The organism is Aeromonas sp. CU5 (assembly GCF_002586745.1).
GTDB classification, from domain to species: Bacteria; Pseudomonadota; Gammaproteobacteria; order Enterobacterales; family Aeromonadaceae; genus Aeromonas; species Aeromonas sobria.
The window spans coordinates 4,551,527-4,609,197 of sequence record NZ_CP023817.1 but is presented as its reverse complement, the minus strand read 5'-3'; the positions used below and the strand labels follow the sequence as shown (position 1 = coordinate 4,609,197).

Annotated in this window: 51 protein-coding genes, 7 tRNA genes and 2 pseudogenes (2 of these 60 running past the window's edge); 22 read left to right on the top strand and 38 right to left on the bottom strand. The window is 58.0% G+C overall.

Features of this window, described 5'->3' with window-relative positions; all coding sequences use genetic code 11:
• The 3 genes from CK911_RS20985 to CK911_RS20975 all read left to right on the top strand — a co-directional run.
• Positions 1–983: the final stretch of a methyl-accepting chemotaxis protein gene (locus CK911_RS20985; protein ID WP_172954077.1), read on the top strand. 1,120 nt of this gene lie to the left of the window's left edge; 983 of the gene's 2,103 nt are visible here — the last part of the coding sequence; its start codon lies off the left edge, out of view; it ends in the stop codon at positions 981–983.
• 99 nt (positions 984–1,082) lie between these two features.
• Positions 1,083–1,742: a LysM-like peptidoglycan-binding domain-containing protein gene (locus CK911_RS20980; RefSeq protein WP_098972356.1), complete on the top strand. Its 660-nt coding sequence runs from the start codon at positions 1,083–1,085 to the stop codon at positions 1,740–1,742.
• 272 nt (positions 1,743–2,014) lie between these two features.
• Positions 2,015–2,224 carry a cold-shock protein gene (locus tag CK911_RS20975; protein ID WP_005317918.1) on the top strand — a complete coding sequence of 70 codons (210 nt, stop codon included), beginning with the start codon at positions 2,015–2,017 and terminating at the stop codon, positions 2,222–2,224.
• Positions 2,225–2,607: 383 nt separating this feature from the next.
• Here CK911_RS20975 and CK911_RS20970 read toward each other — a convergent pair.
• The 8 genes from CK911_RS20970 to orn form a co-directional block, all read right to left on the bottom strand.
• Positions 2,608–2,683: transfer RNA gene (locus CK911_RS20970), tRNA-Gly, on the bottom strand.
• 24 nt (positions 2,684–2,707) lie between these two features.
• Positions 2,708–2,783 (bottom strand) — tRNA-Gly (locus CK911_RS20965).
• Between the two features lie 218 nt (positions 2,784–3,001).
• A tRNA-Gly gene (locus CK911_RS20960) sits at positions 3,002–3,077 on the bottom strand.
• A gap of 25 nt (positions 3,078–3,102) precedes the next feature.
• Positions 3,103–3,178 (bottom strand) — tRNA-Gly (locus CK911_RS20955).
• A gap of 25 nt (positions 3,179–3,203) precedes the next feature.
• Positions 3,204–3,279 (bottom strand) — tRNA-Gly (locus CK911_RS20950).
• 31 nt (positions 3,280–3,310) lie between these two features.
• Positions 3,311–3,386, bottom strand: a tRNA-Gly gene (locus CK911_RS20945).
• Between the two features lie 36 nt (positions 3,387–3,422).
• Positions 3,423–3,498, bottom strand: a tRNA-Gly gene (locus CK911_RS20940).
• 178 nt (positions 3,499–3,676) lie between these two features.
• Entirely contained in the window at positions 3,677–4,222 is a 546-nt protein-coding gene (gene orn / locus CK911_RS20935) for an oligoribonuclease (RefSeq protein ID WP_098972354.1), read from the bottom strand.
• A gap of 92 nt (positions 4,223–4,314) precedes the next feature.
• Between orn and rsgA the strand changes: the two genes are divergently transcribed.
• From rsgA to CK911_RS20910, 5 genes are read left to right on the top strand one after another with little or no spacing between them, the layout of a single operon-like run.
• Positions 4,315–5,349: a small ribosomal subunit biogenesis GTPase RsgA gene (gene rsgA, locus CK911_RS20930; RefSeq protein ID WP_042018620.1), complete on the top strand. Its 1,035-nt coding sequence runs from the start codon at positions 4,315–4,317 to the stop codon at positions 5,347–5,349.
• A gap of 43 nt (positions 5,350–5,392) precedes the next feature.
• Positions 5,393–6,283 carry an archaetidylserine decarboxylase gene (asd, locus tag CK911_RS20925; protein ID WP_042018621.1) on the top strand — a complete coding sequence of 297 codons (891 nt, stop codon included), beginning with the start codon at positions 5,393–5,395 and terminating at the stop codon, positions 6,281–6,283.
• A complete protein-coding gene (locus tag CK911_RS20920; protein ID WP_042018472.1) occupies positions 6,280–6,564 on the top strand; it encodes a VF530 family DNA-binding protein in 285 nt (94 codons plus the stop codon). The genes asd and CK911_RS20920 overlap by 4 nt, the downstream gene beginning before the upstream one ends.
• Positions 6,554–6,805 (top strand): DUF2960 domain-containing protein, encoded by a 252-nt coding sequence (locus CK911_RS20915; RefSeq protein ID WP_042018474.1) that lies wholly within the window; start codon positions 6,554–6,556, stop codon positions 6,803–6,805. Before CK911_RS20920 ends, CK911_RS20915 begins: the two co-directional genes overlap by 11 nt.
• A 2-nt stretch (positions 6,806–6,807) precedes the next feature.
• Positions 6,808–7,209, top strand: a complete 402-nt coding sequence (locus tag CK911_RS20910) for a hypothetical protein (protein ID WP_098972352.1) — start codon at positions 6,808–6,810, stop codon at positions 7,207–7,209.
• A gap of 96 nt (positions 7,210–7,305) precedes the next feature.
• Here the strand turns inward: CK911_RS20910 and CK911_RS20905 are convergent, their stop codons facing one another.
• The 5 genes from CK911_RS20905 to gpt form a co-directional block, all read right to left on the bottom strand.
• Positions 7,306–8,595: a glutamate-5-semialdehyde dehydrogenase gene (locus CK911_RS20905; protein ID WP_301337407.1), complete on the bottom strand. Its 1,290-nt coding sequence runs from the start codon at positions 8,593–8,595 to the stop codon at positions 7,306–7,308.
• Between the two features lie 82 nt (positions 8,596–8,677).
• On the bottom strand, positions 8,678–9,781 hold the full coding sequence (gene proB / locus CK911_RS20900) for a glutamate 5-kinase (protein ID WP_042018477.1): 1,104 nt from the start codon (positions 9,779–9,781) through the stop codon (positions 8,678–8,680).
• 185 nt (positions 9,782–9,966) lie between these two features.
• Positions 9,967–10,359 carry a sigma factor-binding protein Crl gene (crl, locus tag CK911_RS20895; RefSeq protein ID WP_068977798.1) on the bottom strand — a complete coding sequence of 131 codons (393 nt, stop codon included), beginning with the start codon at positions 10,357–10,359 and terminating at the stop codon, positions 9,967–9,969.
• 62 nt (positions 10,360–10,421) lie between these two features.
• On the bottom strand, positions 10,422–11,690 hold the full coding sequence (gene frsA, locus CK911_RS20890) for an esterase FrsA (protein ID WP_042018479.1): 1,269 nt from the start codon (positions 11,688–11,690) through the stop codon (positions 10,422–10,424).
• Between the two features lie 152 nt (positions 11,691–11,842).
• Positions 11,843–12,310 carry a xanthine phosphoribosyltransferase gene (gpt, locus tag CK911_RS20885; protein WP_042018480.1) on the bottom strand — a complete coding sequence of 156 codons (468 nt, stop codon included), beginning with the start codon at positions 12,308–12,310 and terminating at the stop codon, positions 11,843–11,845.
• Positions 12,311–13,258: 948 nt separating this feature from the next.
• Here gpt and CK911_RS20875 point away from each other — a divergent pair.
• Positions 13,259–14,710: an aminoacyl-histidine dipeptidase gene (locus tag CK911_RS20875; protein ID WP_068977797.1), complete on the top strand. Its 1,452-nt coding sequence runs from the start codon at positions 13,259–13,261 to the stop codon at positions 14,708–14,710.
• An 89-nt stretch (positions 14,711–14,799) separates the two neighbouring features.
• Here CK911_RS20875 and djlA read toward each other — a convergent pair whose 3' ends face one another.
• The 3 genes and pseudogenes from djlA to CK911_RS20860 form a co-directional block, all read right to left on the bottom strand.
• Positions 14,800–15,633 carry a co-chaperone DjlA gene (djlA, locus tag CK911_RS20870; protein ID WP_042018483.1) on the bottom strand — a complete coding sequence of 278 codons (834 nt, stop codon included), beginning with the start codon at positions 15,631–15,633 and terminating at the stop codon, positions 14,800–14,802.
• Between the two features lie 19 nt (positions 15,634–15,652).
• Positions 15,653–16,320: pseudogene (gene murU / locus CK911_RS20865) on the bottom strand (N-acetylmuramate alpha-1-phosphate uridylyltransferase MurU).
• On the bottom strand, positions 16,317–17,327 hold the full coding sequence (locus CK911_RS20860; RefSeq protein WP_098972346.1) for an aminoglycoside phosphotransferase family protein: 1,011 nt from the start codon (positions 17,325–17,327) through the stop codon (positions 16,317–16,319). The pseudogene murU and the gene CK911_RS20860 overlap by 4 nt, the downstream one beginning before the upstream one ends.
• A gap of 174 nt (positions 17,328–17,501) precedes the next feature.
• On the opposite strand from CK911_RS20860, the gene lptD reads away from it, so the two are divergent.
• From lptD to CK911_RS20830, 6 genes are read left to right on the top strand one after another with little or no spacing between them, the layout of a single operon-like run.
• Positions 17,502–19,946, top strand: coding sequence for an LPS assembly protein LptD (gene lptD, locus CK911_RS20855; RefSeq protein ID WP_098972344.1), 2,445 nt, complete (start codon positions 17,502–17,504; stop codon positions 19,944–19,946).
• Positions 19,947–19,972: 26 nt separating this feature from the next.
• Entirely contained in the window at positions 19,973–21,271 is a 1,299-nt protein-coding gene (gene surA / locus CK911_RS20850; RefSeq protein ID WP_042018622.1) for a peptidylprolyl isomerase SurA, read from the top strand.
• On the top strand, positions 21,271–22,266 hold the full coding sequence (gene pdxA / locus CK911_RS20845) for a 4-hydroxythreonine-4-phosphate dehydrogenase PdxA (RefSeq protein WP_098972342.1): 996 nt from the start codon (positions 21,271–21,273) through the stop codon (positions 22,264–22,266). The genes surA and pdxA overlap by 1 nt, the downstream gene beginning before the upstream one ends.
• Positions 22,256–23,083 (top strand): 16S rRNA (adenine(1518)-N(6)/adenine(1519)-N(6))-dimethyltransferase RsmA, encoded by an 828-nt coding sequence (rsmA, locus tag CK911_RS20840; protein WP_042018489.1) that lies wholly within the window; start codon positions 22,256–22,258, stop codon positions 23,081–23,083. The genes pdxA and rsmA overlap by 11 nt, the downstream gene beginning before the upstream one ends.
• A gap of 4 nt (positions 23,084–23,087) precedes the next feature.
• Entirely contained in the window at positions 23,088–23,450 is a 363-nt protein-coding gene (gene apaG, locus CK911_RS20835) for a Co2+/Mg2+ efflux protein ApaG (protein WP_098972339.1), read from the top strand.
• Between the two features lie 6 nt (positions 23,451–23,456).
• Positions 23,457–24,278: a symmetrical bis(5'-nucleosyl)-tetraphosphatase gene (locus CK911_RS20830; protein ID WP_098972337.1), complete on the top strand. Its 822-nt coding sequence runs from the start codon at positions 23,457–23,459 to the stop codon at positions 24,276–24,278.
• A gap of 119 nt (positions 24,279–24,397) precedes the next feature.
• Here the strand turns inward: CK911_RS20830 and CK911_RS20825 are convergent, their stop codons facing one another.
• From CK911_RS20825 to rplU, 6 genes are all read right to left on the bottom strand, one after another.
• Positions 24,398–24,898, bottom strand: coding sequence for a 2TM domain-containing protein (locus tag CK911_RS20825; RefSeq protein ID WP_042018494.1), 501 nt, complete (start codon positions 24,896–24,898; stop codon positions 24,398–24,400).
• 235 nt (positions 24,899–25,133) lie between these two features.
• Positions 25,134–26,123, bottom strand: coding sequence for a luciferase-like monooxygenase (locus tag CK911_RS20820; RefSeq protein ID WP_098972335.1), 990 nt, complete (start codon positions 26,121–26,123; stop codon positions 25,134–25,136).
• Between the two features lie 152 nt (positions 26,124–26,275).
• Positions 26,276–27,646, bottom strand: a complete 1,371-nt coding sequence (locus tag CK911_RS20815; RefSeq protein ID WP_098972333.1) for a YjiH family protein — start codon at positions 27,644–27,646, stop codon at positions 26,276–26,278.
• Between the two features lie 367 nt (positions 27,647–28,013).
• Complete coding sequence (gene cgtA, locus CK911_RS20810; RefSeq protein ID WP_042018500.1) at positions 28,014–29,216, bottom strand: Obg family GTPase CgtA; 1,203 nt, start codon at positions 29,214–29,216, stop codon at positions 28,014–28,016.
• A gap of 190 nt (positions 29,217–29,406) precedes the next feature.
• Positions 29,407–29,664: a 50S ribosomal protein L27 gene (gene rpmA / locus CK911_RS20805; RefSeq protein ID WP_042018503.1), complete on the bottom strand. Its 258-nt coding sequence runs from the start codon at positions 29,662–29,664 to the stop codon at positions 29,407–29,409.
• Between the two features lie 17 nt (positions 29,665–29,681).
• On the bottom strand, positions 29,682–29,993 hold the full coding sequence (gene rplU, locus CK911_RS20800; protein WP_005304210.1) for a 50S ribosomal protein L21: 312 nt from the start codon (positions 29,991–29,993) through the stop codon (positions 29,682–29,684).
• Positions 29,994–30,235: 242 nt separating this feature from the next.
• On the opposite strand from rplU, the gene ispB reads away from it, so the two are divergent.
• The gene (gene ispB, locus CK911_RS20795) at positions 30,236–31,207 is read left to right on the top strand and encodes an octaprenyl diphosphate synthase (RefSeq protein ID WP_098972331.1); all 972 of its coding nucleotides are present in this window, start codon (positions 30,236–30,238) and stop codon (positions 31,205–31,207) included.
• Positions 31,208–31,293: 86 nt separating this feature from the next.
• Here the strand turns inward: ispB and CK911_RS20790 are convergent, their stop codons facing one another.
• From CK911_RS20790 to CK911_RS20745, 10 genes are all read right to left on the bottom strand, one after another.
• Complete coding sequence (locus tag CK911_RS20790) at positions 31,294–31,482, bottom strand: DUF2065 family protein (protein ID WP_068977788.1); 189 nt, start codon at positions 31,480–31,482, stop codon at positions 31,294–31,296.
• Between the two features lie 107 nt (positions 31,483–31,589).
• Entirely contained in the window at positions 31,590–32,471 is an 882-nt protein-coding gene (hflC, locus tag CK911_RS20785) for a protease modulator HflC (protein WP_042018510.1), read from the bottom strand.
• A gap of 3 nt (positions 32,472–32,474) precedes the next feature.
• Positions 32,475–33,623 (bottom strand): FtsH protease activity modulator HflK, encoded by a 1,149-nt coding sequence (gene hflK / locus CK911_RS20780; RefSeq protein WP_068977787.1) that lies wholly within the window; start codon positions 33,621–33,623, stop codon positions 32,475–32,477.
• Between the two features lie 92 nt (positions 33,624–33,715).
• The gene (hflX, locus tag CK911_RS20775) at positions 33,716–35,002 is read right to left on the bottom strand and encodes a ribosome rescue GTPase HflX (protein WP_042018516.1); all 1,287 of its coding nucleotides are present in this window, start codon (positions 35,000–35,002) and stop codon (positions 33,716–33,718) included.
• Between the two features lie 63 nt (positions 35,003–35,065).
• On the bottom strand, positions 35,066–35,329 hold the full coding sequence (gene hfq / locus CK911_RS20770; RefSeq protein WP_042018518.1) for an RNA chaperone Hfq: 264 nt from the start codon (positions 35,327–35,329) through the stop codon (positions 35,066–35,068).
• Between the two features lie 72 nt (positions 35,330–35,401).
• The gene (gene miaA, locus CK911_RS20765) at positions 35,402–36,331 is read right to left on the bottom strand and encodes a tRNA (adenosine(37)-N6)-dimethylallyltransferase MiaA (RefSeq protein ID WP_083221016.1); all 930 of its coding nucleotides are present in this window, start codon (positions 36,329–36,331) and stop codon (positions 35,402–35,404) included.
• Positions 36,321–38,180 carry a DNA mismatch repair endonuclease MutL gene (gene mutL, locus CK911_RS20760; RefSeq protein WP_098972329.1) on the bottom strand — a complete coding sequence of 620 codons (1,860 nt, stop codon included), beginning with the start codon at positions 38,178–38,180 and terminating at the stop codon, positions 36,321–36,323. The genes miaA and mutL overlap by 11 nt, the downstream gene beginning before the upstream one ends.
• A gap of 282 nt (positions 38,181–38,462) precedes the next feature.
• Positions 38,463–40,202, bottom strand: a complete 1,740-nt coding sequence (locus tag CK911_RS20755; protein WP_082186706.1) for an N-acetylmuramoyl-L-alanine amidase — start codon at positions 40,200–40,202, stop codon at positions 38,463–38,465.
• Positions 40,193–40,666 carry a tRNA (adenosine(37)-N6)-threonylcarbamoyltransferase complex ATPase subunit type 1 TsaE gene (gene tsaE, locus CK911_RS20750; protein ID WP_042018522.1) on the bottom strand — a complete coding sequence of 158 codons (474 nt, stop codon included), beginning with the start codon at positions 40,664–40,666 and terminating at the stop codon, positions 40,193–40,195. The genes CK911_RS20755 and tsaE overlap by 10 nt, the downstream gene beginning before the upstream one ends.
• Before the next feature lie 10 nt (positions 40,667–40,676).
• Complete coding sequence (locus tag CK911_RS20745) at positions 40,677–42,188, bottom strand: NAD(P)H-hydrate dehydratase (protein WP_098972327.1); 1,512 nt, start codon at positions 42,186–42,188, stop codon at positions 40,677–40,679.
• A gap of 60 nt (positions 42,189–42,248) precedes the next feature.
• On the opposite strand from CK911_RS20745, the gene queG reads away from it, so the two are divergent.
• Together queG and ppgK are read left to right on the top strand one after the other, a co-directional pair.
• Positions 42,249–43,403, top strand: a complete 1,155-nt coding sequence (queG, locus tag CK911_RS20740) for a tRNA epoxyqueuosine(34) reductase QueG (RefSeq protein WP_098972325.1) — start codon at positions 42,249–42,251, stop codon at positions 43,401–43,403.
• A 111-nt stretch (positions 43,404–43,514) separates the two neighbouring features.
• Positions 43,515–44,255, top strand: coding sequence for a polyphosphate--glucose phosphotransferase (gene ppgK / locus CK911_RS20735; RefSeq protein ID WP_005339062.1), 741 nt, complete (start codon positions 43,515–43,517; stop codon positions 44,253–44,255).
• Between the two features lie 105 nt (positions 44,256–44,360).
• Here the strand turns inward: ppgK and CK911_RS20730 are convergent, their stop codons facing one another.
• Positions 44,361–44,816 (bottom strand): hypothetical protein, encoded by a 456-nt coding sequence (locus tag CK911_RS20730; protein ID WP_098972323.1) that lies wholly within the window; start codon positions 44,814–44,816, stop codon positions 44,361–44,363.
• Between the two features lie 517 nt (positions 44,817–45,333).
• On the opposite strand from CK911_RS20730, the gene metN reads away from it, so the two are divergent.
• From metN to rfaH, 4 genes are all read left to right on the top strand, one after another.
• Complete coding sequence (metN, locus tag CK911_RS20725; protein WP_098972321.1) at positions 45,334–46,377, top strand: methionine ABC transporter ATP-binding protein MetN; 1,044 nt, start codon at positions 45,334–45,336, stop codon at positions 46,375–46,377.
• Positions 46,358–47,011, top strand: a complete 654-nt coding sequence (locus CK911_RS20720; protein ID WP_042018533.1) for a methionine ABC transporter permease — start codon at positions 46,358–46,360, stop codon at positions 47,009–47,011. Before metN ends, CK911_RS20720 begins: the two co-directional genes overlap by 20 nt.
• 25 nt (positions 47,012–47,036) lie before the next feature.
• On the top strand, positions 47,037–47,837 hold the full coding sequence (metQ, locus tag CK911_RS20715; protein ID WP_042018535.1) for a methionine ABC transporter substrate-binding lipoprotein MetQ: 801 nt from the start codon (positions 47,037–47,039) through the stop codon (positions 47,835–47,837).
• A gap of 96 nt (positions 47,838–47,933) precedes the next feature.
• Complete coding sequence (gene rfaH / locus CK911_RS20710) at positions 47,934–48,434, top strand: transcription/translation regulatory transformer protein RfaH (protein WP_042018536.1); 501 nt, start codon at positions 47,934–47,936, stop codon at positions 48,432–48,434.
• Positions 48,435–48,461: 27 nt separating this feature from the next.
• Here the strand turns inward: rfaH and CK911_RS20705 are convergent, their stop codons facing one another.
• The 5 genes and pseudogenes from CK911_RS20705 to dgt form a co-directional block, all read right to left on the bottom strand.
• Positions 48,462–50,438: a methyl-accepting chemotaxis protein gene (locus CK911_RS20705; RefSeq protein ID WP_098972319.1), complete on the bottom strand. Its 1,977-nt coding sequence runs from the start codon at positions 50,436–50,438 to the stop codon at positions 48,462–48,464.
• Positions 50,439–50,477: 39 nt separating this feature from the next.
• A pseudogene (locus CK911_RS20700) lies at positions 50,478–51,688 on the bottom strand (EAL domain-containing protein).
• The gene (locus CK911_RS20695) at positions 51,681–55,940 is read right to left on the bottom strand and encodes a transporter substrate-binding domain-containing protein (RefSeq protein ID WP_098972316.1); all 4,260 of its coding nucleotides are present in this window, start codon (positions 55,938–55,940) and stop codon (positions 51,681–51,683) included. Before CK911_RS20695 ends, CK911_RS20700 begins: the two are co-directional and overlap by 8 nt.
• Before the next feature lie 160 nt (positions 55,941–56,100).
• A complete protein-coding gene (locus tag CK911_RS20690; RefSeq protein WP_098972314.1) occupies positions 56,101–56,304 on the bottom strand; it encodes a hypothetical protein in 204 nt (67 codons plus the stop codon).
• 317 nt (positions 56,305–56,621) lie between these two features.
• A protein-coding gene (dgt, locus tag CK911_RS20685) for a dGTPase (protein ID WP_098972311.1) crosses the window boundary here: on the bottom strand, positions 56,622–57,671 show its 3' portion. It continues 315 nt past the right edge of the window; only the last 1,050 of its 1,365 coding nucleotides appear in the window; the start codon falls outside the window, past its right edge; its stop codon occupies positions 56,622–56,624.

Below are 57,671 nucleotides of genomic sequence, written 5' to 3'. Positions count from 1 at the left end.
TCCGTCAGATGGTCAGTCTGGTGGATGACATCGCCGATGGCGAGGGGGATCTCACCAAACGCCTCACTACCCGCTCGGTGGACGAGCTGGGGGATCTGGCCAAAGGGATCAACCGCTTTATCGACAAGCTGCAGGGGCTGCTCGGGGAGGTGCTGAACACGGCCAGCGAGGTGAACCGCCACGCCAGCGATACCGACCGCATCGCCGGTCAAACCGACAATAACCTGCAGCATCACCAGGCAGAGATGGAGCAGATGCTGACCGCGGTGCAGGAGATGTCCTACGTCAGTCAGGAGGTAGCGACCCATGCCAACAACACCGCTGACTCGGCCAAACAGGCCCAAAGCGCGGCCGAACAGGGCAAAGCGCGCTTCCAGCAGGTGATCCAGTCGATGCACAAGGTCGCGGCAGAAGCCGGTAAAGGGGCCGAGGTGGTCGAAGGACTGGCCCATGACAGCACCCAGATCACCAGCATCCTCACCGTCATTCAGGGGATTGCCGACCAGACCAACCTGCTGGCGCTCAACGCAGCCATCGAGGCGGCGCGGGCTGGTGAACAGGGGCGCGGCTTTGCAGTGGTCGCTGACGAGGTGCGCAAACTGGCGGGTAACACCCAGCAAGCAGTACAAAATACCCAGGAGCTGATCGAAAAAATTCGCTTGAGCTCGGCCAATGCGGTCAACACCATCACCCACAGCCAGCAGCTGACCCATCAGGCGGTGAGCGAAGCGGATCTGGCGGAAGAGGCGCTTGGCACCATCTACAAGGCCATTGCCACCATCAACGACATGACCTATCAGATCGCCTCCGCTGCCGAAGAGCAGAGTTCGGTCTCCGAGACTGTCTCCGGCAACCTGTCAAAAACCAATGCCCTGGCCAACGACATTGCTCAGGATGCAACCGATACGGCCAAAGCCAGTCAGGCATTGCGTCAGGCAGCCGATCAATTGCAGCAATTATTGGGACAATTTCGTCTCAGCTGATAATTTTCCTCTCCGGTACTCTCCCCCTCGGGGGCGAGTACGTTTACCATAGGCAACGAATTTGCCTGATGGCAGGCAATGTAGTGAGAGGTAAATGCCGTGCCCACCCCGGACCGTCGCCCACGAGGCCATAACAGACGAGCCCAGCTGCGTCGCCAAGACGAATCTCAAGGATCCCTGCTCCATCGCATCAATGCCGTGACTCTCTCCCTGCGCCAACGTTTTGGCCAAGGGATGAGCAGCCAGGGCCAGCGTCGCCAGGATGCCAAAGCAGGCAAATTCAAGCTGTCCAGCCCGCTGCCGCGCAAAAACACCATAGGTCTGCTGATCCTGATCCCGCTCTGGCTGCTGGTGCTGGCCTGGGAGCCGGCCCCTACCGCCCCTCAAGCGGCCCCATCCGGTTCGCTTGATGTGCCGCTGGCGGTACCGGCGCAAGCACTGACTGCCGGTAACGCTACCTCCGCGGCTGCCAAACCCGTGGTCGAGGAGAAGGTCAACGGTACCTGGCTGCAACACGAGGTGCAGGCAGGCGAGACCCTCTACTCCATCTGGCGCAAATTCGAGTTGCCGGGTGCAGAGCTGAGCCGCCTGATCGCCATCGAGGGGCCAGATCGGCCATTGACCCGCCTGCAATCGGGCCGCGCCATCTTCATCCTGGTGGATGACTCCCGCCGCATCCAGCGGGTAGAGATCCGCTCCTACGGTCAGGCGGTCTACCGCTATGATCGACAGGGCGAAGGGTTCGCCCTCAAGGAATAGCAAAACGGGAGGCGCTGGCCTCCCGTTTTTTTGGTCAATTGCCTTCAAATAAGCTACTGACTTCACAATATTTTTAGCTTGTTCGAAAAACGAAAGGGGGCAAATTGACAAGGATCTGCGCTAACGTACAATCGTTTGTGCTTTAAACAGGGATTGTTCTACGTGCTACTGGGACAAAGAGACGTGGTCAGTCATGAGCCAACCCCTGCTTGCAAGGCAAATGCAGCCCACCTCGGGCTTAGTTTCATTTCGTAATTGATAGGATTTAGCACATGTCTGACATTCGCACCGGCCAGGTAAAATGGTTCAACGAAACCAAGGGTTTTGGCTTTATCGAGCAATCCCAAGGACCGGACGTTTTCGTTCACTTCTCCTCCATCCAGAGCACTGGTTTCAAAACCCTGGCTGAAGGTCAGAAAGTCCAGTTCACTGTGACTCAGGGCCAAAAAGGTCCTCAGGCTGAGAACGTTACCCTGCTCTAAGCCACGCCAGTGAATACGCAGGAGGAGCCAAGGCCCCTCCTCTTTTTTTGCCCGCAATTTGCCCTCTTCGGTCACAACCGCTTGCCCCGTTCAGCCCACAGTGTGAGCCCCCATATCCTTCCTGTTTGCAGGAGGCGGCAGAGACGCGCTGAGCAAACGCCAGATACGACAACGCATCGCAGCGCGATGTAATGGGCAATTCGAAAGAATGGTGAAACGACGAAGAGATCAGGATTGGCGTACTTCGAAGAGAGAGATTGAAGCGGGAAACGAGACTCGAACTCGCGACCCAAGCCTTGGCAAGGCGCGGATCATGCTCTACCAACTGGATATGGCAGTGAGTGTCTTGAGATATTGGATTGATGTACTTCGAGGAGAGAGATTGGAGCGGGAAACGAGACTCGAACTCGCGACCCCGACCTTGGCAAGGTCGTGCTCTACCAACTGAGCTATTCCCGCAACAGAATGTCATTTGCAAGTGATTGGAGCGGGAAACGAGACTCGAACTCGCGACCCCGACCTTGGCAAGGTCGTGCTCTACCAACTGAGCTATTCCCGCAACGGAATATCACTTACACATATCTAGTAAAAACTGTTTGGAGCTTGTAACGAGATTCAAACTCGCGACCCCAGCCTTGGCAAGCACGGATCATGCTCTACCAACCTGGCTACTCCGGCAAAACGTATTGGAGCGGGAAACGAGACTCGAACTCGCGACCCCAGCCTTGGCAAGCACGGATCATGCTCTACCAACCTGGCTACTCCGGCAAAACGTATTGGAGCGGGAAACGAGACTCGAACTCGCGACCCCGACCTTGGCAAGGTCGTGCTCTACCAACTGAGCTATTCCCGCAACAGATTGTCACTTGCAAATAATTTGGAGCGGGAAACGAGACTCGAACTCGCGACCCCGACCTTGGCAAGGTCGTGCTCTACCAACTGAGCTATTCCCGCAACGGAATGTCATTTGCAAATAGATTGGAGCGGGAAACGAGACTCGAACTCGCGACCCCGACCTTGGCAAGGTCGTGCTCTACCAACTGAGCTATTCCCGCAACAAATTTTGTTCGAAGGTGCAATGATGATTGGAGCGGGAAACGAGACTCGAACTCGCGACCCCGACCTTGGCAAGGTCGTGCTCTACCAACTGAGCTATTCCCGCATCGGGCTGGATTGAACCAGTTTCATCATCACTTTTTGGAGCGGGAAACGAGACTCGAACTCGCGACCCCGACCTTGGCAAGGTCGTGCTCTACCAACTGAGCTATTCCCGCAACTACCTTAAAACAGGTCGTACAGCATTTGGTTGCTTGCGCTACTGTACGGGAGCCGAATTATAAGAGCAGTCGTTCCAATTGCAAGGGCTTTTTTATCTGGTAGCGCGCGTTCGCTCAAAAGCTGGCCGAACTGCCGCTTTTAGCAACCAAAGCGGGGTAACTCCTTACCTGGTACTCAGATTTTGAAGACGTGGCTGCGATAGAACTGCAATTCTGCAATGGATTCACGAATGTCATCCAGTGCTTGATGGGAGCCGCTCTTGGTGAACTGATCCAGCAACTCCGGCTGCCAGCGACGCACCAGCTCCTTGATGGTACTGACATCGACGTTGCGATAGTGGAAGAAGGCTTCCAGCTCGCCCATGTGCTTGACCATGAAGCGGCGATCCTGACCAATGCTGTTGCCACACAGCGGGCTGGTACGCTCCGGCACCCACTGACGAATAAACTCGAGGGTCTCGGCAATCGCCTTGGCTTCATCATGCTGGCTCACCTTGACCCGGGCCACCAGACCGCTCTTGGTGTGGGTATTGACGTTCCAGTCGTCCATCTTGGCCAGCTCTTCATCACTCTGGTGAATGGCGATGACCGGGCCTTGTGCCAACACATTCAGATCCTTGTCGGTGACGATGGTGGCAATCTCCAGAACGACACACTCTTCAGGGTCCAGACCCGTCATTTCCATGTCGATCCATACCAGGTTCTGCGCGCTGACTGTCATGATTACTCTCTCTATATGGGAGGAATGGCGGAATTTTGCCAATTTGCATGTATCATACTGGCTTTGGATCTGTTCATAAACTGGCGAATCGAGTGGCAAAGAAAGCAAAACTCAATCTGGGTCAACAAAGGCGCGTCCAGGCTAACCGCGAGCGGCGACTGCAAAAAGATCACACCACAGTGGTGGATGACACCCTGTTTGGCCCGGCCATTGAAGGGATGGTGATCAGTCGTTTCGGTCAGCATGCAGACGTCGAAGCGACTGACGGCACCATCCATCGCAGCAATCTGCGACGCAGCAGCATCAGTAGCCTGGTATGTGGCGACAAGGTGGTGTGGCGTCCCGGCCTCAATGCCGCGACCGCCGGGGTCATCGAGGCGGTTCATCCCCGTCATTCAGTGCTGACCCGGCCGGACTTCTATGACGGGGTCAAACCCATCGCGGCCAATATCGACCAGATCATCATCGTTTCGGCAGTGTTACCCGAGTTCTCCACCAACATCGTCGACCGCTATCTGGTGGCCGCCGAGGATGTGGAGATCCAGCCACTCATAGTGCTGAACAAAGTCGATTTGCTGGATGATGCAGCGCGTCTGCGTATTGAGCAGCAGCTGACCCCCTATCGCAAGCTGGGCTATCAAGTGATCCTGGTCAGTTGCGAGAGCGGCGAAGGGCTTGACGAGCTCAAGGCCCAGTTCGAAGGCAAGATCAGCATCTTCGTCGGCCAGTCAGGGGTAGGTAAATCGTCCCTGACCAACGCCTTGATGCCGGGACTGGGAGTGCTCACTGGCGAGGTCTCGGAAAACTCCGGGCTCGGCCAGCACACCACTACCACGGCGCGACTCTATCACTTCCCGAGCGGTGGCGATCTGATCGACTCCCCGGGGATCCGCGAATTTGCCCTCTGGCATCTGGAAGCCGATCGCATCACCTGGTGCTTTATCGAGTTTCGCGACTATCTGGGGGGGTGCCGTTTTCGCGACTGTACCCACAAAGATGACCCAGGCTGCGCACTGCGTGGTGCCGTTAACAGCGGCCAAATCAGTGCCGATCGATTCTACAATTATCACCGCATCCTGGAAACCATGCAGGAAGCCCGTCACGGTCGGCAACAGGCCCGACTGTGACCTGCTATTCACCCCCTCTTTTGACTAAGAGCTGATGATCAACATGAGCATTACTGACAACCTTAAAATTGCCGGTCAATACTGTTTGCCCAAGCATGCCCTCTCCCGTCTGGTCGGCAAGTTTGCGGCTGCGCAAGCCGGTAACCTGACCACCCGCGTCATCGAGACCTTTATCAAGCAGTATCAGGTCGATATGAGTGAAGCGCTGCACGAGAGTCCGGCTCATTACAAGAGCTTCAACGAGTTCTTCACCCGTGAGCTCAAGCCCGGTATCCGCCCGGTGGTTGAAGATGCCATGACCCTGGCACTGCCGGTGGATGGCACCGTCAGCCAGCTCGGCCCGATCCATCAGGGTCGCATCATTCAGGCCAAGGGCCACGACTACAGCGCCCGTGAGCTGCTGGGTGGCTATGAGGATCTGGTGGCGCCGTTCAAGGATGGCGACTTTGCCACCATCTATCTGGCACCCAAGGATTACCACCGTATCCACATGCCGCTCGATGGCGTACTCGAAAGTATGGTGTTTGTACCGGGGGATCTGTTCTCCGTCAACCCGCTCACTGCCGAGAACGTGCCTAACCTGTTCGCCCGCAATGAGCGGGTGGTCGCCACCTTCCGCACCCCGCACGGCCCGATGGCGCTGGTGCTGGTCGGTGCCACTATCGTCGCCAGCATCGAAACCATCTGGGCCGGCAACATTGCGCCGGCTAAGCAGAAAGGTGTGTGTGGGCAGAAGGAAGTGGTGCGCTGGGATTACAGCGGCGACGAAGCTATCACTCTGCAAAAAGGCGCCGAGATGGGTCTGTTCAAGCTGGGCAGTACCGTGGTCTGTCTGTTTGGCCCCGGGATGCTGGCTGGCTTTGAGTCCCACTTGACCAACGGTGTGACCACCCGCATGGGTCAACCCTTTGCCAAATTGGCGGAGCAAGCATGAGCGAGCAGCAACCCCCTGCACAGCCAGGCTCTGCGCAGAAAAACAACCCGCTGCACGGGCTGACGCTGGAAGCCATCGTCACCGCACTGGTCGAATACTACGGCTGGGAAGAGCTGGGGCAGCAAGTCAATATCCGCTGTTTCACTGAAGATCCCAGCATCAAGTCCAGCCTGAAGTTTTTGCGCAAGACCCCATGGGCACGGGAAAAGGTGGAGAGCCTCTACCTCTATGTCCAGCGCAAGCAAGCCAAATCGAAGAAGGAAGGGCCAGATGGCGTTTAAGATTACCTATACCTATAAAAAACAGGCTAAAGAGCTCGGCTACGCGAACGACAAGTTCCGCAGCATCTACGATGCCATTGCCGCTGCCGAAGGGCTGGATCTCGCCAGTTTCCACGCCATGGAGGCCCAACTGGCTCAGGTTTGTCGTCGTGACAAGAAAAGCGTGAAGGATTACCAAGAGAACTACTTCAAAGAGTTGGGATTTTCCAACATCGTCATTGAACGAGATAATCAGGAGTAACCATGCGAACCTTGACCCTGCTGACCGCCTCTCTATTATTGGCTGCCTGCAGCGCACCGGAGCAACCTATGACAGGCACTATGCCAGGCAGTGATCGCGACAGCCACGGCTGTATCGGCAGTGCCGGTTACCAGTGGTCACCATTGGCTAACCAGTGCGTGCGCCTGTTTGAACAGGGCGTACGACTCAATCCGACTGATACCAGCCAGACCAGCAGCGCCTTCGTGCTGTTCAATGCCGACCAGACGCTGGCCGAGTTGCATCTGCCCAGCGGCGAGATGCTTGCTCTGACCCGTCAGGGTGCAGAAGGCAACTGGTCCTGGCTGGGCGGCGACTACACCCTCTTCCCCTGGAAAGGTTATGTGCTCAAGTCCGGTGACAAGGTGCTTTATCAGGGGGAATAACCCCAAGGGATAGCGCACTGCGTGGTATCGGCGCGATACCAGCCAAACAAAATGCCGACCCTGTGGTCGGCATTTTTGCAGGTAAAGATGGCGTTATCAGGCGCGAATAAGATAATCAGCCTGCCCCACCCACTTGTAACTGGTAAGCTCGGTCAACCCCATGGGGCCGCGGGCATGGAGCATCTGGGTCGAAACAGCCACCTCGGCCCCCAGACCAAACTGGCCACCATCGGTAAAGCGGGTCGAGGCGTTGACGTAGACCGCCGCCGAACCGGCACCGTTGACGAAACGCTCGGCATTGGCCAAATCGTTGGTGAGGATGGCATCTGAGTGACCGGCGTTATGCTCGCGCATATGGGCCAGCGCCTCGTTCACATCCGCCACCAGCTTGACCCCCAGGGTCAATCCCAGCCACTCGGTATCGAAATCTTCCGCCCCCGCCTCGCACAGGTTGTCGGCCCCCACCAGCAGCCCCATGGCATTGGCCGCGCCGACCAGTGTTACCTTGCGTTCATTCATCAGCGTCACCAGCTGCGGTACAAAAGCAGCAGCGACTTTTTCATGTACCAGCAGGGTATCGAGGGCATTGCAAGCGGAGGGGCGCTGCACCTTGGCGTTGTCGATCACCGCCAGGGATCGCACCAGATCGGCGCTCGCGTCGACGAAGATATGGCTGATGCCAAAGCCGCCGATGATGACCGGAATGGAGCTGTTCTCCTTACACATCTTGTGCAGCCCGGCACCGCCGCGGGGGATGATCATGTCCACATAACGATCGAGGCGCAGTAACTCGCCGACCAGCGCCCGATCCGGGTTGTCGATGTACTGTACCGCCTCGGCAGGCAGGCCGGAGGCGGCCAGCGCACGCTGGATCACCCGCACCAGCTCCAGATTGGAGTGGAAGGTCTCGCGCCCGCCGCGCAGTATGCTGGCGTTGCCGGTCTTGAGGCAGAGGCTGGCGATATCAATGGTAACGTTGGGGCGCGCCTCGTAGATGACGCCGATGACGCCGATGGGTACACGACGACGGGAGAGCCGCAGGCCGTTCTCCAGCACCCGGCTGTCGATCTCTGCGCCAACCGGATCATCCAGGGTGATCACCTTGCGCACATCGGCCACAATTCCGGCCAGCCGGGCCGGATTGAGCAGCAGCCGATCCAGCATCGCCTCGGAGAGGCCCGCCTCACGGCCTGCCGCGATATCCTTATCGTTGGCCGCCAGGATCTGCTCGCTTCGCGCCTCCAGCTCGTCGGCGATGGCGGCCAGCGCCCGATTCTTCTGCGCCGTACTGATGGTGGCCAGCTGATAGGCGGCTTCACGGGCCGCCTGCCCCATTTTCTCCAGACTCATCTCAGTTCCCTTTTGTTCATGCCGTGCCGCCCTGATTAGAGCAGCACCATATCATCCCGGTGGATGGCCCACAGACCCCGTAGCCATCGTTGGCTCTGGGCTAGTAGTACAAACCCACTCAGAGCAGCACCATGTCGTCTCGATGGATCGCCACTGAACCATATCCATAGCCCAATACCTGCTCAATCTGATCCGAGTGAACACCGCGCAGCTTCTCCAGCTCCAGATGGTCGTAACGGCAGATGCCGCGGGCCAGCTCAACCCCCTTGGGATCGAGAATGCGCACCACATCGCCCCGGATGAAGTCACCCTTGACCGCGACTATGCCCTTGGGCAACAAGCTGGAGCCTTTCTCCTGAATCGCAGCAACAGCCCCCTGATCCACATGCACTTCACCGTGAGGCGGTGGACCAGCCAAAATCCAGCTCTTGCGCCCTTCCAGCGGCGAAGCCAACGCCGGGAACAGGGTGCCGATCCGCTCGCCCTTGGCGAGACGACCAATCACCTCCGGCATCTGACCGGTAGCAATCACCACGTTGACACCGGCGCGACGCGCCACATCAGCAGCCTGCAGCTTGGTGGCCATCCCGCCGGTGCCGAGGCCGCTGACGCTGTCGCCCGCCAGCGAGCGTAGGGTATCGTCGATGGTCTGCACCTCTTCGATCAGCTGGGCATCGGGATTGGTTCGGGGATCGGCGGTAAAGAGTCCCTTCTGGTCGGTGAGCAGGATCAGCAGATCCGCATCCGCCAGAATGGCAGCACGGGCAGATAGGTTGTCGTTGTCGCCCACCTTGATCTCGGCGGTCGCCACCGCATCGTTCTCGTTGATTACCGGAATGATCCGGTGATCAAGCAGGGTGCGCAGGGTGTCACGGGCATTAAGGTAGCGCTCCCGATCTTCCAGATCAGCGCGGGTCAGCAGCATCTGGCCGATATGCACGCCATAAAGGTTAAACAGATCCTGCCATACCCGAATCAGCTGGGTCTGGCCGACTGCCGCCAGCATCTGCTTGTTGGGCAGGGTTGGCGCCAGTGGCGGGTGGCCCAGATGTTCACGCCCGGCGGCGATAGCCCCTGACGTGACGACCACGACCCGATGGCCGTGACGGTGCAAGGCCGCACACTGTCTGACCAACTCGACCATATGGGCACGATTGAGCTGGGAAGACCCCCCGGTGAGCACGCTGGTGCCCAACTTGACGACTATGGTTTTGTTTTCCATGGGAGCATAAAGGCTAAAAAAGTAAGGAATATCTTTATACCCACGGCCATGGTGGCCTGCAAGGCAATTAACGCCGGGGCGAGGGGATACGGGAAAATGCGCGGCTCAGGTGGCTCGCAAGGTTGGACGAATGGTTAGCTGATAGCCCAGCGAAAGGGTCTGTTCTCCTCGCCGGGCATCAGGATTCAGGCAGCGGTCACTGTCAATTCATTGGTGACCTGCTCAGCGGGTGCTAACTGGCACTCCAGAGCCGCCAACTTGTCACTGATGAGCTTGTAGAAGCGGTTAAGGGTTCGGTCAACTTCCGCCTGATGCTTCTTGGGGATCGCCTTATTGATCCACTCACCCTCGGCATTGTAGAAACCGAGCTCATAGTGGTAACGGAAATGGTGATCGTCCTGCTCCAGCACCAGCCACCAGCCCCAGAACTCCCGTTTGTCCGGCGCCGGTTTGGCACTAACGCAAACGGAAAGGCTGTCAAAACGGTAGCGCCCCTCTTCGCAGAGATCCTCACGCAAATAGGGGCCGATAGCCGCAAACTGCCTCAGCAGCCGCTTGTAGGTCACTCTTTCAGACATGTTAACCTCCCTGTTAAACAAGCCACGCCATCTTATGAGGGCGTCAGTTTTTTAGCGCAATGTCAGGTACACAAATGTTGCTTCAACCACTCGACGATTTCGTCCAATGCCTTGTCATACACCTCCAGCAAAGGCTGTTTATCGAATACGATGGCCTTGCCATTACGGCTGGCTGCCGCCAATGCCCGTACATCCTGCTCGGGACAAATAAAATCTTTCTTGTGTCCGATACTTAATATCGGCACCGAGGTGCGAGTCCCCAGTAATCCTTGGGTTTTAAGTGAAAATACCTGGCACTTGGTGCGCATGTCATCCCACTTCGCCGCATCGGCCCCCAACCGGTTAGCCAAGCTATCACGCATCATGCGTGGACACTTGGTAAACAACTCCTGATTGGTAAATAACTGATTGACCCCGGCCCCGACACAGACCACGGTGCGCAGTTTGAAGGGTTCGATAAAGGCCAGCCGGGCTGCAACATTGCCTGCCAGCCGAAAACCGACCATGGCAATACGCTGGTGATCGACCCAGGCTACATCGGATAGATGGTGCAGTACTGCCTGGTGGAGACGACTGGTGTCTTGTACCAGCGGCCAATGCTCGGCATAGCCGATCCCCGGCATATCGAGGGAGAGCATGCCGATGCCGTTGGGCTCCAGCCGCTTGAGATAAAAGTTGAGAAAATCGAGCTGCAGGGAGTCGATCCCCCCGCTGATGATCACCAGCGGCACCGGTTTGTCAGTGGTCGGCAGATGGAGATAACCCTGAATATGCTTGCCGCGAAATGGCACCTGGATCTCTTTGAGCGGCACTTTGAACAGTCTGCCTGCCTCACGATAGGCCATGTTGCCAAGCAACTGGGCCTGATCTGCCAGTTCGTCATCTTTCAGGTGGGGGTAGCTGGCGATGGAGTAGTAACGCACTGCCTTCAGCAGCTGTTTGAGCGCCCCCTTGGGGTCGCCTTGCTCACACAGTTCACGGCCTCGCTTGAAGTAAGTCCCGGCCAACTGGCTCCACTCATAGATCCAGTTGCCAGGTACGTATCCCTTGATGGTATCGAGATAGCAGTCGTGCGTACGCTCACCGGTTGCCATGGCAATCTGGGCCAGGGTTTGCTCTACTTCGACAGGATTGGCGCCCTGCCAAGCCCAGGAAGGACGGCGTAACAGACGATACCAGCTCTTTGACATGGAGCCGTCGATAAACATCTGGTCTAACTGGGCCTCAGCCACGTCAGCCACACTGGAGTTGGAAATCTCGGATGTTTCCAATACCTTCTTGACGCGGGTAAATAACTTGTCAGTCAGGTTTAGGTCGTCGTTCAAGTCCAAGATGATGTCCCATTAATAATCAGGCAATGGGACATCTTAACCACTTTTAACGCCGATCAGCCACCCCGTAACAGATTGATACACAAAAAACTGGGCCCCAAATTGGAGCCCAGTGTAACCATAACTGTGAAATCCGACACACTAACGTGGCGTTACTCTTCTTCACAAATCGGCGTGGTGAACTCCAGCGCCATATCCCACGGCTGTTCGATCCAGGTGTCCTGCGGGATGGCCACTTCGAAATCGTCCAACAGCGCCTCACCCATCGGCTTGGCGAAGATCGCGATGAACTTGGCTTTCGGGTAAAGATCGCGAATTGCCTTGGCGGTAGTACCGGTATCCACCAGATCTTCCACTATCAGCCAACCTTCACCATCACCGGCAGTCGTCGCACCTTTGACCACTACCAGCTCGCGCTGGCTGTTATGGTCATAGCTGGAGATGCAGAGGGTTTCTACGTTACGGATGCCAAGTTCACGAGCCATCAGGGCTGCGGGTACCAGACCACCACGGCTGACCGCGATGATACCTTTCCACTGGCTGACAGGCAGCTGACGACGGGCCAGACGGCGAGCTTCACGTTGCAGGTTATCCCACGACACATAGAACTTTTTCGGCATGTTATCTATCTCGAATAGTTATATAAAAACAATGACTTAAAGCAAAATCTCCGCTGGAAATCTTTCGGAGATCAGAAAATGTGGCTGGCGCTCAACTGAATTCAGATTGCACTTCGGCTGCCTCAGGGCTAAGCCTCGGCAGCGGATCTGGATACAATGGAAGCAAAACTGACATATCCGGCGATCGACTAGAGAGAGAGTGCCGAAACCGCGGACAAGCTGTTGGGCCGAGATGATAGCACCGTTTGCAGAGAAAATGCCTGGCAAACGTATGCCAAAAACAGGAAAAATCGGCATCACCCTCTCCATTCGGCACATCCAGAGAGCCAAACGGCCAACCTGTCGCCCCTGCTGATGACACCAAAAAGGGCACAGCGGTAAATCGCAGATAAAAAAATAGCAGGGGGAGGTTTGACCTCACGCACCTGCTGCTTTCTCGTCCCCGCCTAATCAGGCTGCTCGTCTTAGCGACGAGTGACGAAGGGGTTAGGGTAGCTGAAACCCTGGGTATACAAAGAAGGGGCAAACCAATAGGTTGAGTTGCTGCCTGGCATATTAAAACTCCTGATTGCTTAACAAGTTACGTACCTTTATGCGGGCTCAAATCCTTGAACGAACACTCGGTTCCATGGAGGCGCACTTGCTTTGCTTCGGTTCCCTGGAGGCTTTCATCGTCATCCTGACGGGTGGCGAACCACGGGAGCTAATGTACCAGTCGACACCGTAAATTCAACTTTTTTGTGAGATCGGTCACAAAATTTCTTTTGCACCACTCAGCATCGCTCTAACCTGACGATCGTACTGTCCTGTTGTCATACACCAGCACAATCAGCCTGCGATTTGCGCTGACGGCTCACATTTTTGTGCGATTGACTGTATTATCGTTAGCCTCTTCCTCGGCCCGCTGATGGGGCCCTGTTTTTTTCCGTGCTGGTAAGGAGTCCCGACGTGGCACAACTAAGTTCCTTGACCCCCCAACTGATTTGGCATTTCTTCGAACAGATCTGCTCCATTCCCCACCCTTCCAAGCATGAAGCCAAACTCAGTGCCTGGATCATCCAATGGGCCCAGGGGGAAGGGCTGACCGTCAAGCAAGATAACGTCGGCAACATCATCATCAAGAAGCCGGCCACCCCGGGCATGGAAAACCGCAAAGCCGTGGTGCTGCAAGCCCATATCGACATGGTGCCGCAGGCCAATGCCGACACCAAACACGACTTCGCGACCGACCCTATCGATGCCTATATAGATGGTGAGTGGGTCACTGCCCGTGGCACGACTCTGGGTGCCGACAACGGCGTAGGCATGGCAGGCTGTCTGGCGGTGCTGGCCGACAAGACCATCAAACACGGCCCGCTGGAAGTGCTGCTGACCACCGACGAAGAGACCGGCATGACCGGCGCCTTCGGCCTCGAAGCAGGCTGGCTGGAAGGCGAAATTCTACTCAACACCGACTCCGAAGAAGATGGCGAGGTCTATATGGGCTGCGCTGGCGGTGTGGATGCCAATATCCGCTTCCCGCTTGAACTGGTTGACGCCAGCGAAGGCGAGGCTGTCGAGCTGGCGGTCAAAGGGCTGCGTGGCGGCCACTCTGGTTGCGACATCCATCGCGGCCGTGGTAACGCCAACAAGCTGCTGGTGCGCCTGCTCAAAGCAGCCGAGCCGCTGGGCATCCGTCTGGCCGAGATCCACGGCGGCACCCTGCGCAACGCCATCCCGCGCGAAGCCCGCGCCACCCTGCTGGTGCCCGCTGCCAGCGTGAGCGAGTTCAATGCCTTGGTTGACCGCTACACCGGTATCTACCAGACCGAGCTGGCCGCAACCGAGCCAAACCTGACCCTGCTGGTCAACAGCGCAGCCAAACCGGCCAAGCTGATGAGCGTCTCTCTGCAACAACGCCTGCTGGATGCCCTGCTGGCCTGCCCGAACGGCGTGATGCGCATGAGCGATGCCATGCCCGGCGTGACCGAAACCTCTACCAACCTGGGGGTCATCAAGACTCAGAATGGCGAAGTGTACGTCCAGTGCCTGATCCGCTCCCTGATCGACTCCGGCCGCGAGAGCATCGAGCAGATGACCCGCGCCCTGTTCACCCTGGCGGGTGCCAGCTGCGAATTCACCGGTGCCTATCCGGGTTGGGCGCCGAACGTGGACTCCCCCGTCATGGCGCTGGTACGGAGCAGCTACCAATCGCTGTTTGGCACCATGCCCAACGTGATGGTGATCCACGCCGGTCTCGAGTGTGGTCTGTTCAAGAGCGCCTATCCAAAGTGGGACATGGTCTCCTTCGGCCCGACCATCCGTGGTGCTCACTCCCCTGACGAAAAGGTGCACATCCCGGCAGTCGAGCGTTTCTGGCAACTGCTGGTGCACGTGCTGGAAGCCATTCCGGCCAAATAACCCGGCCGACGCCACACGGCAAAACAAAAGCCCCGCACTGCTGCGGGGCTTTTTATTGTCTGCTGGGCTGATATGACAGGCTGCAGCGCTTAACGAATGCCGCGCGCCTCGCGGATCCACTCCCAGGCTTGCTGGATCTCCTGGGTCTTCTCCTTGGCCATCTCCATCATCTCCGGTGGCAACCCTTTGGCGGCCAGCTTGTCCGGGTGGTGCTTGCTCATCTCCTTGCGGTAGGCGCGCTTGATATCCTGATCGCTGTCGCTTTCGCTCACCCCCAGCAGCTGGTAGGCATCCTTGAGCCGATCCGCAGAGGGCGCCTCCTGACGATACTGCTGACCACCCGCCCCACCGCCCTGATATTGACCATGAGAACGATTGAAGAAGTTCATCTGCGCTTCGGCCATCGCCAGAATGCGGGCCAGCTCGATGCGGCTGAAACCCAGCTCGTCGGCGATGGTGTGGAGAATGGCGCGCTCGCCCTCCTCTACCCGCCCGTCAGCAAAGGCAGCCTGTAGCTGTACCTCGAGGAAGAAGCGCAGTATATCGCGCTGCCCCAAGCTGGCGCGACGGAACTCGGCCAGCGTTTCCCGCAGCGGAAAATCGGCCTCTTTACCGAGGCGAAACGACTCCTGCGCCCGGGCACGCTGATCACCGGCCAGCCGCATCCGATCCATCAGGTTGGAGGCAACCCGGATCTCATGCTCGGTTACCTGACCGCTCGATTTGGCGATGTGGCCCATGACTGAAAAGGTGGCATGAAAAAAGACTGCTTGTTGTTGCGGGTTCGGGCCGCGACGAAACGCCCCTTGCAGCCCCATACCCCGATCAAAACGGTGGCCGATCCACAGACCAATCAGGGCGCCAATGATATTGCCGAGCAGAAAACCGAAGAAGGCGCCCAGCACCTTACCCCAAATACGCATGGTTCAAGACCTCTTGATGTTAATGAGTGCGAGCCTGGAGCTGGTCGTCCAGCTCGCGCAGTCTCTCGACCGTGCCAATATCGCGCCACTCGCCAGCGAGCAAGCTGCCGCTCACTCGCCCTTGTGCCATCCACTCCCGCAGCAGCGGCGCCAGCTTGCGCGCGCCGCCAGCGAGACCGGCAAAGGCCGCCGGATCATATAGCCCGACCCCGCTGAAGGTAAATGCTGGCGTATCCATGACTCGCCCTTCTTGCAGGGCAAAGTCGCCGGTCGGGTGTTGGGGAGGATTGGGCACCAGCCAGAGATGGGCCAGATCATCGCCAAGGGGCTGGCTAACCAGAGTCCGATAATCGACATCGAGCCAGGTATCGCCGTTGATCACCAGAAAAGGTTCTGCGCCCAGCAGCGGCAGCGCCTGCACGATGCCGCCAGCGGTCTCCAGCGCACTCTCCTCGGCCGACCAGTGGATGGTCACCCCAAGCGCACTGCCATCACCAAGGGTCTCAACCAGCTTGTGGCCGAGCCAAGCGTGGTTGATGACCATTTCGGTCACGCCAGCGGCTTTGAGCTTGTCGATGTGATGGACGATGAGCGGCTTTCCCCCACCGCCAAGAGCGGTTTGGGCAGCAGGTCGGTCAGCGGGCGCATCCGCTCGCCCCGGCCAGCGGCCAGGATCATCGCCTTCATGGTTTAACTCCAGCGTTGGCCATCCCGGGCAACACCACCTGCTCCAGCCACTGACCAAAGCGGGCCAGCACCGGATAGGCGCTACCGTGAGTGCGACAGACATCCACCACGTAGCCGAGGGTGCGGGGAATATCCTTGAGATAGCCGGACTTGCCATCGCGGTGATAGAGCCGGGTAAAGATTCCGGCCGCTTTGAGGTGGCGCTGCATGCCCGTCAGGTCGGCATCACGACGGAAACTGGCATAATCGAGCTCGCCAAGCAGACCCGCCTGTTGCAGGGTGGCAAAGCCGTGGCGCATCCCTTCATCGATCACCTCGTCCGGCCAGCGTACGTAGCAATCTTTGAGCAGGGAGACCAAGTCATAGCTAAGGGGCCCGATCACCATGTCCTGAAAATCGATGATGGCAAGGGTGCTGCTCTCGGGGGTATCACCGCCACACACCATCAGGTTGCGACTGTGGAAATCCCGGTGCATCACCCCCTGCGGCTGGGCCAGATTGCAGGCTGTGAGGCAGGCAAAGGTCTCATCCAGCAACAACTGTTCTTCATTGCTCAGGGTCAGTTGCAGATGATGCCCCAGCAGCCACTCGGGGAAGATGCTGTTTTCTCGCGCCATAAAGGCCGTGTCGAACGGCTCAAGCACCAGGTCGACCGCCCCCAGTCGGGGCAACAGATCAATGGCTTTGCCATACCAGGCCTGCACCGTTTGCGCGTTCAGACAGCTGATCAGCTGGGTATCGCCAAGGTCGCTGACCGCCAGCAAGCCCTGTTCGTAATCCACCGCTTTTACTGCTGGCGCCAGTAGCTGACGCGCAAGCAAAGCGGCTGAATTACGCACAAACTCATGATTTTTTTCGGTTTTAGGATTGGCATCCACCCATACAAGACCACCACCACGGGAGTAGCGGCGGAAGCTGGCATCACCGGAAATAAGGGTCAACTGAAGGTTGGCATCACCAGAAACATGGCGTGCCCACTGCAATAGCAGGGAATCGCGATCGTGCATAAGTCGAGGACCAAGGTGGAAAGCAGCACTTGGCTGTTAGCCCTGGCTGCAATAATGCTTTATCATTGCCGGCTAACATAAAGCAATGACATGCAATGTCAACTCGATGAAACCTGTCGTAAAATGCATGCCTTGGATCAACCGTATCTATCACGGATTGCACGAGTCTTTCACATGAAAAAATGGACACTGGGGTACGGCTATCCCATCGCCCTGACTATCAGCCTGGCACCCGCCCTGACATCCATGATGGTACAGGCGGCACCGTTCGATCCGCCGCCAGCCACCGGGATCCTCGATAGTCTCTGCTATGACTATGTTCCCAAAATCGTGAAGCCTGCATCTGATCAGGAGGCCAACGCGCAGCCCGTAGAGGTAGATGCCGACCGTCTCGAGGCCAAACAGGGCGGCACCGCCGTCTACGAAGGTGACGTCAAGGTGCGTCAAGGCGTTCGCAAGTTTGACTCCGACTATGCCCAGCTCGATCAGAAGAGCCGGGATGTCATCGCCATCGGCAACATCTATTACAACGACGGTCAGGTGACCGTCACCAGCGACAAGACCCTTAAATCCAACCTCAATACTAAAAATTCCGAGCTGGAAGAGGGCAATTATCAGGTGCATGGCTCACCGGTGCGCGGCTTTGCCAAGCGCGTAGTGATGACCAACAACAATCAGAACATCACCATGGAGGGGGCCCAGTACACCACCTGCCCCCCCGGTCAGGAAGTGTGGACCCTCAAAGCGGGCAGCATCGATATCGACCAGAAAGAGGTGTTCGGTGAAGCCTGGAATGCCAGCCTCTGGCTCTATGACTATCCGGTGTTCTACTTCCCGTACATCAACTTCCCCATCAAAGATGAGCGCAAGACCGGTCTGCTCTACCCGGGTTACAAGCAAAGCTCCAGCAACGGCATGGAGATCACCCAGCCATTTTATTGGAACATTGCCCCCAACTACGATGCCACCATCACCTCCCGCTTTATGGACAAGCGCGGCCTGATGGAGCAGGTGGAGTTCCGCTACATGCCGGACCCCGCCCATACCGGCACCCTCTATTTTGAAAATCTGGCGGATGACAAGCAGTACACCCCGAGCAACCAGAGTCTGGCTGGCCTGTCCGATGGCCATCGCTACCTGATGAACCTACGTCATGGCTCTGCCCTGATGGATGGCTCCCTGCGCTTTGGCATCGACTACACCCAGGTGCGGGACAAGGACTACAACTACTTCAACGACTTCAGCCCACAAGTGGGCACCCAGGTCGACAGCCAGTTGCAACAATCTTTTACCGCTGGCTACTACCAGCACAACTGGAACCTCACCTCCGAGGTGCGCCGCTACCAGATCCTGAGTCCCTACGCGCTGCTGCCCCACGAGATGCTGCCCCGTATCGACTACAACTACTACCAACAAGGGAAATGGTTCGATCTGGCCTGGAACAGCGAGCTGACCAAGTTTGGTTACGACAGCGGCAGCGCCAGTGCCCAGCAAGCCGGTGAGCGCTACACCGCCACCCGTTTGCATCTGGCACCGACCCTGACCGTTCCATTGGTGGACGCGCCGGGTTACTACCTCACCAGCCAGTACAAGCTGATGTTTACCTCCTACAACCAGGAGGTGCCCAAGGATCTGGTCGCCACGGATCGCAGCCGCTTCACCGACGCGGATACCAAGCAGTTAACCCTCAAAGACGGCACAGTTACCCGTACCTTGCCCTCCTTCCGTCTCAAAGGGGGGGTCAACTTCGACCGCCCGCTCAACTGGTATGATGGCAAGGGGACCCAGACGCTGGAGCCCGAGTTCCAGTATCTCTATGTTCCCTATCGGGATCAGGATGATATCGGGATCTATGACTCCACCACCACCCGTCAGGACTACTACAGCCTGTTCAGCGATCGCCGCTACGCCGGTCTCGACCGTATCAGCGATGCCAACCGGATCACCGTTGGCCTGACCAGCCGGGTCTATGACAATGTGGGTGATGAACGGTTACGTCTGGCGGTGGCTCAAGCCTTCGAGATGACGCCGCCCAAGGTGCGCCTCTACCCGTCCGACCCAGAGAGCACCAACTCTCGCTCCCTGCTCTCCTTCGAGGGGGATGCCCGCATCACCGATGAGTGGTTTGCCCATGCGGGTACCCAGTACGACACCTCGGAAGGGGAATTCACCGCCGGTAACAGCGCAGTGGAATACCGGACTGGCAAGCTGACAACCCAGCTCAACTACCGCTATATCAAGGATGGTAACCGGGACTACAGAGACCCCAACAACCCGGCCCTTACCGAAGATCTGAGCCAGGCGGGTTTGGTGATGATGGCACCGATCGCCGATCAGTGGCAGATGTATGGCGGTTACTATCGTGATATCAAGCAGGATGTGAACATTGACCGGATGATTGGTGTCAAATATGACTCCTGCTGCTGGAGCATCAATATGAGTCTGGAGTGGCATAACCAGCCAGATAACATCACCCTGCAACCCACCTCGGAAAAAGTCATTGGTCTGCAGTTCGAGATGAAGGGACTTGGCAGCGTAGGTACCGGTGGCCGCAGCGTCACCATGGATACCGAGCTGTTGCCCTATGTTCGCCCGTTTAATCTGAAAGACCAGCAATGATGCTGGTCCAGCCTTGAGAGATGGATATGAAAAAGACCCTGATTGCCCTGCTGACCGCGGGAATGTTTGGTGCCATGAGTCAGGCTGCCCTGGCGGCGCCCGAGCTGATGGACAAGGTACTGGCCGTGGTCAACAAGGACGTGGTGCTGTCCAGTCAACAGGACGCACTGGTCAACAAGGTAAAACTCTCCGCTCAGGAGAGCGGCCAATCCCTGCCTGACGATGCCACCCTGCGCAAACAGGCGCTGGATCGGCTGATCCAGGAGAGCTTGCAGTTGCAACTGGCGGATCGTCAGGGACTGAAAATCAGTGATACCCAACTGGAGCAAGCCATTCAGGGGATCGCGGCCGATAACAAAATGACCCTGGAGCAGCTGCGTGCTCAACTCGCCCGTGAAGGGATGACCTATGCCCAGTATCGGGAAGAGGTGCGCCGCGAGATCCTGATGAACGAGGTACGCCGCAATCAGGTTCGTCGTCGCATCAACATCTCCGAACAGGAAGTGAAGCAGGTGGTCGAGGTTCTGAAAAAACAGGGCCAACAGCAGAACGAATATCACGTCGGTCATATCCAGATTGCCCTGCCGGACAACCCCACCGCTGCCCAGCTGGATGCCGCCAAGAGCAAGATTGACCGAATTCTGGCCGCCCTTAAACAAGGTGCTGACTTCCGCAAGCTGGCCATTGCCGAGAGTAATGGCCCCAAGGCGCTGGAAGGGGGGGACTGGGGCTGGATGAGCCCACAAGAGATGCCGACCCTGATGGCCGAAGCGGTACAGGGCGCCAACAAGGGTGACATCGTCGGCCCGCTGCGCTCCGGTGCCGGCCTGCACATCGTCAAGGTGTTCGACACCAAGGGTCAGCAGCAAGTGATGCAGACCGAGGTGAAGGCCCGTCACATCCTGATCAAGCCCTCCATCATCCTGAGCGAAGAGAAAGCCAAGGGAATGCTGGACGGCATTCTGCACGATATCAAAAGCGGCAAGGCCAGCTTCGCCAGCATGGCAGAGAAGCACTCCGAAGATCCGGGCTCTGCGGTGCAGGGCGGCGAGCTGGGCTGGTCTGATCCCAATGTCTACGTGCCGGAATTCCGCGACATGGTCAACCGCCTGCAGCCAGGCCAGATCAGCGCCCCGTTCCGTACCAGCCATGGCTGGCACATCGTTCAGGTGGAAGATCGCCGCAGTCAGGATGCCACCGACAAGGCGCAGGAGCAGCGCGCTTACCAGCTGATCTACAACCGCCGCTTCGTGGAAGAGTCCCAGGCATGGCTGGATGAGCTGCGTGACGAGGCCTACATCCAGATCGAAGGCGCCAGCAGCTGATGAGCTGCCGTCGTCTTGCCGTTACCCCGGGCGAACCGGCCGGGATCGGCCCGGATCTGGTGCTGCAGATTGCCCAGCAGGATTGGCCCCACCAGTTGGTGGTGATCGCCGATCCGGCGCTGCTGCGCGAGCGGGCGGCCCTGCTGGGGCTCAGCGTCGAGCTGGAGCCCTATGACGCAACCGCCCCTGCCCGCCCCCAGCGGGCGGGCACCCTGACAGTCTGTCCGGTCACACTCGGCGCCCCCGTGGTGCCGGGTGAACTGAACGAAGGCAATGGTGCCTATGTGCTGACGACCCTGCAACGAGCCTGTGACGGTAACCTCAGCGGTGAATTTGCCGCCGTGGTGACCGGACCGGTACACAAGGGGATCATCAATCAGGCCGGGGTCTCGTTCAGCGGTCACACCGAATTCTTTGCCCAGCAGTCCAATACCGCAGATGTGGTGATGCTGCTGGCAACCGAGGGGCTGCGGGTCGCACTGGCAACCACTCACATCCCCCTCGCCTACGTGGCGATGGCCATTACCGAGGATCGCCTCGGCAAGGTGATCAGGATCCTCAACGGGGATCTCACCACCAAGTTTGGCATCGCCAAACCCCGAATTTACGTCTGCGGTCTCAATCCCCATGCCGGGGAAGGTGGCCACCTCGGACGTGAAGAGATTGACGTGATCGAACCCGCTCTGGCCAATCTGCGCCTAGAGGGTATCGATCTGGTCGGCCCATTGCCGGCCGACACCCTGTTCCAGGAAAAATACCTCAAGGATGCGGATGCGGTACTCGCCATGTACCACGACCAGGGACTGCCGGTGCTCAAATACAAGGGCTTTGGCAGTTCGGTCAATATCACTCTGGGGCTTCCCTTCATCCGCACTTCGGTGGATCACGGCACCGCACTGGATCTGGCAGGCAAAGGCCTGGCGGACTCAGGCAGTCTGATCACCGCGATTAACCACGCCATCAAGATGGTAGAGAAAAAAAGATATGAGCAGTAAGGTGCAGAGCAATAAAGTGCATATGGGTCACACCGCCCGTAAGCGATTCGGTCAAAACTTCTTGCACGATCGCTATGTGATCGACCAGATCGTCGCCGCCATCAACCCGCAACCGGGTCAGAATCTGGTGGAGATCGGTCCGGGTCTGGCTGCGCTGACCGAGCCGGTCGCCTCCCAGATGGACAAGATGACAGTGGTCGAGCTTGACCGGGATCTGGCGGCACGCCTGCGCGAGCACCCGACTCTCAAAGACAAGCTGACCGTCATCGAAGCCGATGCCATGCGTTTTGACTTCGGCACCCTGATGGGTGAAGGCAAAGGGCCGCTGCGGATCTTCGGTAACCTGCCCTACAACATCTCCACTCCGCTGATCTTCCACCTGTGCGAGTTCGCCGACCGGGTTGAAGACATGCACTTCATGCTGCAAAAGGAAGTGGTATTGCGGATGTGTGCCGGTCCTGGCAGCAAAGCCTATGGCCGCCTGAGCGTAATGGTTCAGTACTACTGTCAGGTAGTGCCGGTGCTGGAAGTGGGCCCGGGTGCCTTCAAACCCGCCCCCAAGGTCGACTCTGCCGTAGTGCGTCTGATGCCGCACAAAAACCCGACCATAGTCGCCAAAGACATTCGTTGCCTGAGCCGCGTCTGTACCGAGGGCTTTGGCCAGCGTCGCAAGACCATCCGCAACAGCTTCTCCAACTTCATTACCGACGCCCAGCTGACCGAGCTTGGTATCGATGGCAACCTGCGTCCGGAGAACCTCTCCCTCGAGCAGTTTGTCATGATCGCCAACTGGCTGGCGGATCAGCAACAGGCCTGATCCTGTGGCTCACCCGCACATCGAGATCCGCCCATACCCCGTGTATGTGGCGGAATCCAAAGACCCTTACCAGTTTCACTATCTGATCGAGATTGAGAATCTGGGGCCCGGCCCGGTGCAACTGCTGCACCGGCGCTGGCTCATCACCGATGCCAATGGCAAGATGCAGGAAGTGGCAGGCCCGGGCGTGGTCGGGGAACAACCCGTTATCGCCGAAGGTGAGACCTACCGCTACCAGAGCGGCGTGCCGCTGGCGACCCCGCTTGGGATGATGGAAGGGAGCTATACCCTGCAAGATGGCTCTGGCCAGCAGTTCGAGGCGCCCATCGCCCCCTTCACGCTGGCCATCCCCAATATTATCAACTGAGGTTTCATGGCGAACTGTTTTGTCGGTGACATCCAGGGCTGTTACGACGACTTGCGCCGTCTGCTGGATCTTGCCGCGTTCGATCCCGATAAAGACGTGCTCTGGCTCTGCGGCGACCTGGTCGCCCGCGGCCCGGACTCCCTCAATACCCTGCGTTTCGTCAAAGGGTTGGGCAACCGCGCCGTCGCCGTGCTCGGCAATCACGACCTGCACCTGCTGGCGGTCGCCAATGGCGTCGCGCCGCTCAAGAAGAAAGACAAGCTGCAGAGCCTGATGGATGCCCCGGATCGGGATGAACTGCTGGAATGGCTGCGCCACCGCCCGCTGCTGGCCGAGCATCCGGATCTACCCATCATGATGGTGCATGCCGGTATCTCCCCGGCCTGGGATGCCCGCACCGCCCGCAACTGCGCCCGCGAGGTGGAGAGCCTGCTGCGCGGCGATCAGTACCAGTGGCTGCTGCACAACATGTATGGCGATCAGCCCGATGGCTGGAAAGATGATCTGGTCGGGATCGACCGCTACCGCTACGTCATCAACACCTTCACCCGGATGCGCTTCTGCTATTTCGACGGTCGTCTCGACTTCAAATGCAAAAAGGGCCCCAAGGAGTCGACCCCGGGGCTGCGTCCCTGGTTCGAACAGCGGGAGCACCATGTGGATGACCCCGTTCTGGTGTTCGGCCACTGGGCTGCCCTGATGGGCAACACCGGTAAAAGCGATATCAAAGCGCTCGATACCGGCTGCGTCTGGGGCAACAGCCTGACCCTGTGGCGCTACGAGGATGATGCCCTGATCGCCACCCCCTGCCCGGTTCACGCCAGCTAGGGGCAGCAATGCAATCAGGCGGTAGCTGCCGCGCTGATTGCCCAGAACCGCATCAATAACAAAGCCCGGCAATCTGCCGGGCTTTCTGTTTTGTGTTCTCTGGTTCCGTGCGAATAAGGTTACAACTTGCGCCCCAACCGCTTCTCGATCTGGCGCCGCTCCCACTCAGGGCCAAACAGCTTGAAGGGCTGAAATACCCGAATGGCATGGGAGGCAAGTCCCAACCCCCACCCCAGCGCCGGCCACCAGGCCCAGATGTACTCCGGATTGCTCAGGTAGTTGATGACAAACAGCCCGCAGATCACCAATACATAGCTGGCGACATGGTGATAGAAGCCCTTGAGCCCCTCCACATAGCGCATGGCCTCCCGCTCTTCTGCCGATACCTGCACCGCATCCTGACCCATAGTGTCACTTCCTCTCATCTCACGCTCCTGTTGCTCTGACCCATCCAGTTGAGCCACATCGAGTTCAAAGACGGAGGCCAGGGCCTTGAGAGATTCCAGTCCGGGTTGCTGCCCCTGCTCGATCCGCTGGATAGTGCGGACACTCAAACCAGTCAACGTCGCCAACTGATCCTGGGACCAACCCCGTTGCAATCTCAACTTCCTGACGATCATCGCGAACTCCTTGTGGTAATTGACAGGGCCAGCATAAGGGCCGAGCAGTGACAAACGATACGACAGATGCCTGACACCAACCTGACTTTCTTTTTAAATCAATACATTAACCGGATATCCACCGCTATTGTGCAAACGCTTTGGTAGCAACTACAAACTGGTGTCGGTCACCCGACAGCGAGCCAACAACCTCGTTCTCTTCAAGATAGCGCTTACCACAGCTCAAACAATGAGCTTACAGACTCTGCATCAACTCGGCGGCGATCTCAAAAGAGCGCAACCGTGCCTGATGGTCGACGATGGGGCCGTTGAACATCAGCTCATCGGCCCGGGTCTCTGCCAGCAGCGCCTTGAGACCGTGACGAACCTGCTCCGGGTCGCCCACCAGAGAGCGGGCCAGGGTCTGCTCCATCGCCATCAGCTCACGGGGCGCCCACTCGTCGCCAAGCTGGACGACCGGCGCGGGCAGCTTGCCCGCATCACCGCGATGGAGGCGCAAGAACTGCTGCTGTACCGTGGTGAACTGGAAGCGGGCCTCCCGCTCGTTGTCGGCGGCGATCATATTGATACAGACCACCGCATGGGGCTTGGGCCAGCGAGCAGAGGGACGATACTGGCTGCGGTAGATCTCCAGCGCTTGCAGCAACCTGGCAGGGGCGAAATGGGAGGCAAAACCGAACGGCAAGCCCATCGCCGCCGCCAGTTGCGCGCTGTAGAGGCTGGAGCCCAGCAGCCAGATGGGCAGATGCAGCCCCTGACCGGGCACAGCCTGCACGGCGCCGATCTCGTCGCCAAAGTAACTCATCAGCTCGCGCACATCGGCCGGGAAATCATCCACCTCACCGCTGCGCATACGCCGCAGCGCCCGCATGGTGCGCTGATCGGTCCCGGGCGCACGGCCAAGGCCCAGATCGATGCGGTCGGGGTAAAGAGAGCTTAGCGTGCCAAACTGCTCGGCAATAACCAGCGGCGAGTGGTTCGGCAACATGATGCCACCCGCCCCGATCCGCAGAGTGGTGGTGGCCTCAGCCAGATAACCGATCAGCACCGAGGTGGCGGCACTGGCAATGCCCGGCATGTTGTGATGCTCGGCCAGCCAGTAGCGCCGGTAACCCCAACCCTCGGCATGGCGGGCAAGATCCCGCGAACGGCGAAACGACTCGGCAGGCACAGAACCTTCGGCAACAGGCACCAGATCGAGCACGGAATAGGGGATGGCAGACATAAATACACTCCATTGCATCACAATTTGCTAACAGAGGGGCACTCTAGCATGAGATGTTCGAACGGAACACATCTGCCCTGCGGGAGCGCACGCGCCAGATGCAAAAAGGCCACCCCGCAAGCGGGATGGCCTTTTTCAGCACCACGGCATGATCAGAACAGCAGGTGCGCCACAGCGGCGATAACCGGCAAGGTGACCAGGGTGCGCAGCAGGAAGATGACGAACAGCTCCCACAGCTTGACCGGGATCTTGCTGCCCAGCAGCAGGGCCCCCACTTCCGACATATAGATCAGCTGGGTCACCGACATGGCGGCAATCACGAAGCGGGTCATGTCGCTCTCTATGGTCGAGGCCAGCACCGCCGGAATGAACATGTCGGCAAAACCGACCATGATGGTCTTGGAGGCAGCTTCCGCCTCTGGCAGTTGCAGCAGCTCCAGCAAGGGAACAAAGGGCGCCCCCAGCCAGGTGAAGATAGGGGTATGTTCGGCCAGCATCAGGGCGCAGGTACCGATCGCCATCACTACCGGCAATACGCCAAATATCATATCCAGCGCATTCTTCACCCCTTCCCGTGCTACCGCGCCCAAGTCACTCACATTATCAGCCTTGGTCAATGCCCGCTCGAAGCCGTAGCTCATCACGCTGTGCTGGTGCGGCACTGCCTCCTGCTTGCGGCACAAGGGCGTGCCATCGGCATAGATATCTTTCTTCCAGCACAGTGGTGGCAAACGCGGCACCACGATGGCAGCAACCACGCCAGCCAGGCAGACGGTCAGATAGAAAGGAACAAACATGTGCTCCAGTTTTACCTGAGAGATCACCACCAGACAGAAGGTGATGGAAACAGCAGAGAAGGTGGTGCCAATCACAGCGGCTTCACGCTGGGTATAAAACTTCCCTTCATACTGCTTGCTGGTCAGCAGGATGCCAACACTGCCATCGCCGAGCCAGGAGGCAAAGCAGTCCACCGCGGAGCGACCCGGCAAGCGGAATACCGGACGCATGATGCGGGTCATCATGGTGCCGACAAATTCCAGCAGCCCGAAATCGAGCAGCAGTGGCAGTAACAAACCAGCAAACAGGAAGACCGAAAAGAGCACCGGCAGCAGATCGTGCAACACCAGACCACCGGTTGCGCCGGAATAGAGCAACTCTGGCCCCATCTCGAAGAAGGTCAGCAGCACGAAAATACCGCCCAACACCCGTACACAGGCCCAGAAAGGGGAGACATTGAACAGGCTGTTGAGGAAAGGACGGCGCACCAGAATCGCCGGCTTGAACAACCAGGCAATCACCGTCATCAGCATGGTGGTGGTGATTACCGCACTGACCATGGCCACCAGATAATCGGCAAACACCCGCTGAACCAGCTTGGCCAGCACGGCAACCGGGATGGTGACATTGCCCTGATAGAGGACCGGCGTCATGAACAGCAGGATCCCGATAAGTGAAGGAACCAAAAACATCAATACGTTACGGCGGGTATTGACCGCGGGTGCTTCGAGACTCTTTTCCAACATGATATGACAGCCCTGACGTTACATTTACCTGGCCTGGCCAACCTGCATATTCACGCATTGACCAGCAATAGCGCGCGCAAGAATACTCTAAAAAAACGCACAAACAAGCCTTTAATCGAGTGAATTGCGCATAAATATTTCCACAGGTAAACCTTTCATCAAAACAACCGGATACAGCAACGCATATCGATTCAATCGACATTGCCAGACTATTGTTTCGTTTTTGTTGGATTTTGTGGGCGGTATAACCCGAACCAAAGGCTCGGCAATACCTGATGTAACCGACTCGCCGAATGAGTGGTTGCTCGACAGGTATAAAAAAACCGGAGCCTGCGAAGGCTCCGGTTTTCAGTGACAGTAACGGGGATCAGTCACGCACGTAGATGACTTCAACGCCATCATCTTCGTCGTCATCCCAATCATCGTCATCCAGCCCTTCGTCGAAGGCCACAGAAGCGGCGAGCGCTTCTGCTTCAGCTTGAGCCAGCTGATTCTTGTGGTAATCATCCCACTTGAACTCAACCTTCTCGATAGCATCTTGCGCATCTTGCGCCAGTTGACGAGGCATGGTGTCCAGCAAGTCCAGAATGTCGTAGCAGACCTTCTTGGTACCTTCCTTGCTGATGGCGGTGATGGCGTAGACCGGACCTTCATGGTTCAGGGCCGCCTTGACGCGATCCATCACTTCCTGGGCTTCTTCTTCCAGGATCAGATCCATCTTGTTGAACACCAACCAGCGCGGTTTGCCTGCCAGCTCGGGGCTGTACTTCTCCAGCTCACCCACAATGGTGACAGCATTTTGCGCAGGATCAGAACCATCGATCGGGCAAATATCAACCAGATGGAGCAATACACGGCAACGCTCAAGGTGTTTCAGGAAACGAATACCAAGACCTGCACCGTCAGCAGCACCTTCGATCAGACCCGGAATATCGGCGATCACGAAGGAGCGGGAGTTCTCACCACGCACCACACCCAGGTTCGGTACCAGGGTGGTGAAGGGATAATCGGCTACCTTGGGACGAGCAGCAGAGACCGCGCGAATAAAGGTAGACTTGCCTGCGTTGGGCAGACCCAGCATGCCGACATCGGCCAGCAGCAGCAGCTCCAGCTTGAGGGTACGTACTTCGCCCGGAGTACCATTACTCTTCTGACGGGGAGCACGGTTAACCGAGCTCTTGAAACGGGTGTTACCCAAACCGTGGAAACCACCTTTGGCAACCATCAGCTTCTGGCCATGACTGGTCAAGTCACCCAGTCGCTCACCGGTATCTTCGTCACTGGCACGGGTACCGACCGGCACACGCAGCACCCGATCCTTACCACGATGACCAGTACAGTTGGCACTACGACCATTTTCCCCACGCTCGGCAGCATGGAAGCGCTCGAAACGGTAGTCGATCAGGGTATTGAGGTTCTCGTCGGCGATCAGATAAACATCACCACCGTCACCACCATCACCGCCATCGGGTCCACCGTTCGGAATATACAATTCCCGGCGAAAGCTTACGCAACCGTTACCACCATCGCCGGCATCGACTCGAATCTGGACTTCATCAACAAACTTCATAGGCACCGTCACCTTAATTCGAAAAACCGATACGCGATTATAGTGGTACAGACCCCTGCGGGCGATACGCATCTTGGCAATCCACACCTCTGTCGAGGCACGGGTCATCTGCGTTCCGTTTTTTCGTCAACAATTCAGAAAAACAAAAGCCCCGCCTGTTGGCGGGGCTTCGGATCCTTGCGGTCCGTAATTACTCAGCAATGATGCTTACGTATTTACGATTCAGCGGACCTTTAACTTCGAACAGGATTTTACCAGTCGCTTTCGCGAACAAGGTGTGATCTGTTCCCAGACCAACGTTAGTACCAGCATGGAACTTGGTGCCACGCTGACGAACGATGATGCTGCCAGCCAGAACTGTTTCGCCGCCGAAACGCTTCACGCCAAGGCGTTTAGCTTCAGAATCGCGACCGTTGCGGGATGAACCGCCAGCTTTTTTGTGTGCCATCTATCGGACTCCTCTAATTAAGCGCTGATGCCAGTGATTTTGACTTCAGTGAACCACTGACGGTGGCCCGCTTGCTTGCGATGGTGCTTACGACGACGGAACTTGACGATAGTCACTTTCTCGCCACGGCCGTGAGCCACAACTTCAGCTACAACCTTGCCACCTTCAACAAAAGGAGCACCTACTTTAAAAGTGTCGCCTGCAGCAACCATCAGAACTTCGTTGAAGTCGATGGTAGCGCCAGTCTCAACGTTCAGCTTTTCCAGACGAACGATTTGACCTTCGGCCACACGGTGTTGTTTTCCGCCGCTTTGGAATACCGCGTACATTTGATTAACTCCGTAAAGGCATGTCTTTTGCTCAAGGCTAGACATGCGCAAAAACCTATAACAATGGGCGGGCATTCTACGCAAATCGATTTGCTCAGGCAAGGCCAATTTAGCAAAAAGTTTATTTTGTGCGCATATCTGCCGCCGTGGATAAACACCTAACTGTAACCCATTGTGAAATCGTGTAGAATCCCCGCCATTACTAAAATCGCAGTTATTGCTGCTGTCACGTTACGAGACTTATGGACCAACAGACTATCCGTGCGCTCTGTGCCGCCGACATGACGGCGGTCAATGAACTGATCCTGGCCCGACTCCAGTCCGATGTTAGTCTGATCAATCAGCTGGGTTTCTACATCGTCAGTGCTGGCGGCAAGCGAATGCGCCCCATGCTGACAGTGATGGCCGCCCGCGCACTCGGCTATGAGGGTGAGGATCACCTGAAACTGGCAGCCATCATCGAATTTATCCACACCTCCACTTTGCTGCATGATGACGTGGTCGATGAATCTGATCTGCGTCGCGGCCGTGAAACGGCGAATGCCATGTTTGGCAATGCCGCAAGCGTCTTGGTCGGTGACTACCTCTATAGCCGCTCCTTCCAGATGATGGCCGAACTATCCAACCTGCGGGTGATGGAGATCCTGTCGGATGCCACCAACACCATTGCAGAAGGGGAAGTGTTGCAGTTGATGAACTGTAACGACCCGGATACCACCGAGCAGAGTTACATGACGGTCATCTACTGCAAGACCGCCAAGCTGTTCGAGGCCGCCACCCGCCTCGCCGCCGTGCTGACCCATCAGCCCGAGCTCGTCGAGCAGGCAATGACCGATTACGGCAAGTATCTGGGTACCGCGTTCCAGATCATCGATGATGTGATGGATTATTGCTCCCAGAGCGAAGAGATGGGCAAGAACGTCGGTGACGATCTGGCTGAAGGCAAACCAACCCTGCCGCTACTGCGGGCCATGGCTGTAGGTAGTGCGGAAGAGCGCCAGCTGGTGCGCGATGCCATCGAGCACCGCAACGGTATGGAGCATCTCGACCAGATCCTCGGGATTCTCGACCGTACCGGTGCGCTGGAGTACTCACGCATGCGTGCCCGGGAGGAGGCTGACAAGGCCATTGCCGCCCTCGCCATCCTGCCAGACTCCCGCCACAAGCAAGCGCTGGAAACCCTTGCTCACATGGCGGTACAACGCAGCGCCTGAATCTACGGCTCCCCTGGCAATAAAAAAGAGGCGACCGCCTCTTTTTTATTGCCTGTCATTCGACGGCCGGAGCTAGCTATCAAGGCTCAGTGGTTCAACATCCAGAGGATCACCAGCCCTGCCACCACCAGGGATCCTCCGATGCGGCGCAACTGCTCCGGAGGCTGCTCGCTCAGCAGACGCAGCATCTGTTGCCATGCTTTTGGGACCAGCAGTGGACCCAGTCCTTCAAACAGCAATAACAGCCCCAATCCTGCCAGCATAGATGTCAGCATCTTATCCCCTTAAATAAAAAAACCACCCGCATCGACAGGTGGCTTTAGCACTCAAAACAAAAGGGTCTGATGTGTCAGACCCTTTTGAGATAACCTCTCGGCGATAATTACTTGGTGCCGTTAGGAGATTTGAGGTAGCGGAAGAACTCGCTGTCCGGCTTCAGAACCATCAGGTCGTTACCACCGGCGAAGCTCTTGCGATAGGCCTCCATACTACGCACGAAGCTGAAAAACTCGGGGTCTTTCTTGTAGCTGTCAGCATAGATCTTGGCCGCCTCAGCATCACCTTCACCACGCAGTTGCCGCGCATTACTCTCGGCATCGGCGATCATCACGGTCACCTTGCGGTCGATATCTGCACGCAGGATTTCAGCCTGCTCACGACCCTGGGAGCGATGCTCACGGGCTACCGCAGTCCGCTCGGCACGCATCCGCTGATAGATGGAGCTGGAGACTTCTACCGGCAGGTTGATCTGCTTGATCCGCACATCAACCACCTTGATACCGAGCTCGGAAGAGCGCGCCATCTTCATCAGCGCATCTTCCATCACGGTACTGCGCTCACCAGAGACGATGTCTTTGATGGTACGGTTACCGATCTCGGAACGCAGACCGTTGTTGATTTTACGCTTGAGCAGGTCTTCAGCCTGGATCTTGTTACCACCACCGGTTGCCAGGTAGTACTTGGAGAAGTCCTCGATCTTCCACTTCACGTAGGAGTCGATGATGAGGTCTTTCTTCTCGGAGGTAACAAAACGATCTGCCTGGCCTTCCAGCGTCTGGATGCGGGCATCCATCTTGCGAACCTGATCGATGAGCGGCACCTTGAAGTGCAGACCAGGCTCATAGAGCCGTGGCTCACCGGACTCAACCCGCTTCACCTTGCCAAACTGCACCACTATCCCTTTCTGACCTTCATCAATGATGAAAACAGAAGAGAAGCAGAACATGGTCGCCACAGCGATGACACCAATAGCTATTTTTTTCATCTATTAGTTTCTCCCTGAGCTGAAACGGTCACCGCCACGCAGCGGGGTCGGTGTAGAGTTGGCCCCTTCGTTGGAAGGTGGGGTCGATTCAACCGCTGGCGTGCCTGCCGGACGAGCCGGTTGTACCGCGTTCGCTTTACCAGACAGTTTGTCGAGCGGCAGATAAATCATGCTGTTGTTGCCAGCAGGCATGTCCACAACCACCTTGTTAGTCTGCTGATAGAGCTCTTCCATGGTTTCCAGGTAGATACGCTCACGAGTCAGTTCAGGCGCTGCTTGATACTGGGGCAGCAACTGGTTGAAGCGAGCAACTTCACCCTGGGCCTTCAACACGATCTGGGACTTGTAACCTTCGGCTTCCTGTTCCAGACGCTTGACCGAGCCACGTGCTTTTGGCTCCACTTCACGGGCATAAGCTTCGGCTTCACGGATAAAGCGCTGCTCATCTTCCTGAGCGGAGATGGCATCATCGAAGGCGTCTTTCACCTCTTCCGGCGGACGAGCCGGCAAGAAGTTGACGTCCACAATTTGCAGGCCCATCTGGTAAGGTTCGACGATGCTATCGACAACCTGCCAGGTTTCCTGACGCACTTTTTCCCGACCGGTGGTCAGTACATCGTCCATGCGGGTATGGCCCACCACATAACGCAGGGCGCTATCGGTGGCCTGACTCAGACTCTCGTCGGCATTGGTCACGCTGAACAGATACTGCTCGGGATTGACGACACGGTATTGCACGTCCATTTCGACCCGCACCACGTTTTCATCCTGAGTCAGCATGAAACCTGACGCTGGCAGGGAACGCACGGACTCCACATCCACCGGGATCACCCGATCGATAAAGGTCGGCTTCCAGCGCAGGCCCGGATCGACGTTATGGGAATATTCCCCAAAACGCAGCACCACGCCCCGCTCAGCTTCGCGAATGGTATAGAAGCCACTGACGACCCACACCACCACCGCAACAACCAGCGCGATGGATAGGCCAAACCGACCCACATCACCACCAGACTTGCCACCGCCAAACAGACCACCAAACCGGCTGGTCACCTTGCGCAGCATCGCATCCAGATCAGGGGGTCCCTGATTCTTGCCGTTATTCCCCCAAGGGTCACGGTCTTTGCCGTTATTTCCAGGCTCATTCCAAGCCATCAGCGTCTCCATTAATACATGCAGATGGATATCATCTCTATCTGACCATCAATCGTTGATGAAGCCATTAAGCATTCATCTTCATCGACCAATCAATGTCGGATAAAGCGTTGTAAACTCTCACCTTCCAGTTTCACAAGGCGGTTCCAGTCGGCCACTTGCAAGCGGACTTCCAGTACAAAATCCCCCTCCTCGCTAAAACCTTCCCGTTCAATCCCTTTCAGCTGATAGAGCGCACTGCGCAATCTAGCAGCAGAGGGGGGTAACTGCAGGGTGTGATGCACCATGGAGCCAGCCAGCAATTCAGTCAGCGCCATAAACAGGTATTCACAGCCTTCACCGGTCTGGGCCGATAACCAGACACGCACCGGGCGCCCCTCGTCATTACGTTCCAGACCCGCAGGGCGATCCGCCAGCTTGTCGATCTTGTTGCAGATCATCAGCTGCGGGCGGTCATCCGCTTCGATCTCGGCGAGCACCTGCTGCACGGCATCGATATTTTCCTGCATCTGCTCATCGGCACAGTCCACCACATGCAGCAACAGATCCGCTTCGCGGGTCTCCTGCAGGGTCGCCTTGAAGGCTGCGACCAGATCATGGGGCAAGTGTCGAATAAATCCAACTGTATCTGCCAAAATCACATCACCCACATCCCGGATCACCAGTTTACGCAGGGTGGGATCCAGAGTTGCAAACAACTGATCGGCAGCATACACACTGGCAGCTGTAAGTTGGTTGAACAAAGTAGACTTTCCGGCGTTGGTATAACCAACCAGTGACACCGTCGGCACTTCATTACGATTACGGGCGCGACGGCCCTGTTCCCGCTGCTTGGCGACCTTGTCGAGCCGACGCAAAATCGCCTTGATCCGTTCCCGCAGCAGCCGTCGGTCAGTTTCAAGTTGGGTTTCACCCGGTCCACGCAGACCGATCCCGCCCTTTTGACGCTCGAGGTGGGTCCAGCCTCGCACCAAGCGAGTGGAGAGATGGCGTAACTGGGCCAGTTCGACCTGCAGTTTACCTTCGTGGGTTCGGGCGCGCTGGGCGAAGATATCGAGGATAAGACCTGTTCGGTCGACCACCCGGCACTGGAACAGACGCTCCAGGTTACGCTCTTGGGCAGGGCTCAGGGCATGGTTGAAGATCACCACGTCGGCGCCCAGCAGCTGGACTTGGGACGCGATCTCTTCAGCCTTGCCGCTACCGACAAACAGCTTGGCACTGGGGGCACTGCGACTGGTGGTAACAACCCCTAGCGCATTGACGCCGGCAGAGCTCACCAACATCTTGAGCTCTTCCAGATCCTCCCGCTCACCTTCATCACTGAAGTTCACATGCACCAGAACGGCCTGTTCGCCAGCTTCATAACGGTCAAACAAGCGTTTGCTCCTTAACAGGGATCATCACCAATCCAAATCGGCGAGTCGACTCACCCGGGGATATCACGCCTCGGCTTCATCCTGTGCATCAGCCGCACCATCAGGCATAGGCTGGTGGTGGTTAACGGCACGCGCGGGAACAACAGTCGAAATAGCGTGCTTGTAAACCATCTGGCTCACGGTGTTTTTCAGCAAAATGACAAACTGGTCGAAAGACTCGATCTGACCTTGCAGTTTGATGCCGTTCACCAAATAGATAGAAACAGGAATCCGCTCACGGCGCAGCGCATTCAAAAACGGGTCTTGGAGAGATTGCCCCTTAGCCATTGTTCTTTTCCTTATAGTTTGTTGTTTTTAAACACCGGATATCAATATAACAACCTGATTATACAGGGAGTGTCAAGCCGCACCAGCGTGCGCAAGCACACGGTCGAGATTGCCAGACTCTCCAGATTCCAACCAGGTCACCTCGGGCCAGCCACGCAACCAGGTCATCTGTCGTTTTGCCAATTGGCGTGTGGCAACAATGCCACGATAACGCATTTCATCATACCCCACTTCGCCGCACAGGTAGTCCCACATTTGGCGATAACCCACGCAGCGAATGGAGGGGAGATCCGGATGCAGATCGCCGCGTGCCATCAGCGCTCGCACCTCCTGCTCGAAACCACCTTGCAACATCTTGTCGAAGCGCATTTCGATACGTTGGTGCAGCACGGCGCGATCACTGGGGGCAATGGCAAACTGCTGCACCCGATAGGGCAAGCCCTCCCCCTGCACCTGCGTCAGCTCGGTGAGCGTCTTGCCGCTGATGCGGTAGACCTCCAGCGCCCGGCTGAGCCGCTGCGGGTCATTGGGGTGAATTCGCGCCCCGGCCACCGGGTCGATGCGCACCAGCTCGTCGTGCAGCGCCTGCCAACCGAGGCGGGCTGCCTCTTCCTCAATCCCGGCACGAATGGCGGGGTCAGCAGAGGGCAGCGGGGACAATCCCTCCAGCAGCGCCTTGAAATAGAGCATGGTGCCGCCCACCAGCAACGGAATGCGGCCGCGGTCGGCGATCTCTTTCATCTCCCGCAGGGCATCCTTGCAAAAATCAGCCGCCGAATAGCTCATGGCGGGGTCAAGAATATCGATCAGCCGGTGCGGGGCCCGCGCCAGTTCATCGGCGGTCGGCTTGGCAGTGCCAATGTCCATACCGCGATAGATCAGCGCCGAATCGACGCTGATGATGTCGCAGGGCAGCGCCTGGCACAGTTCAATGGCGAGATCCGTCTTGCCGGAGGCCGTCGGCCCCATCAGAAAAATTGCGGTCGGCAAGTCACTCGCCATGTTCAAACTCCTCCAGCACGGTCGCCAGCGAAAGCGGGCGTACCATGCGAATATCTGTCAGTTGGTCAGCGTGAGCGGCCACAAGTTCCGTCAGCAGACGACTGGCAGTTGAAAAATCGTATATCTTCTCGCGGCTTATCCCCTGCTCCACCAGCCATTGGCATAATACTTCAGCCTGCTGACCGGCATCACTGTCAGATCCGCCCTCGATGAGTTGCAACAATTCGGGTAACAGGCGCACCAGATCGGTCTGGCGCAGCAGGGCTGGCACCCGAGTCAGGATCATGGTGTCGCGCCCACCGCTTTTCAACTCCAGCCCCATCCGTTTCAGCAAACGTTCCTGCTCGCTCACCAGCGCAATCAGATTCTTCGGCAATTTGAAGGAGACCGGCAGCAACAGTGGCTGGGCCGCCAGTCCCTGTCCCCAGGCATCCAGCAACCAGCTTCGCAGCAGCACCCGCTCGGCGCGCACCAGCGAGAGCAGCGCCAGCTGATTATCCCGCTCGACCAACAGATAGGCCTGATCAACCAACGTCAGCGCGCGGCATCCCCCCTGCTTTGACGGAGTCACTGTGGTGGTATCCGGCTCAGCCACCGTTGCCGTTGCGATGGGCAGGGTCGTTAACAGCGACCCCATGCCACGCATCGCATCGCGACCTGGCGGCTCGGGCGGTTGGTAGTTGCTGGCGCGCGCAGCTCCCCCTTCCCGCACCTGCGCAGGTGCCCGATAGCTGTGCTCGGCGCCGTACCATTCAGGCCGTGGCGCCTGACCGGGATATTCAATCTGCGGGCTGACCGGCAGTTCGACCAGGGTTTCGGCCAACGGCTCTTCCTGATGAGCAGTGCTGACCCCTTCGCGGCGCAACGCAGTAAACAGCGCCTGAAAGATAAAGTCGTGCACCAGCCGCGCCTGATGGAAGCGCACCTCGTGCTTGGCGGGATGAACGTTGACATCCACCTGACGGGGATCCAGCTCGATATAGAGCACATAGGCGGCGAAGCGATCAGGAGGCAGCAGCTCGTCATAGGCCTGACGAATGGCGTGGTTGATCAGCTTGTCGCGCATCATCCGGCCATTGACATAGGTGTATTGCAGATCGTTCTGCGGTCTTGCCCCCTCAGGGGTCGCCAGCCAGCCCCACAGCCGCACGTCGCTGTGTTCGCTCTCTACCGCCAGCGCGTGGTGCATGAAGGGGGTGCCGCAGACGGCGGTGAGGCGGCGCTCCTGCTCCGGCACCGTATTGGCGCCCTTGTACTGGCGCACCACCTTGCCGTTGTGGCGCAGGATCAGGGTGGCGTCGAAGCGGGAGAGCGCGATGCGCCGCACCAGCTCGTCAATATGGGCAAACTCGGTCTTTTCGCTGCGCATGAACTTGCGCCGCGCGGGGGTATTGAAGAAGAGATCCACCACCTCCACCGTAGTGCCCACCGGATGGGCCGCTGGCTTGATGGTGACGCTCATCTCGCGCCCTTGCGCCTCGGCTTGCCAGGCTTCGGACTGCTCTGCGGTACGTGAGGTAAAGGTGAGACGGGAGACCGAGCTGATGGAGGCGAGGGCCTCACCACGAAAACCGAGGCTGTTGATCCCTTCCAGATCGTCCAGCGTAGCAACCTTGGAGGTCGCGTGACGCGACAGCGCCAGCACCAGCTCCTCTTTGGCAACACCACAGCCGTTGTCCCGGATACGGATCAGCTTGGCGCCCCCCTTGTCGATGTCGATCTCGACCCGGTCGGCACCTGCGTCCAGGCTGTTTTCCACCAGCTCTTTCACCACCGAAGAGGGCCGTTCCACCACCTCTCCGGCTGCAATCTGGTTAGCCAGGATCGGGGGTAATATACGGATCGGCATCACTTACTCCTGAATTTCAATCTTGCAAATAGAGAGCCGCTCCACCACCTCTCCACCAACCGGAATCTGGTTGGCCAGGATCGGGGGTAATATACGGATCGGCATCACTTACTCCTGAATTTCAATCTTGCAAATAGAGAGCCGCTCCACCACCTCTCCACCAACCGGAATCTGGTTGGCCAGAATGGGTGGCAAAATACGGATCAGCATTACTTACTCCTGAATTTCCATCTTGCGGATGATGTCGCCAACACGGGGAGCCGCATCGCCAGCTCCCGCGCGTTAGTTTTGCGGAATGTAGAGCACCTGACCTACCTGAATATCCCGCGACTTGAGTTTGTTGATCTCCACCAGTCGCGCCTGACTCACCCCATGTTTCTCGGCCAGGCGGGAGAGGCTCTCGCCCCGCGCGACCACATGACGGATCATCTGCGGCTGATTATTGCTCTGGGCGCGAGTTGCCTGAGCCGGTTGCCCGGAACGGGGAATATAAAGCACCTGACCAATCTGGACATCACGGCTCTTGAGATTGTTAATCTCCACCAAGCGCGCCTGACTCACCCCGTTCTTTTCAGCCAACCGAGAGAGGCTTTCACCTCGGGTGACCACGTGCCGGGTCATGCCGGATTTGTCATTGGCGCCAACAGAGCTGACCGGGGCGCTCGGTGATGCGGTTGCAGCCGAATAGGGTTTGATCACCCCAGCACCAGAGCCACTGCTGACACTGCTGACCGGAGCTCCGCCGTCGCGCACGGTCGTCGCTGGCATCTTGTTGGTCACCACCGGCTGCGATTGCACCTGTTGTGGCCTGCTCACCGGTTGCTTGGTGACGACTGACCGGCTAACGGCGGCTGGCTGGCTGGCCTGCCCCTTGCCGGTCAACATGGCCCCCTTGGTCGGGTGGGCACGGTAGTAGTTGCGGATCCCCTCGAAAATGGCGCGGGCCAGCTGGTCCTGATAACTGGTGTTAGCCAGCAGCTTCTCTTCCGCATGGTTGGAGATAAATCCGGTCTCCACCAGCACAGAGGGAATATCAGGCGCCTTGAGCACCGCCAGACTGGCGTGTTCAGGCTCTTTTTTGTGCAACTTGGCGACCTTGCCCATGGAACGCAGGATCTGGCGACTCACGTCGTAACCCTCGGCACGGGACTTGTCCATAGAAAGATCAAGGAAGGTTTGCGCCAGATAGGGGTTGGGGTCGGATTCAGCCAACACCTTACCCACCCCGCCCAGCAGTTCGCCCTGCTTCTCTTGCTTTTCCAGCCAGCTGCCCATCTCGCGGTTGGCGCGGTTGGTCGACAAGACCCAGACCGAGGCACCACGCGGGGTCGAGTTGTGGAAGCTGTCCGCATGCACCGACACCAGCAGATCCGCCTTGGCTTTGCGGGCAATCTCGGAGCGCTTGTTGAGATCGACGAAGTAGTCGCCACGGCGGGTCAGCACCGCCCGCATGCCCGGCTCGCGATCGATCAGCGCAGCCAGCTTCTGGGAGACGGCCATGGTGACCCGTTTCTCGTAGGTGCGGCGCGGCCCGATGGAGCCGGGGTCCTCTCCGCCATGACCCGGGTCAATGGCAATCACCACACCGCGGTGCTTGCCACTCACCGGCACCGGTTGCGCAGCGGCAGCGGATCGCTTCTCTTCATAAGGCAGGTCAATCACCAGACGGTGCCCATAGGGCCCGGCTGGCGCCAGCGGAAACACCACCGGCTTGATGGTGGAGCTGAGATCCAGCACCAGACGCAAGCCCCCTTTCTCCAGCGGGGTGCTCTGGCGTATCTTGCGCACCAGCTCACTGTTGTTCTCGACCCGGGCCAGATTGGCGGCGTTGCTCGCCCCTTTCAGGTCGATTACCAGCCGATCCGGGCCGTTCAGGGTGAAATAGTTGAAATTGGGGGCACTGCTCATGTCGAGCACCACCCGGGTGTTATCCGGTGATGGCCAGATTCGTACGCTCTTGAGCTGATTCGCCCAAGAGGGTAACGCCATCAAAGAGAGAGCAAAAACAAGGATCAAGCGCACGTAGATGACAACCGTTCCAGAATGGCTTCGCCAATAGCAGTGCGGGCCTCTATCAGCACCTCACGCTGCTCGCCTACATAGGTGAGGGTAATTTCAAGGTCGGGAGCCGGTAGCCAACCCTCGCCCTTCTCGGACCACTCCACCAGACAAAGGGTGTTGGCGGCAAAATAGTCCCGAATGCCCATGAACTCCAGCTCTTCCGGATCAGCCAGGCGATAGAGATCGAAATGGTAGACCTGCCAGCCATCGAGCTCGTAGGGCTCGACCAGGGTGTAAGTCGGGCTTTTTACCTTACCCGGATGGCCAAGGCCCTGCACCCAACCCCGGGTCAGAGTGGTTTTACCTGCGCCCAGCGTGCCATGTAGAAATACTGTGGTCGCCTGCTGGCAAGCTTGTGCCAGACGGCCACCTAGAGCCACTGTTGCTGCCTCATCCGGCAGTGTCATCATCAACTGTTTTGCCATGTTCTTCTTGTTAACTTGTTATGGTGTCGGGATTAACCAGTTTGCGGATCAGCGGCAGCAGATCTGACGCCAGCATGCCCCGCTCGCCGTCGGTGGCGGCCAAGTCGGCAGCCTCGCCGTGGATCACGGCGCCCAGCCAGCTTGCCATGGTGGCAGACCAGCCCTGAGCCAAAAGGGCGGCGATTATACCAGATAACAGATCGCCCATGCCGCCACTTGCCATGCCCGGATTGCCTTCACAACAGAGGGCGACCCGCTCGCCGTCAAAAATAAGCGTCCCCGCCCCTTTTAACAGCACCACACCGCCATAGCGCCGCTGCAACGCCTGCACGGCGGCAAACCGGTCGATTTCAATGTCGGCAATGGAGCATCCCAGCAGCCGCGCCGCTTCGCCGGGATGGGGCGTGAGCACCCAATTATCCTGATGGCGGGGAGATTGCGCCAGCCAATTCAATCCATCGGCGTCCAAAACCAGTGGCAGCCGATCGGTGAGATAGCGGGCGATTTGCCCCCTTCCCCACTCATCCTGACCGAGGCCGGGGCCGATGACCCGCACCGACGCCCACCCCTCGTCATCTGCGGTGGTGAGGCTCATCAGCTCGGGTTGATAGAGGCTGACCGGCGGGTGCTCCGGATGCTGACACACCCGCACCAGCCCGGCCCCCGCCCGCAGGCAGGCGCGGGCCGCCAGCACTATGGCCCCCTGCATGCCACGATTGCCTCCCACCAGCAGCACCTTGCCATAACAGCCCTTATGGGAAGCGCGCTGGCGCGGGGTCAGCTGCGTGCTCAGGAGCGGATAATCGATACGCCAGGCGGCGGGCAACATAGCGCCATCCGGCGTGACGCCAAGGGGGTCACAGTCGAGCTGGCCGACGCAATCCACTCCGTCGCCGGTGAGCATCCCCTGCTTGATACCGATAAAGGTGAGGGTGCGAGCAGCCTGCACCACGGCCCCCATGGCGCGGCCGGTATCGCCGTTGAGGCCGGAGGGGAGATCCACCGCCAGCACGGGCGCAGCCAAGCCATTGATTGTTGCGACGATCTTTGTCAGTAGCGGTGAGAGGGGGGTGTTGACGCCGGTGCCAAGCAGGGCATCGACCACCAGATCCGGGGCTGGCAGCTGCATCTCGTCAAACTGCTCTGCCAGCCAGACCCGGCCACCGGCCGCCAGCCACTCATCGGCGGCCCGTCTGGCATCCCCCTTCAGCTGATCAGCAGCTCTGGCGGCAATCACCACCACCTCGATGCCAATCTGGCGGGCAAGGCGGGCCAGCACATAGCCATCACCGCCGTTATTACCGGGGCCGACGAAGATCCACCAGCAGCGGCTGTCGGGCCAATGCAGGGTGGCATAAGTACGCAGCGCGGCACCGGCTCGCTCCATCAGGGCATAGAGGGGTTGCCCCTCGCGCGCGGCCCAGTTGCGCTCCAGTACGCGGATCTGTTCAGTCTGCCACAGCCCCTGTGGTAAACTGCCCCCCTCTTTTATGCCCAACGCGCCCCTGATGATCTCTACCATGACGGCTCCCGCCTCTTATCAACCGACCCACGCCAGCAAACGCCGGCCAGGCCAAGCCGCATGAGCGCACCTGACTTCCACCAGCTGGCCCACGATATCAAGCTCTGGGCACGGGAGCTAGGATTTGACCAGGCAGGCATCACCGACACCGATCTGCGCAGCGAAGAGCCGAGATTGCAGGCGTGGCTAGATGCGGGCTACCACGGCAGCATGGATTACATGGCGCGCCACGGCATGATGCGGGCGCGCCCCCACGAGCTGCTGCCGGGCACGGTGCGGGTGTTGTCGGTGCGGATGAACTACCTGCCGTTCGAGGCGGGCTTCGCCGCTACCCTGCGCGACCCGACCCTCGGCTACATCAGCCGCTATGCCCTCGGTCGCGACTACCACAAGGTGCTGCGCAACCGGCTTAAACAGCTGGGTGATCGCATCGAAGCGCGCTGCACCGAGCTGTTTCAAGGCACTGCTGACACCCTGGGTGAATGGCGCCCCTTCGTTGACTCCGCCCCCATCCTGGAGCGACCGCTGGCAGCCAAGGCCGGACTTGGCTGGGTTGGCAAACACTCACTGCTGCTCAACGAATCGGCCGGCTCCTTCTTCTTTCTCGGTGAGCTGTTGCTCAACCTGCCGCTACCGCTCGACCAGCCGGTGGAGAAGGCGCAATGCGGCAAGTGCGTCGCCTGCATCAACATCTGCCCGACCGGCGCCATTGTCGCCCCCTATGTGGTGGATGGCCGTCGCTGCATCTCCTATCTCACCATCGAGAACGACGGCCCTATTCCGGAAGAGTTCAGGCCATTAATGGGCAACCGCATCTACGGCTGCGACGATTGCCAGCTTATCTGCCCCTGGAATCGCTACGCCGATGCCAGCCCGGAGCCCGACTTCAGCCCGCGCCAAAGCCTGCACCGCCCGCCCCTGCTGGCGCTGTGGCGCTGGAACGAGAGTGATTTTCTCAAACAGACCGAAGGGAGCCCGATCCGCCGCATCGGCTATCAACGCTGGCGCCGCAATCTGGCAGTTGCCCTCGGCAATGGCCCGGCGACTCCCGAGGTCATCGCCGCCCTGCAACAGGGGTTGACCACCGCCGAGCCCATGGTGGCCGAACATATCGAATGGGCGCTGGCAACCCTTGCCCGGCGTCAGGATGAAGAGAACAAGAAAACCCGTTTGCTGATCCGTTGCATCGAAAAAGGTCTGCCGGATCACGCATAAGTGATCTGCCCCTTGCCGGATTGCTGCACTTTTTTCATGCTCTGCCGACCCGCAGTGACCAGAACACCGTAATTAGTACCAGCTGGTCGGCACACAACAAGGACAACACAGATGCATATGTTGGGAGTGGATATTGGAGGCTCAGGGATCAAGGGCTGTCTGGTCGATACCAAAACCGGCGAATTGATTGGCGAGCGCCATCGCATTGCCACACCGCAACCGGCCACCCCGGCCGCCATCGCCCATACCCTCAAGGCGCTGGTCGAACACTTCGACTGGAAAGGACCGGTGGGCTGCGGCTTTCCCGCCACCATCCACAACGGGGTTGCCAAGAGTGCCGCCAACATCGACAAGAGCTGGATCGAAACCGATGCCGAGCATCTGTTTGCCGATGTCACCGGCAAGCCCTGCTATGTGCTGAACGATGCCGATGCGGCGGGTCTGGCCGAAATGCGCTTTGGCGCCGGCAAGGATCGCAAGGGGGTCATCATCCTCATCACGGTCGGCACCGGTATCGGCACCGCCATCTTCGTCAATGGCCATTTGCTGCCCAACACCGAGCTGGGCCATCTGATGCTGGAAGGAATGGTCGCCGAGCACTACTGCTCCGATGCGGCGCGCAAACGGGAAGACCTCTCCTGGAACCGCTGGGGCAAGCGTTTCAACAAGTATCTGGCGCGCCTCGAGTTTCTCTTCTCCCCCGACCTCTTCATTCTGGGGGGCGGCAGCGCAGCCAAGCTGGATAAGTTTGTCGATCGCATCGAGACCCGGGCGCCGCTTATTCCGGCGGCCAGCCTCAATCAGGCGGGCATTATCGGGGCCGCCCTCTACGCGGCCGAGCAGCAGGGCTGACCGACACTCACTGCAAATCAGCAGATATCACATGGAAAGGGCCTGGCACTGCTGCCGGGCCCTTTTGTTTGGCGGCCATCTTGTGTGTTGGACCGCCATCAGGCGTTACATATCATCCAATCGATGCACCCCATGTACCAATCGGGTCAGGCGGGTCTGCTCCAGCCCGGCCAGATTGTCGAGTAGCGTGGTGGTGGCCGGTGTCGGGCACTCCCGGGCCAGATGGCCCAGCTCACCCACCAACTGCTCTTCCCAGCGGCACACCTGAGTGACGATATCCTGAGTCTGGGCCGAGGCCGGTATCTCGAAGCGGGTGATGGCAGGCAGCATATCCTCGCTGAAACTCTGGTTCAGCCAGGTATCCCTGACCGCCTCTCCCAGCTGAGCGGCATATTGGTGCAGATGGGCGCTGGCCGCATCCTCGCGACCTTGCAGATAGACCAGCAACATCCGGCTGCGTTCGCTGTCCACCTGGCTGGCCATTCGCCCGTAACAGAGCCCAAGCTGGTGATGAACCTGCTCAAGATAGTGCAGCAACTCTTTGATCTGTTGGAATCTCATCGCCCTGCCCTCCATGTTTGTCGACACCGCTAGTATAAAAAACAACCACCAGCAACCCAATCCCTAACCGCGCCCCCCTTGCGCTGCATCAAGGTTGACGACGACAAAAGGGCAGGCAGGTGATCCGGTCACGAATAGGGAACGATTTGTGCTGCTATTTGTGCAAATATTTGTGCAACTATGGTGGAGCGTCAGGCTCGACACCTGACGTGAGTGAAATCGGGCTGACACACTAATAAAACCAGCGTTTACCCGCCATAACCCATCTTTAATTCGGATATATGCCGCGCAGGCGAAACAGGATCTGGATGCGCAACCTATCCACCCTGCTCGTTATCCACCAGACAGAAATCCTTATCACTTTTTTAGACGTCTAGACGTAAAAACATGCGTTGACACGGCCATCCAGACATCTTAGCATCATCCTCCATGATGGCAGAGTAACCCAGTGGAACCTCTGCCCAATTTACCCGCCTGTAGCGCCCTGTGCTGTAAGGCTGTGAGCACGGAATAATCCATGATTAAGTTGAACGGTCTCAACAAAGTCTACGGTACCGGCAGTGACGCCGTGCACGCCCTGCGTGACGTGAGTCTGCATGTACCCCAAGGCAAAATATTCGGGGTGATCGGTGCCTCTGGTGCCGGTAAAAGTACCCTCATTCGCTGTGTCAACCTCTTGGAGCGCCCGACAGAGGGACACGTCATCGTCGCGGGCCAGGATCTGGTCGCCCTGAGCGAGCGGGATTTGACCCAGGCCCGCCGCCAGATCGGGATGATTTTCCAGCACTTCAACCTGCTCGCCTCCCGCACCGTATTTGCCAACATCGCCTTTCCGCTGGAGTTGGCTGGCTGGAGTAAAGAACAGATAAAAAGCCGGGTCGAAGAGCTGCTAGCACTGGTCGGGCTGGAAGCCCGTGCCCATGCCTATCCGTCCGAGCTTTCTGGTGGCCAGAAGCAGCGTGTCGCTATCGCCCGGGCACTGGCACCGGCCCCCAAGGTGCTGCTCTGTGACGAGGCCACCTCGGCCCTCGACCCGCAGACCACCCGCTCGATCCTGACCCTGCTCAAGGAGATCAACGTCAAGCTGGGGCTCACCATACTGCTGATCACCCACGAAATGGATGTGGTGAAGGGGATCTGTGACGAAGTGGCCATCATCAGTGACGGCCGCCTGATCGAGCAGGGCGAAGTGGCCTGGTTCTTCAGCAATGCCAAGACCCAGCTGGCCCGTGATTTCATCCACTCCACCATCCATCTGGAGGTACCGCAGGAGTATCAGGATCGGATGAGTAGCGAGCGGGTGCCCGGCAGCTATCCGCTGGTGAAGCTCGGCTTTACCGGCAGCACGGTCGATACGCCGCTGATTTCCGAGGCGAGCCGCCGTTTCAACATCGACATCAGTATTTTAAGCGCGGATATCGAGTACGCCGGTGGCGTTAAATTCGGTTTTCTGCTGGCAGAGCTGTTCGGGGATGAAGCCCAGTGCTCGGCAACCCAGCAGTTCCTGACTGACAACCATATTCAGCTGGAGGTAATGGGTTATGTCCGAAGCCATGATTAATCTGCTCATTATCGAGCTGGGCAACACCTTGCTGATGGTCGCAGGCTCCGCCCTGTTTGGCTGCCTGCTTGGCCTGCCACTCGGCGTGGCGCTGCATGTGACCAAGGGGGGCCAGATCCTGGCCAACCCGCTGCTCAACCGCAGCCTCGGCATGGTGGTCAACGTGGGCCGCTCGGTGCCCTTTATCATCCTGCTGGTGGCGATCATCCCTCTCACCCGCTTGATTGTCGGCACCAGTATCGGCACTATCGCCGCTATCGTGCCGCTCACTATTGGCGCAGTGCCCTTTATCGCCCGACTGGTAGAAGGGGCCCTGATGGAGGTGCCGGACGGCCTGCTGGAAGCGGCCAAGGCGATGGGCGCCAAGCCGTTGCAAATCATCACCAAGGTGCTGCTGCCTGAAGCCCTGCCCGGCATCATCAACAGCGTCACCATCACCCTCGTTACGCTGGTGAACTACTCGGCCATGGCCGGGGCCATCGGTGGCGGCGGTCTGGGAGATGTGGGTATTCGTTATGGTTATCAGCGTTTTGACCCCACCGTCATGCTGGTGACCGTGGTTATCCTGGTAGTACTGGTTCAACTCATCCAGAGCGCAGGTGAGCGCCTGGTTCACAAATATGATCATCGTTAATCGTCGATTTCTGACAGGAGGTTTTATGAAATTTGGCATCAAATCCGTTGCGGCAGCGTTGCTGGCTGGCTTGGTTCTGACCGGTTGCGGTCAAAAAGAAGAGAGCAAGGTTCTGAAAGTGGGTGCCATTGCGGGCCCCGAGACCGAGCTGGTTGAAATGGCTGCCAAGGTAGCAAAAGAGAAATACGGTCTGACCGTCGAGATCGTCAACTTCTCCGACTACGTCACCCCGAACGTGGCACTGAACGATGGCAGCATCGACGTCAACGCCTTCCAGCACAAACCTTATCTGGATGCGCAAGTACGTGATCGCGACTTCAAGCTGATACCGGTCGGCAACACCTTCGTCTACCCGATTGCCGGTTACTCCAAGAAGCTCAAGTCACTGAGCGAGCTGAAGGACGGCGCCCAGATCGCAGTACCGAACGATCCGACCAATCTGGGTCGCTCGCTGATCCTGCTGGCCAAACAGGGCCTGATCACCCTGAAGGATGGCGCCGGTCTGGAAGCGACTGTGCTGGATATCGCCAGCAACCCGCGCAACTTCAAGATTGTCGAGTTGGAAGCAGCCCAGCTGCCCCGTTCACTGGAAGATGTGGATCTCTCCATCATCAACAACACTTTTGCCGGTCAGATTGGTCTGACCCCCACCGAAAACGGCCTGTTTGTTGAAGATAAAGAGTCCCCCTACGTCAACCTGATCGTGGCACGCGACAACAACAAGGATGACGAGAAGGTCAAGCAGTTCGTTCAGGCCTATCAGACCGACGAGGTCTACAAAAAGGGTGTCGAGTTGTTCAAAGGCGGCCTGGTGAAAGGTTGGTAATTGCTCACTTGGCAAAAAAGGCCACGCAATGCGTGGCCTTTTTTATTGACGCCGTTATCATATCGTTGAGCACGGCAACACGAACAGACTCATCACATGAAAAAATGGTATCTGGCCTACTGCAAGCCAAAAGAAGAGGCCCGCGCCCGCGCCCACCTCGATGCCCAGGGCATCGAATCCTATTACCCTATGGTAGAGATTGAAAAGCTGCGCCGGGGCAAGCGAGTACCTGTACGGGAACCCATGTTTCCCAACTATCTGTTTATCTTTGTCGATCTAAACGAAGTCACCCCGATCACCCTGAAATCGACCCGCGGTATCAGCCGGATCATCCACTTTGGCAGTGAATGGACCCCGATCAACAGCAAGCTGGTCTATCAGCTGATGAGTCGTGATGACAGCGACGAGGCAAGAGCATGCTACGCCAACCTGCCCATCACGGGTGACAAGGTATTGATTGAAGAGGGGCCGCTGGCTGGCTTCGAAGCCATCTATATGGAACCGGATGGGGAAAAACGGGCGATTTTGCTGGTCACCCTGCTCAATAGGGAGACCACCAGCAGCTTCGATAACCACGCCTTCAGACGGCTCGATTAAGGTAAATGGCGGGATGATCCCGCCATTTCACGCGTGAAGATCGAAGCGGGCGATCACTGCCGTCAGCTTGCCGGTATTCCCAGCCAGTCTGGCCACTATCTCCTCCCCCTGCTGACTGCGTTGGCAGGATTGACGGCTGAGCCCGGCGATATGGTCCACGGTGCCAGCCACCTCCGCGGCAACCCGGGATTGTTGCTCGCTAGCCACAGTGATCGCCTCCAGCTGACCCGATAGCGACTGCACCAGCTGGTGCATGGCGCTCAGGGTGTCGGTCACCAGTCCCACCGCATCTCGCCCCTGTTCAACCAATCGAGTCCCCCCACTCACCGTGATCACCGTCTGGCGAGTCTGCTGGGAGATGGCCGCAATGGTCTGGCTGATCTCGGCGGTCGATTGATGGGTACGGGTCGCCAGCTGGCGCACCTCATCGGCCACCACCGCAAAACCGCGCCCCTGCTCACCGGCTCGCGCCGCCTCGATCGCCGCATTGAGTGCCAGCAGATTGGTCTGCTCAGCAATGGTGGCGATCACCTCGGTGATCTGCCCCACCTGCTCACTTTGCTGCTCCAGCAACCCCATGGCTTCGTTGGCCTGCCCAATCATGTCGGCAATCTGCTGCATGGTGTCGGTCATGCGCTCCAGGGTGATCTGCCCTTGCCGGGTCTGCTGCTGCACCTGATGAGCGCTATCAGCCGCGCTGGCAATGTTATCCACCACATCACGGGCACGCATCGACATCTGATCGATGGCAACCGCCACCGCATCGACCTGCTGATCTTGTGCCGTCAAGTCACTCACGATGGCACCTGTGGTGCAGCCCACATCGTGGCACGCGGTCTCAACCTGTCCCACGGCTCCTTGCAGTTCCCCTACCAGATGACGCAACTGGGCAGACATCCGATTGATGGATCCGGTCAACACACCCAGCTCATCCTGCCCCGTGATTGGCAGGGGCTCGGCCGCCAGCCGGCCATCCGCGACCTGGCCCGCCCGGGTCACCAGACTGGCGATGTCACGGGTCAGACGATGGCTAAAGAGCCAGGCGACCACCATGCCAAGCACGATGGCACTGCCGCTTGCCAGCAGCAGGGTTTGACTGATGGTTTGCCCGGCTTGGGTCATCTGGCGCGAAATCGCCTCTACTTCGGCCCCGGTTTTGGTAATTTGTTGTACCAGCTGCTCACTGAGACGGGACTGCATCGGCTCGATGTCGGTTGCCATCAGAAAATTAGCCTGATCCCAATCCGGCGCCTGCCGCTTGCTGATCACCTGATCCACCAGCTCTGAGAAAGGTGTCGCCATCTCTTCAAACAGCTGCCAAAGGCTGCGCTGGGTCTCGGTAAAGAGCGCGGCTTGCTGTTTCACCTCTGCCACTCGCTGCAGGTGAAACTGGTAGTAATCCTGATATTTACTGCGGTATTCGGGATCACCAGAGATAAGAAAGTCCCGCAAAGCGGATAGCGCATTGGCGAGGCTGTTGTAGGCATCCCCCACCTGCTTGAGCAACATGCGACGATCGCCCGTGAGCTGATCCTGAGGGGTAGCGACCTCTTCATTGGCAAAAGATTGCAATTGATCGAGCGCAGCCTCCGCCAGCGGCCCCGCCTCTTGCAGCATCAGGGTGTGGGCAGGCAGGTTCTCTTCACTCTGGGCTATGGTCCAGACCTGCTCCTGATGGCGCTTGAAGGTATCGAGGGACTGAGTGAGCGCCGGGCTGAACGCCTGATGGGCAATAGCTTGCCAGGCCGACTCCCACTCCTGCTTGAGCCGGGAGGCCTGGGCAGGGTCTTTACCGAGGATCAGATAGCCCCGCAGGGCAGAAACAGTGGCAACCAGCGCCTTCTGGCTCGCCTCATCCCGCTGCAGGGCAGGCAACGCCTGCTCCAGCAGGGTGTGCTGGGCCTGATTGATCTGGGTCAGCCGGTAATAGACCAGGGTCGATGAGAGCAGGATCAGCAGGTTGATAAAACCGAAACTGAGCAGTAGCTTGCTTGATATTTTCATGAACATCCTTGTTCAAACGTGGCGCTCAGGCCAAAAAAATCAGATAGATAGCAGTGTAGGCAATCTATCTTGCCAAGTCCGGTGCCAATGCTGCAATTCACTGCGTGGCATCGGCTTTCCGGAGAAAAATCCCTGACAAAGATCACAGCCGAGCTTGGCCAACAGCTGCCAGGTCACCTCGTCTTCCACTCCTTCTGCCACCGATTTGAGTCCCAATTTGCGGGCCAGTTCAATACTGGACTCGATAATGGCCAAATGAGCCGGATCGGCATAGCAGCGATGGACGAACGAGCGATCCAGCTTCAACTCGGTAAAGGGCAGCGTGGCCAGTTGTTGCATCGAGGAGTAGCCGGTGCCGAAGTCATCGATGGAGAGGCCAAAACCGTGCATCCGCAGCCGGGTCAACACCTCCAGCATGGCACCAATATCTCGAATAAAGGCACTCTCGGTCACCTCCAGGGTGATCAGTTCAGGATCAACGCTCCAGCGCTGACATTGCTCAACCAGGGTCTGGCACACGCCTCCCTCATGGAGTGAACTGACACACAGATTCATCGACAGATTGATCGATAACCCGGTTTTCCCCCAAAAATGGGCATCACTCAGCGACTTGCTGATGATAATGGCGGTCAGAGAGTCGATCAGGCCGTGCTCCTCTGCCATCGGAATAAAGAGTCCAGGGGAGATCAGCCCGAACTCCGGATGCTGCCAGCGTGCCAACGCCTCCATCCCCACCCACTGACCGGTAGCAAAACTGACCTTGGGCTGATACCAGGGCACAATCTGGTCACGATCAAGGGCCAACTTCAAATCATCGACATCCAGACGGTAGGTTTCCTCTCTGCGAGCAAGAGGTAGCGCGGGAGACCAGGTATCGATCAACTGCTTGAGCTGCGCCGGCTGGCAGGGCTTTTCAATGCGGCCCAGCACCTGCAAGCCATAGGCAGAACCCATTCTCAACACCGCATCAACCACATCCCCCCCAGCGCACTGGAGAGAATAATGCCGCCACGAAAGCCCGCCAGCGAGAGGCGACGGAGCAAACCCATGCCATCCATACCGGGCATTCGCAAGTCACAAAACAGGATATCGATATTGTGCAGCTGACACAGCTCCAGCGCCTCCAGGCCATCTTTGGCTTCCAGCAACTGGTGATAGCCCAGCCCGCGGACCTGGTGCAGCAGGGTCTTGCGCTGAAAAGCGTGATCCTCGACCACCATGATGACCGGGTTGTATTCTGTTTTATGCATCTAGCCATAACCTCGTTTTATGGGTTACCTGAGTCATCAACTCATCAACACGCTGAGCCCATCCCTCCAGCGCGCCCCATTGCTCTAATCGTGCTGCCGATTCAAGGCGTTCGGCCTGCTCAGCCAGCTCGTCTTCACCCACGATACGGGCCGCGCCCTTGATACGATGGGCGACCTCCAGCAGGGCGTCTGCATCACGGGTAGCCAGCGCCGCCGACATTTCTACGCCATCTTGCTGGTTAGAGGCCAGATACTCACCCGCCATGGCTCGGCCAGTTGCCTCGTCACTAAACAGGGCTATCCAGCGCTCGGCCAACTCGCTGTCAGCACGCTCTGGCACCGGCTGGGGCTCAGCCAACTGCGAGGCGGGCAGCCACTGCAGCAAGATCTGGCGTAATGCCTCCAGCAGATAGGGTTTGAGCAGCATGCCATTCATCCCCGCAGCCACCATCCGTGCCGACGCCTCCTTCGAGGTATCAGCAGTAACCCCAATGATGGGCGCCCGTTCACCTTGCGCCCGTAGCTGCTGGGTCAAGGTAAAACCATCCATCACTGGCATGTGACAGTCGGTCAATAACAATGAAAAACGCTGCTCTTGCCACGCTTTCAGTGCTTTCTCACCATCTTCTACTACCTCGCAATCGACTCCCAACAGGGTCAACTGGCGCACCAACAAGGCACGATTAACCGGGTGGTCATCCGCCACCAGCACCCGACCACTCAATTTTTGCTCGCTTTCTACCATGATGGTATGCACTGACCCGCCAAGTAATTCGCGGCAGCTTTCGAGCAATAAATCCGGATAGAGTGGTGACTGGCCAAGCCGCCACCAGCGCTCGGGTCCCAGCCGTGAGCGCAGCACTTCGCGGGAAGAGAAGATGATCCCCTTGAGGTCGGGCTTTTGTATCCGCGCTAACCAGTCACTGCCCAAGGCACGCTCCAGCTGATCTTCATCGGCCAGTAACAACCCGCTGATGCCACTGCCAAGGCGCTCGGCATCGACAGGCTGCAAGGTGGCACCGAAGCGCTGCATCATTGCGTGTAACTGTGGATCATCGCCGAAGTACCACCATTCACTGTCCGCCAGCACGGGGGTATCCCATCTCGGATTGGTGATCGGTATCGTGAAACAGAAACTGGCCCCCTCACCGGCACGGCTCTTGAGGGTCAAGCTGCCACCCATCTTGCGGATCAACTGATCGCAGATAGCCAACCCAAGCCCGGTGCCGCCGAAGCGGCGATTGATATCCGACTCCAGTTGTTCGAATGGGGTAAATAGCAGCGCCTGCTTCTCCTCCGCGATCCCGATCCCGGAATCTGTCACCGTCACCACCAACTGCTGGTTGTGATAGTGCACATTGATGGCAATGACCCCACGCTCGGTAAATTTGACCGCATTGTTCAGCAAGTTGGAAACCACCTGGGCAACCCGGACGGCATCGATATCTGCCCGATCAGGGACATGCCCCGCCCAGCAGAGATCAACATGCAACCCCTTACCATGGGCCTGGGTAGCATGTCCGCGGATCGCATCGCATATCACCGACTGAAGGTGGCTCATGTGGTTATCTATATGGAGCTGACCTGCCTCGATTTTGGAAAAATCGAGGATATCGTTCACCAGATAGAGCAGGTTATTGGTCGAAGTGACCACATTGCGCAGCAGGTAACGTTGATCATCATCGACGTTGCTCATCCGCAGCAGCTCCAGCATGCCGTGCATCCCGGAGATGGGAGTGCGCAACTCATGGCTCATAGTGGCCAGAAAACGGCTACGGGCTCGCATGGCCTGCTCGGCATTGGCGCGCGCCTCACGCAGCGCCTTTTCTTGCAGCTTGAGTGCTGTGATGTCCTGCACCATGCCATTAAGCAGCAGGGTATCTTCCCCCTGCTCAACAAAGGTGCCACGCACCTGCAGATAACGCTCCCCGCCATGGTGGGGCACCTTGACCTCCCAATCGATCGGGGTCAGGGTCAGGGCATTGTCGGCAACCCTGCAGGTAAATTCCTGCAGCACCTCTTCACTAACACCAAATCCTTTCCATTCGGACCTGGCCGACATCAGCGCCCGAGAAGGCACTCCCAGCGTCTCCCCTGCGCCTTGCGAAACATAGAGAAAACGCCCCTGTTCCGATCGATGCCACTGATACTGGTAAACCACCCCCGGCATGCTGTCGGTCATGTCTCGCAGCATGGCTTCCACTTCACGGACCTTGTTTTCTGCCGCTTTCAGGGCACTCACATCGGTCAGCACGGTCAATACACCATGCATCTCACCATCCGAGCCCAAATAGGGCAACTTGACGTAGACCACATGAAACTGGGAACCATCTATCCGTCTTGAATAGCCAGGCCCCTCCACCACGTCCCCGGTGGCCCAGACTGTCTGTTCTTCCCGTAGCATCAACTCCCGCTCATCAGGGGGCATATAACTCCAGCCATCCCCGCCAGACTCGGCCCCGATAAAAGCCTCTCGATATGCCTTGTTGCAGAGAGTCAGGTTCTGCTGACGATCCCGCAGGGCCACCATGCTCGGCAGGGAGTCGAGCAGCGTCTGAACAAAAGCCAGCTGCTCATTGAGCTGTTTTTGTGCCTCTTTTCGCTGGTCATTTTGCCGCTGTAGCGTTTGGTTCCAGTGCCAGAAGATGGTAAAGAACACCAGTGCACCGCCAGCACACACCAGAAACCACAGCACCACTGTGCGAGTCTCCAGACCGGTCTGCAGTCGCATCGTCAACCAGCGGGATTCAAGCTTGTCAATCTCATGCTGGGGGATGGCATAGAGTATCTTGGTCAGGATCTGCTGCAGCATAAGGTCAGCAGGGGATACCCCCATGGCGCCGGGGAGGCGCAAATTTTGCCCGGAGTAGACCACCCGATAGCGATCTTCAAAGCCACGCCCCAAGGTGGTCGGCAAGGTGGTCATGGTGAGCAGAATATAATCGGCCCTTCCCTCATCCAACAAGCGCAGCAGGCGGCTGTCATCCTTGACCTCCACCGGGAGTGCCCCCAGCGATGCCAACAGCTCCTCGTCAATGGATGCATCCACAATGCCGACCCGCATACCTCGCAACAATCCGAGGTCAGACAGGTTTTTGCTATGTCTTCCCCCCACGATAACGCGGTCAACAAACATGTAGTTGGGGGTGTAAACACCCAGATGCTCGCGCTCTGCCGAAGGGGTCATCACAGGAATAAAGTCGATCTGATGTTTTTTGAGCAGTTCCTGTGTCTCTCGCCAGGAGTCGGTGCGCACCAGAGAAAACTCCAGCCCGGAATAGCGGCGCAGCAGGGCCACTATATCGGGTACGTAGCCCACTAACCTGCCACGATAATTGAACTCGCTCATCGAGACCCAGTTAGGTGAGACACCGTAGCGCAAGACCGGATGCGTGCGCAGCCAGGCCTGCTCCTCAGGGGTAAATTTGACCGTGGTGATCTCTCCCGATGCCGAAGCATTCACACCAGTGATCGCTTCAATAATGGGACGCATGTCCGTCACTGGCAGCTCAGGCATGATGTTGTTTATCAAGCGGATGAGCCCAGGGTTGCTGCGCAGCATATTGACAGACAGGGAGGAGACCGGCGCCCACTCCGGTTGGACAATCGCAAAACCGGCATTGGGGTTCTGAACATGTTCAGACATTAACGACGGCATATCAGCCAGATAGGCATCTGCGAGCCGTTGTTTGAGCATAAAGGTCGCTTCACTGCGCCGCTCAACAGCCTTGACCGGCACCAGACCCAGCGCCTCGAGCTGACCACAGGAGTCGGTCCCGACCATGCAGACCCACTTGATGTTACGGGCCTCATCGAGCGAGAGTCCGGCGAGCGGGCGATTTAACAGCACCCCTTGGGGGATAAAGAATGGCAAGGGCACAGAGGCTATCTGGTTTTCCCACTGCTCTCCGGGCGGAAAATTGATGACAATATGCACCTCACCCGCTTGCAATGCGCTCAGCGCCTCGTCATAGGAGGTGAACTCTTTGTAGTGCAGGGGCACCCCGAGCGCTCTGGCGATCAATAGTGCCATCTCGGGCACCGGGCCGTTGAACCCTTGTACCGCATCCTTGTAGCTATAAGGGGGAGACCCCATCATCGGCATGCCGATGATCAGTTCGTGATTGGCCGCGCGCCACTGGAGCTCGGACTCTTCTAACGTCTCTGCATTCGGACTGCTAACAGCCTGACCCACCACACTCCATAGCAGTAGAAATAAAAACTGGAATAGACGGCAACTGCGGTGGCTCATCAACTCGCTCCAAAGAAAAATCGGCCGCAAATAATAGAGATTTTCGCAAGATTCGCGAATAGATATTCGCGTTTTAACTTAACCCCAGCTTAACCAAATAAAAATGGCAGACCGGGGTCTGCCATCAATGCCAAGAAGGGGGCCATACAGCCCCCTTTTATCAGGTTATTCGATTCCCGAGGCGGAAGCCGGTTTGATACTCCCGCTCGCGAACGAAGGAGATCTGACCCTGATATCCTTCCAGCCCGATATCTTTGAGCAGGGCGGGCGACAGATTAACCTGCACGAGACGACGCTCAACCTTGGCGATCCGCTTTTGTACCAGGGACTCGACGCTACGCAGTAAAACCAGTTCGATAGACATGACATTCTCCAGTGGAACATGCGGTTCTCCCGGAGAAAGTGGATATCACCCTGCGGGACGAACCGCGGGTGATAAAAAGACAGGGGTTACCTGTTTACGCCACACGGTAAAAGAGCACGAGATTTCACGCCGCACGCAGTGCCGCGAGAAAATGCAATATTGAGCATCAGATGTTGCATATACGTCTCCTAACCGGATGAAAGTTGAACAGATTGCAGAAGTCTAAAAAATATCCGAATTTAAAACAAGCCTCTCCCGACTCCTTTTTAAACGTTTTTACGGCATTTTATGCTGCCCGTGAGGCAGCCCCAGGGGCATCAGATCCCCGAGAGCAGCCGGTACTCCTCCAATACATAGGTATCTGTCATGCCGCTGACGTAATCGAGCAGCAGCCGCACCCGGTAATACCACTCCTGCTCGTGCTGGCAGGCAAAGCGTGGGTCCGGGGTAGCGATAGCCAACCGGTAGGCCTTGAGATGGCGGGCCGACAGGCGGTGATAGAGGCGGCGGGCAAAAAACAGCGCCTGACTCCCCTCCCCGGCCAGCAGGCGGGCAAATTGTGGCGCTGGCAATGCCAGCAGGCAGGCATAGCTGCTCAGCACGCCGCGCAGCGCCGCATAGCCTTCCAGTTCGAGGGCTTCCACCTCGGGGCGCAGAAAGACCAGCTCGCGGGCCACCCGCTTGAGGATATCGAGCACCCGCGCCGCTGGCGCCTGACCGTGGAGCAGTGCTTGCGGGTAGGAGCCCTGCAAAATGGCCCCATGTTCGCTGACATAGCTTTGCGCCGCCAGCGCAACCAGATCCCGCGTGAGCAGCTGGCGAAAATGGGGGAAAAAGCCCCGGCAGGATGCCAGCGCGTCATCGAGCAAGGTGCCCATGTAGTCGCTCTGATCGGCCCCTCGCAACGCAGCCAACAGTTCGCTCAGCGTCAGGATCCGCCGATCGACCGCATCCTCCAGATCGGCGATGCAGTAGGAGATGTCATCGGCCGCCTCCATGATGTAGACCAGCGGATGACGGCAGCCAGGGGCCAATCCCAGACTCTGGCCGAGGGCGCGGTAGAGCGGCTGCTCGCTGAAGAAAATGCCCCGCTTGCTGCTCCAGCCATGATGCTGGCCATAGCTGACTCCCGGCTGGGGCTGCTGGGGGTATTTGCACAGCGCCGCCAACTGCCCGAGGGTCAGGTTGAGTTCGTGCAGACTGTGCACCAGCCGCAGGCTCTGGGCGTTGCCATCAAACAGCTGCAGATCCTGACGCAGCTCCGCCCACTGGGGTGAAGGGGGCTGCGCCAGCGCCTGCTGATAGAGGGGATCGAGCATCTCACCGAGCCACTGGCTCATCACCTGCTCGCCAAAGTGGCCAAACGG

What these genes read in the sequence shown, in the direction of transcription:
- CK911_RS20915 (WP_042018474.1), top strand. Translation starts at nt 6,554, where the DNA reads ATGGCGTTTAAGATTACCTATACCTATAAAAAACAGGCTAAAGAGCTC.
- rsmA (WP_042018489.1), top strand. Translation starts at nt 22,256, where the DNA reads ATGAGCAGTAAGGTGCAGAGCAATAAAGTGCATATGGGTCACACCGCC.
- gpt (WP_042018480.1), bottom strand. Translation starts at nt 12,310, where the DNA reads ATGCCGAAAAAGTTCTATGTGTCGTGGGATAACCTGCAACGTGAAGCT.
- CK911_RS20920 (WP_042018472.1), top strand. Translation starts at nt 6,280, where the DNA reads ATGAGCGAGCAGCAACCCCCTGCACAGCCAGGCTCTGCGCAGAAAAAC.
- ispB (WP_098972331.1), top strand. Translation starts at nt 30,236, where the DNA reads ATGGACCAACAGACTATCCGTGCGCTCTGTGCCGCCGACATGACGGCG.
- orn (WP_098972354.1), bottom strand. Translation starts at nt 4,222, where the DNA reads ATGACAGTCAGCGCGCAGAACCTGGTATGGATCGACATGGAAATGACG.
- CK911_RS20690 (WP_098972314.1), bottom strand. Translation starts at nt 56,304, where the DNA reads ATGTCTATCGAACTGGTTTTACTGCGTAGCGTCGAGTCCCTGGTACAA.
- CK911_RS20720 (WP_042018533.1), top strand. Translation starts at nt 46,358, where the DNA reads ATGTCCGAAGCCATGATTAATCTGCTCATTATCGAGCTGGGCAACACC.
- asd (WP_042018621.1), top strand. Translation starts at nt 5,393, where the DNA reads ATGAGCATTACTGACAACCTTAAAATTGCCGGTCAATACTGTTTGCCC.
- hflK (WP_068977787.1), bottom strand. Translation starts at nt 33,623, where the DNA reads ATGGCTTGGAATGAGCCTGGAAATAACGGCAAAGACCGTGACCCTTGG.
- metQ (WP_042018535.1), top strand. Translation starts at nt 47,037, where the DNA reads ATGAAATTTGGCATCAAATCCGTTGCGGCAGCGTTGCTGGCTGGCTTG.
- CK911_RS20695 (WP_098972316.1), bottom strand. Translation starts at nt 55,940, where the DNA reads ATGAGCCACCGCAGTTGCCGTCTATTCCAGTTTTTATTTCTACTGCTA.
- CK911_RS20910 (WP_098972352.1), top strand. Translation starts at nt 6,808, where the DNA reads ATGCGAACCTTGACCCTGCTGACCGCCTCTCTATTATTGGCTGCCTGC.
- CK911_RS20830 (WP_098972337.1), top strand. Translation starts at nt 23,457, where the DNA reads ATGGCGAACTGTTTTGTCGGTGACATCCAGGGCTGTTACGACGACTTG.
- crl (WP_068977798.1), bottom strand. Translation starts at nt 10,359, where the DNA reads ATGTCTGAAAGAGTGACCTACAAGCGGCTGCTGAGGCAGTTTGCGGCT.
- CK911_RS20730 (WP_098972323.1), bottom strand. Translation starts at nt 44,816, where the DNA reads ATGAGATTCCAACAGATCAAAGAGTTGCTGCACTATCTTGAGCAGGTT.
- mutL (WP_098972329.1), bottom strand. Translation starts at nt 38,180, where the DNA reads ATGCCGATCCGTATATTACCCCCGATCCTGGCTAACCAGATTGCAGCC.
- metN (WP_098972321.1), top strand. Translation starts at nt 45,334, where the DNA reads ATGATTAAGTTGAACGGTCTCAACAAAGTCTACGGTACCGGCAGTGAC.
- CK911_RS20815 (WP_098972333.1), bottom strand. Translation starts at nt 27,646, where the DNA reads ATGTTGGAAAAGAGTCTCGAAGCACCCGCGGTCAATACCCGCCGTAAC.
- pdxA (WP_098972342.1), top strand. Translation starts at nt 21,271, where the DNA reads ATGAGCTGCCGTCGTCTTGCCGTTACCCCGGGCGAACCGGCCGGGATC.
- rfaH (WP_042018536.1), top strand. Translation starts at nt 47,934, where the DNA reads ATGAAAAAATGGTATCTGGCCTACTGCAAGCCAAAAGAAGAGGCCCGC.
- surA (WP_042018622.1), top strand. Translation starts at nt 19,973, where the DNA reads ATGAAAAAGACCCTGATTGCCCTGCTGACCGCGGGAATGTTTGGTGCC.
- queG (WP_098972325.1), top strand. Translation starts at nt 42,249, where the DNA reads ATGAGCGCACCTGACTTCCACCAGCTGGCCCACGATATCAAGCTCTGG.
- rplU (WP_005304210.1), bottom strand. Translation starts at nt 29,993, where the DNA reads ATGTACGCGGTATTCCAAAGCGGCGGAAAACAACACCGTGTGGCCGAA.
- CK911_RS20820 (WP_098972335.1), bottom strand. Translation starts at nt 26,123, where the DNA reads ATGTCTGCCATCCCCTATTCCGTGCTCGATCTGGTGCCTGTTGCCGAA.
- CK911_RS20705 (WP_098972319.1), bottom strand. Translation starts at nt 50,438, where the DNA reads ATGAAAATATCAAGCAAGCTACTGCTCAGTTTCGGTTTTATCAACCTG.
- CK911_RS20975 (WP_005317918.1), top strand. Translation starts at nt 2,015, where the DNA reads ATGTCTGACATTCGCACCGGCCAGGTAAAATGGTTCAACGAAACCAAG.
- ppgK (WP_005339062.1), top strand. Translation starts at nt 43,515, where the DNA reads ATGCATATGTTGGGAGTGGATATTGGAGGCTCAGGGATCAAGGGCTGT.
- lptD (WP_098972344.1), top strand. Translation starts at nt 17,502, where the DNA reads ATGAAAAAATGGACACTGGGGTACGGCTATCCCATCGCCCTGACTATC.
- rpmA (WP_042018503.1), bottom strand. Translation starts at nt 29,664, where the DNA reads ATGGCACACAAAAAAGCTGGCGGTTCATCCCGCAACGGTCGCGATTCT.
- CK911_RS20825 (WP_042018494.1), bottom strand. Translation starts at nt 24,898, where the DNA reads ATGATCGTCAGGAAGTTGAGATTGCAACGGGGTTGGTCCCAGGATCAG.
- cgtA (WP_042018500.1), bottom strand. Translation starts at nt 29,216, where the DNA reads ATGAAGTTTGTTGATGAAGTCCAGATTCGAGTCGATGCCGGCGATGGT.
- hfq (WP_042018518.1), bottom strand. Translation starts at nt 35,329, where the DNA reads ATGGCTAAGGGGCAATCTCTCCAAGACCCGTTTTTGAATGCGCTGCGC.
- hflC (WP_042018510.1), bottom strand. Translation starts at nt 32,471, where the DNA reads ATGAAAAAAATAGCTATTGGTGTCATCGCTGTGGCGACCATGTTCTGC.
- CK911_RS20745 (WP_098972327.1), bottom strand. Translation starts at nt 42,188, where the DNA reads ATGGTAGAGATCATCAGGGGCGCGTTGGGCATAAAAGAGGGGGGCAGT.
- djlA (WP_042018483.1), bottom strand. Translation starts at nt 15,633, where the DNA reads ATGCGTATTTGGGGTAAGGTGCTGGGCGCCTTCTTCGGTTTTCTGCTC.
- CK911_RS20790 (WP_068977788.1), bottom strand. Translation starts at nt 31,482, where the DNA reads ATGCTGACATCTATGCTGGCAGGATTGGGGCTGTTATTGCTGTTTGAA.
- proB (WP_042018477.1), bottom strand. Translation starts at nt 9,781, where the DNA reads ATGGAAAACAAAACCATAGTCGTCAAGTTGGGCACCAGCGTGCTCACC.
- tsaE (WP_042018522.1), bottom strand. Translation starts at nt 40,666, where the DNA reads ATGGCAAAACAGTTGATGATGACACTGCCGGATGAGGCAGCAACAGTG.
- CK911_RS20860 (WP_098972346.1), bottom strand. Translation starts at nt 17,327, where the DNA reads ATGCACGATCGCGATTCCCTGCTATTGCAGTGGGCACGCCATGTTTCT.
- miaA (WP_083221016.1), bottom strand. Translation starts at nt 36,331, where the DNA reads ATGGCGAGTGACTTGCCGACCGCAATTTTTCTGATGGGGCCGACGGCC.